The 56267-nt window shown below is 69.1% G+C and carries 52 protein-coding genes and 1 CRISPR repeat array; of the genes, 19 read left to right on the top strand and 33 right to left on the bottom strand.

Going from position 1 to position 56267, the window contains the following annotated elements; translation table 11 throughout:
• Positions 1–56 precede the first annotated feature (56 nt).
• From DSY14_RS04635 to DSY14_RS04700, 14 genes are all read right to left on the bottom strand, one after another.
• Positions 57–731 (bottom strand): uracil-DNA glycosylase, encoded by a 675-nt coding sequence (locus DSY14_RS04635; RefSeq protein WP_211715191.1) that lies wholly within the window; start codon positions 729–731, stop codon positions 57–59.
• Positions 732–1114: 383 nt separating this feature from the next.
• On the bottom strand, positions 1115–1642 hold the full coding sequence (locus tag DSY14_RS04640) for a hypothetical protein (RefSeq protein WP_307851127.1): 528 nt from the start codon (positions 1640–1642) through the stop codon (positions 1115–1117).
• A gap of 2 nt (positions 1643–1644) precedes the next feature.
• Complete coding sequence (locus DSY14_RS04645) at positions 1645–2490, bottom strand: hypothetical protein (RefSeq protein ID WP_211715192.1); 846 nt, start codon at positions 2488–2490, stop codon at positions 1645–1647.
• Positions 2491–2582: 92 nt separating this feature from the next.
• A complete protein-coding gene (locus DSY14_RS04650; protein ID WP_211715193.1) occupies positions 2583–2936 on the bottom strand; it encodes a hypothetical protein in 354 nt (117 codons plus the stop codon).
• A gap of 31 nt (positions 2937–2967) precedes the next feature.
• Positions 2968–3429, bottom strand: coding sequence for a hypothetical protein (locus DSY14_RS04655; RefSeq protein ID WP_211715194.1), 462 nt, complete (start codon positions 3427–3429; stop codon positions 2968–2970).
• Between the two features lie 65 nt (positions 3430–3494).
• Complete coding sequence (locus DSY14_RS04660; RefSeq protein ID WP_211715195.1) at positions 3495–3929, bottom strand: DUF4913 domain-containing protein; 435 nt, start codon at positions 3927–3929, stop codon at positions 3495–3497.
• 33 nt (positions 3930–3962) lie between these two features.
• A complete protein-coding gene (locus tag DSY14_RS04665; protein WP_211715196.1) occupies positions 3963–5012 on the bottom strand; it encodes a hypothetical protein in 1050 nt (349 codons plus the stop codon).
• Positions 5009–6820: a type IV secretory system conjugative DNA transfer family protein gene (locus tag DSY14_RS04670; protein WP_211715197.1), complete on the bottom strand. Its 1812-nt coding sequence runs from the start codon at positions 6818–6820 to the stop codon at positions 5009–5011. Before DSY14_RS04670 ends, DSY14_RS04665 begins: the two co-directional genes overlap by 4 nt.
• 5 nt (positions 6821–6825) lie before the next feature.
• Entirely contained in the window at positions 6826–8181 is a 1356-nt protein-coding gene (locus DSY14_RS04675) for a hypothetical protein (protein WP_249187325.1), read from the bottom strand.
• Between the two features lie 302 nt (positions 8182–8483).
• The gene (locus tag DSY14_RS04680; RefSeq protein WP_211715198.1) at positions 8484–9962 is read right to left on the bottom strand and encodes an SCO6880 family protein; all 1479 of its coding nucleotides are present in this window, start codon (positions 9960–9962) and stop codon (positions 8484–8486) included.
• 15 nt (positions 9963–9977) lie between these two features.
• The gene (locus DSY14_RS04685; RefSeq protein ID WP_211715199.1) at positions 9978–11516 is read right to left on the bottom strand and encodes a hypothetical protein; all 1539 of its coding nucleotides are present in this window, start codon (positions 11514–11516) and stop codon (positions 9978–9980) included.
• Between the two features lie 42 nt (positions 11517–11558).
• A complete protein-coding gene (locus DSY14_RS04690; protein WP_211715200.1) occupies positions 11559–12173 on the bottom strand; it encodes a hypothetical protein in 615 nt (204 codons plus the stop codon).
• Positions 12173–12475, bottom strand: coding sequence for a hypothetical protein (locus DSY14_RS04695; RefSeq protein ID WP_211715201.1), 303 nt, complete (start codon positions 12473–12475; stop codon positions 12173–12175). Before DSY14_RS04695 ends, DSY14_RS04690 begins: the two co-directional genes overlap by 1 nt.
• A 7-nt stretch (positions 12476–12482) precedes the next feature.
• Positions 12483–12905: a hypothetical protein gene (locus DSY14_RS04700; protein ID WP_211715202.1), complete on the bottom strand. Its 423-nt coding sequence runs from the start codon at positions 12903–12905 to the stop codon at positions 12483–12485.
• Between the two features lie 635 nt (positions 12906–13540).
• On the opposite strand from DSY14_RS04700, the gene DSY14_RS04705 reads away from it, so the two are divergent.
• The 3 genes from DSY14_RS04705 (at position 13541) to DSY14_RS04715 (ending at position 17131) form a co-directional block, all read left to right on the top strand.
• Positions 13541–14149 (top strand): hypothetical protein, encoded by a 609-nt coding sequence (locus tag DSY14_RS04705; RefSeq protein WP_211715203.1) that lies wholly within the window; start codon positions 13541–13543, stop codon positions 14147–14149.
• A 38-nt stretch (positions 14150–14187) separates the two neighbouring features.
• Positions 14188–15474, top strand: coding sequence for a lytic transglycosylase domain-containing protein (locus tag DSY14_RS04710; protein WP_211715204.1), 1287 nt, complete (start codon positions 14188–14190; stop codon positions 15472–15474).
• A gap of 1342 nt (positions 15475–16816) precedes the next feature.
• Entirely contained in the window at positions 16817–17131 is a 315-nt protein-coding gene (locus tag DSY14_RS04715; RefSeq protein ID WP_211715205.1) for a hypothetical protein, read from the top strand.
• A gap of 133 nt (positions 17132–17264) precedes the next feature.
• On the opposite strand, the gene DSY14_RS04720 is transcribed toward DSY14_RS04715, so the two are convergent.
• The 3 genes from DSY14_RS04720 to DSY14_RS04730 form a co-directional block, all read right to left on the bottom strand.
• Positions 17265–18905: a serine/threonine-protein kinase gene (locus tag DSY14_RS04720; protein ID WP_211715206.1), complete on the bottom strand. Its 1641-nt coding sequence runs from the start codon at positions 18903–18905 to the stop codon at positions 17265–17267.
• A gap of 429 nt (positions 18906–19334) precedes the next feature.
• The gene (locus DSY14_RS04725; protein ID WP_249187328.1) at positions 19335–21140 is read right to left on the bottom strand and encodes a glycoside hydrolase family 15 protein; all 1806 of its coding nucleotides are present in this window, start codon (positions 21138–21140) and stop codon (positions 19335–19337) included.
• A gap of 443 nt (positions 21141–21583) precedes the next feature.
• Entirely contained in the window at positions 21584–22261 is a 678-nt protein-coding gene (locus DSY14_RS04730) for a hypothetical protein (RefSeq protein ID WP_307851128.1), read from the bottom strand.
• A gap of 143 nt (positions 22262–22404) precedes the next feature.
• Between DSY14_RS04730 and DSY14_RS04735 the strand changes: the two genes are divergently transcribed.
• A complete protein-coding gene (locus tag DSY14_RS04735) occupies positions 22405–23865 on the top strand; it encodes a PLP-dependent aminotransferase family protein (protein WP_211715209.1) in 1461 nt (486 codons plus the stop codon).
• Positions 23866–23981: 116 nt separating this feature from the next.
• On the opposite strand, the gene DSY14_RS04740 is transcribed toward DSY14_RS04735, so the two are convergent.
• The gene (locus DSY14_RS04740) at positions 23982–24803 is read right to left on the bottom strand and encodes an alpha/beta hydrolase (protein WP_211715210.1); all 822 of its coding nucleotides are present in this window, start codon (positions 24801–24803) and stop codon (positions 23982–23984) included.
• Between the two features lie 351 nt (positions 24804–25154).
• On the opposite strand from DSY14_RS04740, the gene moaA reads away from it, so the two are divergent.
• The 3 genes from moaA (at position 25155) to DSY14_RS04755 (ending at position 28143) form a co-directional block, all read left to right on the top strand.
• Positions 25155–26162: a GTP 3',8-cyclase MoaA gene (gene moaA, locus DSY14_RS04745; RefSeq protein WP_211715211.1), complete on the top strand. Its 1008-nt coding sequence runs from the start codon at positions 25155–25157 to the stop codon at positions 26160–26162.
• 159 nt (positions 26163–26321) lie between these two features.
• Complete coding sequence (locus tag DSY14_RS04750; protein WP_211715212.1) at positions 26322–27509, top strand: RtcB family protein; 1188 nt, start codon at positions 26322–26324, stop codon at positions 27507–27509.
• A 52-nt stretch (positions 27510–27561) separates the two neighbouring features.
• The gene (locus DSY14_RS04755) at positions 27562–28143 is read left to right on the top strand and encodes a molybdenum cofactor guanylyltransferase (protein WP_211715213.1); all 582 of its coding nucleotides are present in this window, start codon (positions 27562–27564) and stop codon (positions 28141–28143) included.
• A gap of 356 nt (positions 28144–28499) precedes the next feature.
• Here the strand turns inward: DSY14_RS04755 and DSY14_RS04760 are convergent, their stop codons facing one another.
• Positions 28500–28712, bottom strand: a complete 213-nt coding sequence (locus tag DSY14_RS04760; protein ID WP_211715241.1) for a hypothetical protein — start codon at positions 28710–28712, stop codon at positions 28500–28502.
• A gap of 550 nt (positions 28713–29262) precedes the next feature.
• Between DSY14_RS04760 and DSY14_RS04765 the strand changes: the two genes are divergently transcribed.
• Complete coding sequence (locus tag DSY14_RS04765; protein ID WP_211715214.1) at positions 29263–29472, top strand: dodecin; 210 nt, start codon at positions 29263–29265, stop codon at positions 29470–29472.
• Positions 29473–29592: 120 nt separating this feature from the next.
• Here the strand turns inward: DSY14_RS04765 and DSY14_RS04770 are convergent, their stop codons facing one another.
• From DSY14_RS04770 to DSY14_RS04780, 3 genes are all read right to left on the bottom strand, one after another.
• Positions 29593–30375, bottom strand: coding sequence for a hypothetical protein (locus DSY14_RS04770; protein ID WP_211715215.1), 783 nt, complete (start codon positions 30373–30375; stop codon positions 29593–29595).
• A gap of 182 nt (positions 30376–30557) precedes the next feature.
• The gene (locus tag DSY14_RS04775; RefSeq protein WP_211715216.1) at positions 30558–31301 is read right to left on the bottom strand and encodes a cell wall anchor protein; all 744 of its coding nucleotides are present in this window, start codon (positions 31299–31301) and stop codon (positions 30558–30560) included.
• A 158-nt stretch (positions 31302–31459) separates the two neighbouring features.
• Positions 31460–33031: an LCP family protein gene (locus tag DSY14_RS04780; protein WP_374223980.1), complete on the bottom strand. Its 1572-nt coding sequence runs from the start codon at positions 33029–33031 to the stop codon at positions 31460–31462.
• A 462-nt stretch (positions 33032–33493) separates the two neighbouring features.
• Between DSY14_RS04780 and DSY14_RS04785 the strand changes: the two genes are divergently transcribed.
• The 3 genes from DSY14_RS04785 (at position 33494) to DSY14_RS04795 (ending at position 36296) form a co-directional block, all read left to right on the top strand.
• A complete protein-coding gene (locus tag DSY14_RS04785) occupies positions 33494–34402 on the top strand; it encodes an Lrp/AsnC family transcriptional regulator (protein WP_211715218.1) in 909 nt (302 codons plus the stop codon).
• 72 nt (positions 34403–34474) lie between these two features.
• Positions 34475–35344, top strand: coding sequence for a dihydropteroate synthase (folP, locus tag DSY14_RS04790; protein WP_211715219.1), 870 nt, complete (start codon positions 34475–34477; stop codon positions 35342–35344).
• 193 nt (positions 35345–35537) lie between these two features.
• A complete protein-coding gene (locus DSY14_RS04795; protein ID WP_211715239.1) occupies positions 35538–36296 on the top strand; it encodes an RraA family protein in 759 nt (252 codons plus the stop codon).
• A gap of 151 nt (positions 36297–36447) precedes the next feature.
• Here the strand turns inward: DSY14_RS04795 and DSY14_RS04800 are convergent, their stop codons facing one another.
• Positions 36448–37149, bottom strand: a complete 702-nt coding sequence (locus tag DSY14_RS04800) for a FadR/GntR family transcriptional regulator (protein WP_211715220.1) — start codon at positions 37147–37149, stop codon at positions 36448–36450.
• A gap of 168 nt (positions 37150–37317) precedes the next feature.
• Between DSY14_RS04800 and DSY14_RS04805 the strand changes: the two genes are divergently transcribed.
• The gene (locus DSY14_RS04805) at positions 37318–38592 is read left to right on the top strand and encodes an MFS transporter (RefSeq protein ID WP_211715221.1); all 1275 of its coding nucleotides are present in this window, start codon (positions 37318–37320) and stop codon (positions 38590–38592) included.
• 180 nt (positions 38593–38772) lie between these two features.
• Here DSY14_RS04805 and DSY14_RS04810 read toward each other — a convergent pair whose 3' ends face one another.
• Entirely contained in the window at positions 38773–39375 is a 603-nt protein-coding gene (locus tag DSY14_RS04810) for a DNA-binding response regulator (protein ID WP_211715222.1), read from the bottom strand.
• A 19-nt stretch (positions 39376–39394) separates the two neighbouring features.
• Complete coding sequence (locus tag DSY14_RS04815) at positions 39395–40513, bottom strand: sensor histidine kinase (RefSeq protein ID WP_211715223.1); 1119 nt, start codon at positions 40511–40513, stop codon at positions 39395–39397.
• Between the two features lie 160 nt (positions 40514–40673).
• On the opposite strand from DSY14_RS04815, the gene DSY14_RS04820 reads away from it, so the two are divergent.
• The 4 genes from DSY14_RS04820 to DSY14_RS04835 all read left to right on the top strand — a co-directional run bounded on the left by DSY14_RS04820 (position 40674) and on the right by DSY14_RS04835 (position 44565).
• Positions 40674–41564, top strand: coding sequence for an ABC transporter ATP-binding protein (locus DSY14_RS04820; RefSeq protein WP_211715224.1), 891 nt, complete (start codon positions 40674–40676; stop codon positions 41562–41564).
• A gap of 26 nt (positions 41565–41590) precedes the next feature.
• Positions 41591–42307, top strand: a complete 717-nt coding sequence (locus DSY14_RS04825) for an ABC transporter permease (protein ID WP_211715225.1) — start codon at positions 41591–41593, stop codon at positions 42305–42307.
• A 45-nt stretch (positions 42308–42352) separates the two neighbouring features.
• Positions 42353–42997 carry a GPP34 family phosphoprotein gene (locus tag DSY14_RS04830; RefSeq protein WP_211715226.1) on the top strand — a complete coding sequence of 215 codons (645 nt, stop codon included), beginning with the start codon at positions 42353–42355 and terminating at the stop codon, positions 42995–42997.
• A 266-nt stretch (positions 42998–43263) separates the two neighbouring features.
• Entirely contained in the window at positions 43264–44565 is a 1302-nt protein-coding gene (locus DSY14_RS04835) for a DUF418 domain-containing protein (RefSeq protein WP_307851129.1), read from the top strand.
• 81 nt (positions 44566–44646) lie between these two features.
• Here the strand turns inward: DSY14_RS04835 and DSY14_RS04840 are convergent, their stop codons facing one another.
• The 3 genes from DSY14_RS04840 to aceA all read right to left on the bottom strand — a co-directional run bounded on the left by DSY14_RS04840 (position 44647) and on the right by aceA (position 47851).
• Complete coding sequence (locus DSY14_RS04840) at positions 44647–45522, bottom strand: CPBP family intramembrane glutamic endopeptidase (RefSeq protein WP_211715227.1); 876 nt, start codon at positions 45520–45522, stop codon at positions 44647–44649.
• A 148-nt stretch (positions 45523–45670) separates the two neighbouring features.
• A complete protein-coding gene (locus DSY14_RS04845; protein WP_211715228.1) occupies positions 45671–45883 on the bottom strand; it encodes a hypothetical protein in 213 nt (70 codons plus the stop codon).
• Positions 45884–46552: 669 nt separating this feature from the next.
• Positions 46553–47851: an isocitrate lyase gene (aceA, locus tag DSY14_RS04850; protein ID WP_211715229.1), complete on the bottom strand. Its 1299-nt coding sequence runs from the start codon at positions 47849–47851 to the stop codon at positions 46553–46555.
• 218 nt (positions 47852–48069) lie between these two features.
• On the opposite strand from aceA, the gene DSY14_RS04855 reads away from it, so the two are divergent.
• Positions 48070–49509, top strand: a complete 1440-nt coding sequence (locus tag DSY14_RS04855) for a helix-turn-helix domain-containing protein (protein WP_211715230.1) — start codon at positions 48070–48072, stop codon at positions 49507–49509.
• Positions 49510–49681: 172 nt separating this feature from the next.
• Here DSY14_RS04855 and DSY14_RS04860 read toward each other — a convergent pair whose 3' ends face one another.
• The 5 genes from DSY14_RS04860 to DSY14_RS04880 form a co-directional block, all read right to left on the bottom strand.
• Positions 49682–50842, bottom strand: coding sequence for an alpha-hydroxy-acid oxidizing protein (locus DSY14_RS04860; protein ID WP_211715231.1), 1161 nt, complete (start codon positions 50840–50842; stop codon positions 49682–49684).
• A gap of 58 nt (positions 50843–50900) precedes the next feature.
• Positions 50901–51542: a TetR/AcrR family transcriptional regulator gene (locus tag DSY14_RS04865; protein WP_211715232.1), complete on the bottom strand. Its 642-nt coding sequence runs from the start codon at positions 51540–51542 to the stop codon at positions 50901–50903.
• Positions 51543–51712: 170 nt separating this feature from the next.
• A CRISPR array of direct repeats spans positions 51713–52311; the repeat unit is 29 nt; unit sequence CTGCTCCCCGCGCACGCGGGGATGGACCC.
• Between the two features lie 83 nt (positions 52312–52394).
• Positions 52395–53171, bottom strand: a complete 777-nt coding sequence (locus DSY14_RS04870; RefSeq protein ID WP_211715233.1) for a tyrosine-protein phosphatase — start codon at positions 53169–53171, stop codon at positions 52395–52397.
• A 364-nt stretch (positions 53172–53535) separates the two neighbouring features.
• Positions 53536–53700, bottom strand: coding sequence for a DUF397 domain-containing protein (locus tag DSY14_RS04875; RefSeq protein WP_211715234.1), 165 nt, complete (start codon positions 53698–53700; stop codon positions 53536–53538).
• A complete protein-coding gene (locus tag DSY14_RS04880; RefSeq protein ID WP_211715235.1) occupies positions 53697–54461 on the bottom strand; it encodes a Scr1 family TA system antitoxin-like transcriptional regulator in 765 nt (254 codons plus the stop codon). The genes DSY14_RS04875 and DSY14_RS04880 overlap by 4 nt, the downstream gene beginning before the upstream one ends.
• Positions 54462–54561: 100 nt before the next feature.
• Between DSY14_RS04880 and DSY14_RS04885 the strand changes: the two genes are divergently transcribed.
• Together DSY14_RS04885 and DSY14_RS04890 are read left to right on the top strand one after the other, a co-directional pair.
• A complete protein-coding gene (locus DSY14_RS04885) occupies positions 54562–54819 on the top strand; it encodes a hypothetical protein (protein WP_211715236.1) in 258 nt (85 codons plus the stop codon).
• A 385-nt stretch (positions 54820–55204) separates the two neighbouring features.
• On the top strand, positions 55205–56267 hold a 1063-nt coding region (locus DSY14_RS04890), incomplete at its 3' end, for an acyl-CoA dehydrogenase family protein (protein WP_211715237.1).

Consider the following 56267-nt stretch of genomic DNA (forward strand, 5'->3'; position numbering starts at 1 on the left):
GGGTGGGTTCGTGGTGGGGGACGGGTCCGTGCAGGACTCTCCGGGGGTGAGAGTCCCTACGGCAGCCGCCAGTTCACCGGAGCGGCTCCCTGCTCCCGCAGCATCTCGTTGGTCCTGCTGAAGGGCTTGGACCCGAAGAAACCGTTGCGCGCCGACATCGGGCTCGGGTGGGCCGACTCCACGCACGGCACGCCGGGCATCAGCGGCCGCAGATTCCGGGCGTCGCGCCCCCAAAGAATGGACACGAGCGGCGTGCCGCGCTCGGCCAGGGCGCGGATGGCCTGCTCGGTCACGGCCTCCCACCCCTTGCCCCGGTGGGAACCGGGGTTGCCCGGAGCCACGGTCAGCACCCTGTTGAGCAGCAGCACACCCTGTTCCGTCCACGGCGTGAGGTCGCCGTTGGAGGGCATCGGGACGCCCAGGTCCTCGCCCATCTCCTTGTAGATGTTGCGCAGGCTCGCGGGCAGTCGCACGTCCGGCGCCACCGAGAAGCTCAGCCCGACCGCGTTGCCGGGGGTCGGGTAGGGGTCCTGACCCACGATGAGGACACGCACGTCCTCGAAGGGCTGTTGGAAGGCGCGCAGGACATGGTCGCCCGCGGGCAGGTAGGTACGACCGGCACCCACCTCCTCGCGGAGGAAGTCGCCCATAGCGGCGATCTGTGGGGCGACCGGCTCCAACGCCTTCGCCCAGCCGCTGTCCATGATCTCGTTCAGGTCCCTTGTTGCCATGGCCAGAACACTAGCTTCAGACAGCGACGACCACGCCCGTTCGGGACCTTCGTTCCCCGAGCGATCGGTGCACGCGGGGAGGGCCACCGCGTCCGTCCTGGTCAGAGCTGAACGAACTTCCCCACGCATGGGCCGGACCGTCGCGTACCCAAGGCCGCAGGCGAACTTAAGGGCTCAGAGGACTGACGAGAAGTGGCTGTTCGGTGACTTCCGATCCGTGCGGGGCGGACGGGTGTGTGGATGGCGTCACAGGGGCCGAGTTCGCGAGGACCGACAGATGGCACACGCGTCGCGAACATTCATATGAATATGAAAGCGTTCCTTTCGCTGTGGTGTGGGTACCCGATCCAAGCTGAGCATGAGGGCAGGTCGCTGATTCGACCTCAAGAGAAAGGACCGAATGCCAGATCGGCGGCAACGTAAAGAACCGTGATGATCAGCCATACGCGCACGACGGACGAGGCAAGGTAGAGCGATCGATCTACGAAGCGGAATCGGCGATTGCGCGCAATAATGCGCATTCTTTTCTTCGTCAGCTGCTGTTCCATGTCGGCGAGCTGCTCCTCCGTGCGTTTGTTCACGGTTCGGTTGTGTTCAAGGAGGCCTTCGAGGATCTCCTGGGCCTTCGGAACGCTGACGACGGCGCTGAGTCGTTCTGGAGACGTGCTCGGGGGTAGGTGTCCGTAGATGAGTCGCTCGCACTTGCGGACGGCGGCCAGTCGATCATTGACGGAGTCGCGGGTGATCTGAAGTTCTCGTTGTTTTCTCTCACGTAGTAGTCCTGCTACCACCAGGTCATCGGTGGCGTGAATGGAGCGCCGTCGGGATCGATCGTGGACAAGAGTCAATGCCAGATAGAGTGGAATCGAGATGATAAGTAGGGTGATGGACCCCGTGATGCCAGAGAACACTGCTACGCACCTTTGTTCTTCCGTGTCGGTCCCGGGGTGGGAGGCTTTGGCCTGGCCGGGGAGCGCCCGGTCAGCCTGTCCGTTTGGTGCCCAACGGCCCGGGAGAGAATGCTACCTCCCAGATCTGGGGTATCTTTGATCGGTTTTTCAGATGACGCGGGCTGCGCGGAAGAGGCTCTTTTTCCGGGTTCAATGCGCTTCGCGGATCTATCTTTGTTCTCTATTTTTGGAGTTGATGCTTCATTCGTTTGTGTTGTGAGATTTTTCTTGACGAACGACCTGGCTTCAGAGAGTAGCTCTTCGGGTGCTCCACATTTCGCGAGTAGTTCATCCGGGCTGCTCTTGATGACTTCCTCCAGTCGGGCCTTGTAGGACTCGAGTTCTTTCCTGCTGGTCTCTGCCTGTGGAAGTTTCCTGTCGCTTTCGTCCAGATATTTGTTGTGATGTGATAAATGCAGTTTGAGTAGCTTACTCTCCCCTTCGGGTAGTGCTGGAGATTGTATGATCTCGTACCTCTGGTTTCTGTTTATCCGCAGGTATCCGTCTTCGACGAGCGGCTCCAGCTGAACCTGAACGTGTGCTATGTGCTTCTTGACTCTGTCTTCCTCCCTTGCGATCTCGTTCAGTTTGCTTTTGATGGTCTTGAGGTTGATTTCTGCCGCCAGCTTGCTCTTTTCGGTCAGCGTGTTTCGGCTCATTTCGATGGATTGGTTGCTGGAAGTAATTTCAGCTACAGCTTGCGCTCGAGTGAGTTCACTTTCTTTTTTCGTGTTATGCGTGAGTTTTTTATCGTTCTCCAGTCTCTTGTTGTACAGGCTGTAGCTGAGCGCGCCGGCAATGGTCGCCAATGCGGTGAATGCGACGGCTAGGGTGATCGCCCCAATTACGGCTACTGCGGAAATCTCTTACTCCCGAGCTCTAGGAGGCACGTTGGTGATGTTCACTGAGGTGCTCGATGGTGAAGGCGTGCTTTGGCCGACCGTTCTGCTGCATCCCTGGCCTGGAGGAAGTTGAGGGACACGTGGGCGTGACGAGGATTCCCTGTTTCCGGGTCCAGTGTCTCAACGGTATTTTCCAATGAATTGACTCTCGCCTTGAGTGTGCCGACGGTTTCTCCGATCCCGATTCGCATCTCGTCTATCTCTGAAGAGTGTTTTTCCAGTTCCTCGAGATAAGACATATCGGGAACGATCACCTCCGAAGAATCTACTCTTGCCTTGTGGAAGGCGTAGATCAAGAAAAGTAGAATTGAGATCGATATTATAATCGCGACGTTCATGGTCAGGGGCTGCATGGTACCTCCTATGTGTTCGGATGCGGGCCTATCACTTTTTCCTGGGCTGCTTCTTGGGGCCGCTGTTTTGGTTTCTCAATCTCGCCGCAACTGCTTTATTCTTGCTGGCTTGCTTTCTTTTTTCGGTGTCGCTCTGCCGTTTTTTCTCGGACGACGTGTTGATGATTCTCTGGATGGCGTAGACCGAGTCGTCGAGGCCTTGGGAGGGGCCGTGTTTAGCGAACGAAGAGAATGACTTCACATCCTGCAGCGTCGAGGAGAGTCGCATTTCGAAATTTTTCTCCTCCATCTGTTTGTGTGCCGCTATGGCCGCGTATTCTCGATCCAGGATCGCAAAAGTCGCCTGGGCTTGAACCTCGGGTGACTGAATGGATTTGTTCTTTGTGTCGAGTTGTTTTCCTTTGGCGTCCTCGGACTTCCGGCCGAAGTGGCTGGCAATAGCCGTGACGGCTAGGGTGAAGCCACCCAACAAGATGAGTCGAGCATCGGTCATTAATTCCGATATCACGCCGTATCACGTCCTTCTGGGGGTAGGCTCGAATTTCATGTTCCATGGGGTCAATCGAACCACCCCTGCGGGGCGGGGGTCAGGGGGAGCGGCCTGGGCTCGTGGTGCCGTCTGGAGGTGCATTCCCGGAAGGGGCCGGTGTCTCCCAGAAGCACGGGGAGTTGTGTGTCCAGGTAGTCCCGGTACCAGATCGCCATGCCGGTCCCGGGTTCGAGGCGCATGACCTCCCAGGAGTGCCAGAGCGCCTGGAAACGCGAGACCGCTTCGGGGTGGCGCCACCACTCCGCGCACCAGCGGAACTGACCCCCCTCGGGGCGTCGGAACACCGGCACGAAGCGTCCGGTGACGAACTCCTCGACGTTGTCGAACACCGGCTCCGGAGTCTCCTCCTCGGACTCCTCCGTGTCGGAGTCCCTCCCCTCGAGGTCGGCGCCGGGGGCCTCCTCGACTTCCTCCAGGAACTTTTCTGCCGAATCCGTCGTCATGAGTGCCTCCCGGTACCGCTCTTCTTCTGTGGATCAGAACCAACCGAGAACACGGAACTCCTCGTCTCCGGTCGGCACCACGGTCTCCGTGCCGGAACCATCGGTGTCGATGACGAAGACCTCGCCGTCCTTGCTCAGGGCGATGCGTTCCTCGTCCGGGGACAGGGCGAAGGCATCGATGTCCCCCTCCTCCGTCAGCTCCCACCAGTCGGCGACCCGTCCGTTCTCGTCCAGTTCGAACCCGATGGCGTGACCGATATCCGGTTTCCCACCACCGCCCCCACCGGTGCGTTTCACGGTGAATCCCAGATAGCCTCCGTCGTCCAGAAGGACGAAGTCCTCGAAGATCGCCGTGCTGCGCGGCCCTTGGCCCTCTTGGTCGACCTTGATCCTCAGGTATTCGGGAAGAGAGGTCGCGCCGACCCGGGTCCCTCGGATCTCCACGTAGCCGTCGTTCTTCTCGTCGAACTCCTCGTAGGCGCTGCCGCCCAACAGTGGATCGGCTCCGGTGAGGGGGACGAACGGGGAACCCTCCGGTGCGGTGTCCAGCTCCTCCGGTTCCGCTCCCTCGGCCGCGAACTCGACCTCGTGCAGGGTCTGCTCGCCTCCGACGGTCCCCAGGTACCGGAGCCGTTCACCGTCCTCGCTGAAGCCGGTCCACCGCACGCGCGCGTCGGTGGACAGACCGTCGCCCGCGGCCTCGTACTCGGCGACGACCTCCATGTCCGGTAGGCGCAGGACCGTGGGCCGGTCGTCGTCCACCCTCGCCATGTGGGTGAAGTCCGGAGAGAAGGAGAGCGCGCTGAGGCCTGTGGCGTGGAAACCGAGGAAGGGCTCCTCCATGCCCAAGTGGGTCCGGTCGAGCTCCTCACCGCTCTCGGGATCGATGATGACGAGGGTCTCGCGATCCGCCGTGTGGACGACGAGGCCAGGGGAATCCGCCCAGGTGGCCTGGTCAGGGGACTCCTCGCCCTCGGCGCCGTCCTGGGCGGACGGTCCCTCCCCGCCACTCGTGCACGCGCTCACCACCAGTGCCGAGGCCGCTGTGAGCGCCAGGATTCGGATCTGCGTCGGGAAGGTCATCCTTGTGTCTGCGAACCGTGCGGGAGCCGGTTCCGGGCCCCGGCCGTGATCAGGCCGTGGGCCTTCTCGATGGCCGCGCCGATCTCCTTCGCGTCGGGATTCTCGTACCACGGGTGCATCTCCACGAGTGTCGGTCGGGCCGCGGTCGCGAAGAGCAGGGCCTCGCCCTTGGCGATCTGACGGATATCGGAACCCTGCATGATCTCCTGACGGCGCAGTTGGACCGAGTGGTTGCCCTTGCCGTCGCCGAAGCTGAACGAACCGGTGGAGACGTCGTGCTGACCGACCAGCTTCGACAGCGCCTCGACGATCTTGTGGTCGTCGAGCCCCGCGCCGAACACCTTCACCGTGGCCGCGGACCACATCGCCTCCATGCCGTTCTCGGTCCACACCCGTACGCCCTGCCGGTAGCTCTGCAGGATGGTGACCGGGATGATGCCGCGGGAGCCCAGGTGGGAGTACATGTCGGGCAGGTCGGCGATCTTGCAGATGTTGGCCGCCTCGTCCAGGACGGCGACCAGTGGCGGATCCAACCGTCCGCCCTGGCCCTCGGCGGCCTCCTCCGCGGACAGGAACACCGCGTCGGTCAGCGCCGCGATGAGCGGGGCGGCGGCGGAACGGGACTTGCTCAGCAGGTGCAGGGTCTGCCTGGACCGCACGAAGGGGCGGGGGTCGAACTCGTCGACGTCGAAGTCGTCGGGCGGGGTCACCCACCGCATGATGGCCGGATCGTCCAGGCAGCGCGCAGCGGTGCGCGCCGTGGTGTAGATACCGTCCCTGGTCTCCGAGACGATGTTCTGCGTCTCGCGCAGGGCGTCGGCGTAGGCGGTGAAACCGTGGTCCTGCAGGACGTTGACCGGTCTGGGCTGTTTAGCGTCGTGCAGCCACTCGCCGACGATGGCCAGCGTCTCGTCGTCCAGGGCGGCGGCCAGCAGGAGCTGGGAGATGAGCGCCTTGGCGGCCGGCCCCCACATGTCCTTCTTGGAGTCATCGTCGATGGTCAACACGAAATGCCCGGCCAGGCGGTGTGCCGCCTCCACGTTGTCCACCCCGCGGAGCGGGTTCCACCACATCCCCCGACCCTGGTGCGTGACCTCCTGGGGATCGAAGAGCCACACGCGCTCGCCGGTCCGTTCCTCCCGGAGCTCCGCCGTCGCGGCCCACACGTCGCCCTTGTTGCTCGTGGCCAGGGCCGGACCGGGGGCCGCCAACACGTAGGGGATCGCCATCGCGGTCGTCTTGCCCGCGCGGGGAGCCATGTACGCCAGGATCGTGTCCTCCCACGAGGCGAACAACGTGGGCCCGGACTTGTCCCGAGGGCGCTTGACCCCGCCGATCACCAGACCCACGTCGGCGTCCTTCAGTGACCGGGCCTTCCTGCCGAGGAGCGTGGAGCGGCGCAACCGCAGCGCCTTCTCCGCGGCGGCGGGCCGGGCCAGCTCGGCGACGGTCTCGTCCCCGGTGTTGAGCGCGGTCACCGCGTCCTCGGCGTCACCCCTGACGCCGTGGAACACGCGAAGACCCACCATGACCAGGGCCAGGGTCGCCCCGACGAACAGCACCGAGGTCACCATCACGAGCGGGGTCGGTAGACCCGGCCATGTCGTCTCCGTGTCCCAGGTGAACAGCGCCAAGGCCCAGGCGACGCCGAAGGAGGGGACCGCGCCGTCCACGATCCACGCCGTCAGCCACGCGGCCGCCCACACCGACCAGACCAGGTACACGGCCATCCAGAGCGCGACGAGTCCGAAGAGCGGACTGGCCGCCGCCGACCACCCCGTTCCCCGGGGCTGAAGTTGTTTCGCCATGGTTCTCAGGCCCTCATCTTCTGGTCGGTGTCGTAGAGGTTCTGCTCGTCCGGGGTCAGCGCCATCTGCACTGGGATGCCGAGGCGCTCCGCGCCGGTCTTGATCAGGTACTTGCCGCGGCCGGGGTGTCGGGCACCCGGTTGCCAGGAGTCCGGAGAGGACCAGGACGCCACGAGGTTCTGCTCGGGGCCGGTCAGGGGGGTGATCTGGTGGACGCGTGCCAGTTCCCGCGGGGGAAGCCCCGCCATGACCAGGATGGCGCTGCGGTCCACGAAGCCCCGTGCCTTGGCCCGGTCCTCCTCCGTGGCCAGGGCCTCCAGGTCGGACAGGGAGTGGGTGACCATCACCGAGGCCATGCCCTTGGACCGGTTGAGTCGGGTCAGGGAGTCCGCGTACTCGACGAGACCGGGCGCCCCGCGCAGCGCCCGCCAGAGCTCGTCCATGATGCCCAGGTAGGACCTCTTCGGTGCCAGACCGGCGTCGGCGAGGGTGGAGGCCGCGTCCACCATGCCGAAGCCGTAACTCCAGGTGCACAGCATGGCGGCGGTCAGCAGTTTGTCGCCCGCCGCGCCGACCCTGCTGATGTCCACGCTCACGGCGGGGCTGGACAGATCCAGGGGCGCACTCGTCTCCTGGTCGAACACCCCGGCCAGGGATCCGGAGACGAGGAGTCGCAGAGTGAAGATCAGGTTGTCCACACGTCTGTCGTAGGTGGCGCCTTCTGACTCGCGCGCCGCCCTGCGGAGTGCCTCGGGCCCCTCCTCCACGATCTTCAGCACGTCCACGACGGTGGGCTGACGCCCGCTCGCCCGTAGCTTCTCGTCGAGCAGGTCGACCGCCGTCCCGAGGACGACCTCTTCGGCGTTGTCGATCGGCGCTTCCCGGATCAGGATGCACAACGCCATGAGCAGGGCGATCCTCCGTCCCCGCACCTCCCATCGCAGTTTCTCCGCGTCGGCGTGGTTCATCGCCGCCATCGCCTCGCCCAGGGGGCCGGTGTCCAGGGGGTTGATGCGGTCCATGCCCCGACCGATCTTGATCACCTGTCCGCCCAGGTGCTCGACCAGGTCGCTGTAGTCCGGTTTGGTGTCGCCGAGGACGAGGGTCCGTGTCCCCGCGGCGATGGAACCGGTGACCATGCGTTTGACCAGCGTCGACTTACCGGTACCGGGTTGGCCGAGGACGAAGACGCCGGGGTTGGTCACCAGACCCGCCCGAAGCCAGGCGAGGGGGTCCAGACAGACCACCTCACCGGACAGCTGGTCACGGCCGATCGGGGTCCCCACCGATGGCGGCTTACTGCTGGTCACGAAGGGGAAGAGGCCGCACGCCTGGCTGGTGGTCGCCTGGTACTCCACCACGGCGGGGATGTTGGGGGAGTGTCCGCCCGATCGGTGGCCCCAGCCCAGGAGCGGAGGCAGGGGGCCCTCGAGGTTGTGGTCCCGGCGACCGGGGATCTCCGGGGCGTTCGACGCGTCGCCCCCGGATTTCGTGGTCCGTCGGTCCGCGCGACCGCCGCCGTTCTCAATCCGTCCGGCAGTGCGACCGTCGGTCGACGGGCCCTGCGCGGGCGCCGGGCCGGGGCCGTCCTGGTCGCTCGTCCCCCGGTGCCGAAGCCGCTCGTGATCGACGGTCCTGTTCTTCTTCCCGAACACTGTTCCTCCTACCAACCGTTCATTCGCTGGAGCATCCACGGCGGGCAGATACCGAGGGGGAGTGACGTGGCGAAGGCGACGTCCTGGCTGCCCCAGGCCCGACGGAGGCGGATACGGGACGATTCCGCGGCCGACTCGGTCTGGGCGATGGCGGCCGGAAGGTGCTCCTCGTCCTGCACGGTGACCGTCACGTACATCGACATCTGCACCAGGCCGGCGCCCATGCTCTCCTCACGCGCCGCCTGCGCGGCGCGCTCCTCGTCCTGCCGGTCCCTCGCGCTGACCTGGTGCCGGACCCTGCGGCTGATCTCCGACTTGTACTGGGTGGCGGTGCGCTGGTTCTCCAGAGCCGTGGCCGCGCTGGCGGCGGCCCAGGGTCGGTACAGGATGGTCGTCCGCTTGCTGTGCCGGGTCGGGGCCAGGAGTTTGGCGAGGACGTTCGAGGTGACGTTGGTGCGTGGTGCCTCCTGCCACACCCAGGAGACACTCGTGCCACTGTCGTGGACATAGCGGTCGTGTTGCAGCTGGGCCGACATCGGGCCCGCGTCCGACCAGTTGTTCGTGGAGAAGCCCCCGGGGTCGCTGAAGATGAGGCGATTGGTCTCCCCTCGGGCCGCCGGATCGTACGCGTTGCGCACTGTGGCGACCAGGTGGGCGGGGGTGGCGCGCCCCAGCAGACTCACCCCGCAGTTACCCAGGCTGTTCTCCAGTTCGTTGAGGTAGTTCCCCAACTCGGCGATGGCCTCCAGCCGGGTCTTCGGGCTCGCGGGGAACTTCCGCGGGTCGAAGGTGATGGAGATCCGGGTCTCCACGTTCGCGCTGACCGAGGGTGTGCTCGCCACCAGGTCGTTGATGATCTTGTGGGCCTCGGCCGGAGCGTTCGGGTCCAGTTGGGTGGCGACCTGGTCCCGGAGGGTCGACCCCGGGTCGGGGGCGCTCTCGACGGTGACGCTCACCCAGGCCACCCAGGGCATGTACCCCAGGCTCGCCAACCAACTGTGCCAATTGGCGACCCAGCCGTCCACGTCACCGGACTCCGCGAGCCACGTCGAGTTGGGTGCGGTGCGGACGGTGGCGGTCATGTGACCGGTGCGCCGGTGCCACGCCAGGGCGTACTGCCCACCGCGACCGTCCTCGACCTCCAACAGAGAGACGGGGGCCAGCACCCCCGGGAGCTGGAAGGCCCGTGGGTGCTCGACCATGACGCCGCCCACGTAGCGGGTGCGTCCCTTCAGGTGCGCCAGGCTCCAGCGGATCCTCAGTGCCGTCCACTGACCGAGGGACTGCCCCTGGACCGGGATGATCATCACCGCGATGGCGAGCAGGAAGGGAGGACCCAGGTAGAGGAGAAGGCCGGGGTCGACCGAGGCGGCGACGACGATCACGACCAGCCCTCCCATGAGACTCATCGTCGCGCCCAGGCCGAGGCCGGCGATCCCGATGCTCCGTTGCCTGCGCCATCCGCCGTACATTCGTGGCTGAGCCATGGGTGCGGTGCTCCTCTAGTCGTCGGTCGGCTGGGTGGACTCTGCGGCGTCCTGCGGTGAGGGGACGCTGCCTCCCAGCTCGGGGAGGCCGCTCGGAGAACCTCCCGAAGCCCCTGTCCCGCCTCCACCGGAGCCGCCCGGGACGCCGCCGTTCGGAGCCGGGGGCGACTGACCGTCGCCGCCGGGAGGGGCCCCGGTCGGGCCGCTCGCGCCGCCCTCTCCGCCACCCCCGTGGGGCGGCGGGGCCGTGGGTTTCTGCGCACCGTCACCGCTACCGCCACCGGTGCCCGTGCCCCCACCGGTGCCGCCACCGTCGCCCGTTCCGCCACCACCGGTACCGCCGTCACCGCCACCGGTGTCGCCTCCTCCACCACCGGTGGGCGGGCTCGGCCTGGAGGCTCCACCGTCGCCGCCACCCGGCCCGTTCTCGGGTGGGGTACCGGTGTCCGCGCCGGAGCCCTCCGGTGGTCTGACGCCACCACTGATGTCCCCGAGGCCGCTGTTGATGTTGCCCGCCTGGGAGGCGGCGCCGCCGGCGGCGGCACTCGCGCCGCCCGTGGCCACCGCCGTGCCGGCACCGATGGCGGCACCGGCGATCGCGGGAGCGGGGTTGCCCAGGCCGCCCACGTGGCCGACGGCGAAGTCGAACAACTTCACCATGGCCGGCATGGCGAGAAGGGCGAGCCCGAGCACGATCACGCCCATCGTCATCGTGTACGTCATCTCCAGGAGACTCCCGATGGTCAGTTGGGCGTCCCCCTCCAATTCCACGTCCTCGGTGTCGAGTCCGATCGCGCTCGGATCCGAGCCCAGATCGGGTGCGTCCTTCAGGAAGGAGTCGTCCCCGAAGTTCGACCCGCCTTCGAGAAGACTGAAGCCGACCCACATCACCATGACCGCACAGGGTTTGTAGAAGATCAGGGCGAGCATCCACCCCGTGATCTTCTCGAACCATTTGGTTCCGGGGATCATGCGTCCGACGGCGGCGAGCGGAAGAACGCCGGCGAGGATGATGATCGAGGCATCGCGGAGAAGCATGAAGACCATCTGGGCGAAGAGGAAGAGTGTGCCGAGGAGTGCGACCAGAAGCATGAAGAACGCGTAGGCGAGAATCTGGAGACCCCCTTCCATGATTCCGTCATCGGGTTTCAGCGTGGCCGCGCTGACGGTGTCCCCGATGAGGAAACGCGAGGTCTCGTCGGAGACGTCGATGAGGATCTGTGCGATGGCCAGCCCCAGGAAGGTGGTGACCACCATGGTGACGATGCCGCTCCCGAGATTGGCCATCGGCTCGACACGGCGCATCCACGCGAGTCGGGCCGCCGCCGCCAGGATGCCGAAGACCGCGATGACCCCGACGATGCCCATCAGTTGGTCCTGGATACCGACGGCGACCTCCCCGGAGGAACCGCTGGTGATGCTGACCGTCGGCTTCAGCGCCCACCCCATCAGGAAGAGCTGTAATAGCGAGATGAAGGCGTTGATGGCGATCGAGGAGAGTCCACCGATGCCCTCGCCGACCCAGCTCGCGACCGATCCGAACAGCCATTCCATAAATCAGATTCCTCCTTGGGTCGGCGATCTTCGAAAAACCGGTCAGCCTATCTCGGACAAGCCGGAGATGATGACCGAGGACAACAGCATCAAAGAGACGCCGAACACCACCCAGGTGACTCCGCCGACCCCGTCCACGACGAGATCGCTGCTTCCCAGCCTGCCCAGGGCCATACGCCCGGCCGACCAGAGAATTCCGAGCACGGCCAGAACCGTCACGATTCCCTTTCCCCAGGAAATGATGAGGTCGATTCCGTTGCGGAAACCGGACCCTCGTGCACCCGTCTGCGTGAGGAGGTCGGGGGTGGCCGCCAGGCCACCGGCGATGCCGCTCTCGGGGAGGATCGCACCGACGAACGGAACGGACAGGAAGATCATGCAGACGGCCAGGAGTACCCACGGGATCTGGGACACTCCTTCGGCCGCATCCGTACCGTTCCTCCGCATGCCGGCCATGACCATCTTCGCGGCGATGACGAGAAGTGAGATCACGGCCAGAATGAGGACCAGCCAGGAGAGCGCCCCCATGAGCGGCACGGTCCCGCCGTAGGGTTCGGGAACCCTGATCAGCACCGAGGCGTCCTGTCGCGCGGCGACCTCGTGGAGGAACCCGCGTTGCTCCAGAGCGGTGATCCGGTGTGCGGAGCCGTCCGGCATCAGACGAAGCCGAGGACGATGGGGATGGCCACCATCATGAGCGAGAGGCCGAAGACCACCCACACGAGGGAGCCGATCCCGTCCGCGGCGAGGTCGGTGCGTCCCATCTTGCCCAGGGCCATGCGTCCCGCGGAGAAGAGGATGCCGATCACTCCGACGACCACGATGACGCCCTTGGCCCAACCGAACAGTGTGTCCAGGGAACTGTTGACCTCCGAGGGGAGGTCGGCGTTGGGATTGGGGACGAGCATGGGGGCCGCGGCCAGGTCGATCTGGGTGGAGACCATGAGAAGGCTGTCCATGAGTACCTCAGCTGCTCTCGGTGAAAGGGTGCGACGGGGGAGTGTGGGTCGTCGGTACGACCAGGGTCGTGAGTGTGCCGAGCACGGCACGGGCCTTGCGGGGGAGCCTGATGCTCCGTGCGTTCTCCCGGTCGACGAAGTGGAACCGGGCCACGTAGGGAAAGCGGAGGATGTGCGGCACCTTGCCTTCGAGTAGTCGTAGCCGCGAACGGGTGTGCGAGGGCATGGCGGCCGGTGTCCGTGCGACGACCACGAGCCCCGCGATCGGTTGTCCCAGGAAGCTGAGGACGTTGACGGCCTCGGTCACCCTCTTGCCGGCGGGTACCCCGTCCCCCGACACCAGGAAGAGGTTGTCGCCGACGGACTGCTCCTCGAACGTGCGGGGGTGGAAGGTCCCGAGGTCCTCGCTACCGGGGACGAGCTCGGACAACGTGGTCGTCCCCGCACCTCCGTGACAGCCCATGAAGGCCGGTCCCCTCTCACGCGGTGGGTCCCCGTCGGGGCCGTGCGGGAGCGTGGGCTTAGAACCGTGGGAGAACCGCAGGTCGGCCGGGGTCCATGTGCCAGAGGTACTCAAGGCGGCACCACTTTCACTTTCTTGGCATTCTTCGGTCTGGATATCTCTGCGTGCACTCGTTTCGGAGGGTAGACGCAGATATCTTCACGTTGGTTCTCACATTTTTCCCGAGGGTGTTTCGGGAATGCTTAGTAGATAGCACGCCCCTGTGCGGAGTTCGATTGTGCCGTGGCCGGATCCGGCCAGAACAAAACAGAGTTGCTGCGAAAAGTGATCGCCCGGAGAGTCGCAGGAGGTGATGAAAATGGCTCGGTCGACCAAGATCAGCTGGGGCGGGATCGGGTCTGAGGAGGTCACGGCTGTGCGATGGCGTTCCGGGTTTCCCTGGTGGCAGTCACGCAGGGTAGTAAATGTGACCCTGGTCACGTTCGCATTCTGTGTGCGGGCGGTGGTAGAACTTCGGTCGTTACCGCCGCGAGAAAGGTCCTTTCGTTTCCCCTGTGCGGATGCGTGAGGCGTCCACTCTCTGTTTTTGCGAGGCATGCCGAATGAGCGACTACTACGCCCGGGGGTGGCGAGAATGGTTGACACCTGTCATGGGTGTCCTTGCGTTGGCCGGTGCGGTGGTGCTCGTCGTCCATCTGGGCGGCCTCGCCTTCCCGGGCGGGGAGTCGTCGGGTCGGTCGGAGGCGCACCAGGAGGTCACTCCCGGGCCTTCCCCCTCCGAACCCCCCGCGGAGAACGCCACCCGGGAGGATCTCTCGGAGCTCTTCCACGGGGGGCACGACCTGGCGCTCGTCGGTGGGAAGGCGGTCGACTTCTCCGAAGAGCTCGCCAGCCTGACCGTGGGGGAGTCCCCCAGCGACCACCACGACAGGATCGCCGACCATGTCGACTTCTCGCTGGCCCTGGAGCTGCCGCGGGATCCCCACGTCGAGCGGCTGTACGACGAGCTTTCCACCCTGGACCGCGACGTGCACGGTCACGGGGAGATCTTCGCGTTGCGGGTCGAAGGCGCGGGGGTCGTCAAGGTGTCCGTACAGACGGAGGCGCGTTCGGACGCCGACCCGGTCCCCCTGGGGCTGATCGACGTCGACCTGGTCGAGGATGACTCCGGCCTGTGGAAGGTCTCCTCGGTCAACCGATTCATCCATTAAGGCCGTTCCCGCTCTTCTGTCCGGATGAGGTGATGTCAGTGCGTTCCCGACATGGATCGGCCTCCGGGTGGCGCGATGACCGTGGTTCCGCGCTGGCGGTGGGCGGGGCCCTGGGGGTCTTCCTGCTCGTGCTCTCCCTTCTCGTGACGATCACGATCATGGGTGGCGGCGGATCCGGAGAGGCGTGCGTTCCCGGTGGTGGCGGTGGTGGTGTGCTTTCCGATCAGCCCGGTGCCAGCGATCACGCCAGGACCGAGATCAGCGAGGCGTATCTGGAGGCGTATCGGGAGAGCGGTCGGGAGACCAATGTTCCGTGGCCCATTCTCGCCGGTGTCGGCATGGTCGAGAGTACGCACGGCACGGGCGCTTCGAGCGGAATCGACAGCGGAACCAATGCGAAGGGTGCGGCCGGTCCGATGCAGTTCGGCGTGCTCAATGACGGAGCATCGGGAAACGCCTGGACGCACCCCGAGAACGGCTCGCGCAGAATTCCCACGGACGATTTCACTCACCCGACCTTCTGGGACGACACCAGCGTGCGTTTCGATGAGGGTGGTGTGTGGCGGCCGTTCGCCGTCGACGCGGACGGGGACGGTTACATCGACGTCTACGACATCAGGGACGCGTCCAAGGGTGCGGCCGGCTACCTTCTCTACCTGGGCATCGAGGATGACGAGACCCTTGCGCTGACCCGGTACAACCATGGTTCGAGTACCGAAAAGACATCGAGCCAATACGCGAGTGATGTGCTGGACTACGCCGAACTGTACGCCGACGGGAATTTCACCGTCGGTACGTCGGGCGAGGAGCGGAGTTCGCAGGAGGCGTGCGTGAGCGATGCCTCCGACATGTCGGTCGAGCCCCAGGAATTCGACGTCGACGCCATCGTCGACCTGCCACCCGACGACTGTGTGGTCCCCGGAACGGCCGGCGGGATGCAGAAGATCACGCCACTGACGTGTGCGGCGCACAAAGTCATCTACGACAGGTTCGGGGACGGGGTGCACTTGGTGCACGCCGGCCGCTGTCCGCCCGACGGATTCGAGCATCCCAAGGGCCGTGCCATGGACTACATGATCCTCAACGGCACGTCCATGCCCAACGCCACCGAGAAACAGAACGGCGATGACATCGCCGAGTGGGTGATGACCAATCACGAGGTACTCGGCGTCATGTACATCATTTGGTACAACCGCATCTGGTGGTCCCATGAGGAGAAGGCGACTCTTGAGAATTGGCGTTCCTACGGGGGCCAAGGTCTGACGCTCGGGCACTACGACCACGTCCACGTGTCGTTCTTCGGTCCGGATGTGGTCGCTTGCTGAGCACGGTGATGCGGGACGTGAACACCCCGTTCGCGCCGCGATGGTCCTTCTCGGTCCCCGCGGTCTCCCCGCAACGACGATGCCCGAGCGATGGTCTTCCTGGAGGTGGTTCGTGTGGCGGAGGCGTCGACCGGTCCGATCGACCCGAACGGTGACCCCCTGACCGATGCGGCCCGGCAGGCCGCGGGGTCCCTGCCCCTGCGTGGTCGCGGAGGTGGAAGAGCGGGGAAACGCGCTGAACGGCCTGCGGGACGGGGGCCGCAGAGAAACGTGGGGCGGGGGAGTACACCCAGGGGTGGTCGAGGTGACGCGGATCGGTCGGCCTCTCCGCGTCAGCGCGCCGGCGAACGCGCGCGAGGGCGCGTCGGCTCCGCTGTCCGAAGTGCGGCCACCGGGGTCGGACGGTTTCTCGCAGGGTTCCTTCGGCTGCTGAGGGCGCTGCTCGGAGCCGGACGAGGACAGGAGTCCGGCGAACAGAGGAGAACGGCATCGGCTTCGTTCACCGGGGTGCTCCGGGCCTTGGTCGAGGCGGTCCGTACCTACGCGCGCAATGCTCCGGCCCGGAGACAACGCAGGGCGCAGCGCAAGGCCCAGAGTAAGGCCACTCGGACGCGGCGCAGGGCCGAGAGAGCCGACAGGTCGCAGAGGAGACGGTCGGCGCGCGCGCAGCCCGGGGTGGAGCAGTTGCGCAAGGAGCTCATCAGCGCCCAGAAGGTGGTCGACGAGAAGGGTGCGAAGCTCAGTGCCGCCGAGCACAGGGTCCTCACCAGGTCCGGAGACCGGTCGCAGCGCCGATCCGCGCACCGGGAGCGTCGGCAGGCGAAGCGGGAGCTCCGAGGGGCCGAGAAATCCCGGGACAGAGTCCAGAAGAACCTCGCCAGAGTGAGATCCGCCGGGCCGAAGGCGCGAGGGCCCGAGCGCGTTGACGCACCCGGGCAGGGACCCGCGGGGAGCCCGCCCACGAAGGGACGGGACCGGGAGCCGTCGACCCGGGAGGCTCGGGGCCGGAACCCGGGGACGGGCGCGGGTGACGCGCCTCGGGGTGAGCGCGGGCACGGCAGGGTCATCGGTGAGGGATCGGGACTGCGGGGCGCTCTGGGCGGCGGCGCCCTCAGTCCCGCGAAGGACGTTCGGAGAAAGGGGCCAGATGCACCAGGCAGGTCGACACGGCGCTAGAGCCCGGACCAGCGTCACCGACTTTCCCAGGAGTCCCTTCTCCGGACGACGGCCGGCGCGTGGTCCCGGGACGGTGGGCGGGACCGGTTCCCCACCCGCTCCCGGCGTGCGGCATGCGGCTCGGGAACGGACACACCTGGGGCGCGGGGGTGAGGGGCTCCAGGGCATGGACTATCCGGTGCCGGTCGCCTACGCGGTCGAGGACGTCCGGTACGCGGCCCATGAGCGGAACCAGGGACGGCTGGAGGGCGCACACGATGCCCTGTCCCGGGAACCCGGACCAGGGCCCGACCGAGCCGCCTCCGAAGCGCCGAACGCCTCCGACCGGAGCGCCGAGGCGAGGGAACGGGCGGTGCGGGGTGAGGACAGCGCTCTCGACGTCGGTGACGCCGTGGCGGCGGCCGTCGCCGAGGTCATGCTCGGCGCGGACCCACACGCGACCCATGGTGCCGCGTCGCAGCCGTCGGTCACCCTCCACTGACGCGCTCCAGGGAGCGGGGCCCACTCCTTTCCCCGGTGTGGCGGGTATCGGTCCACCACCGATCGTGGGTGCGAGACCCGGGAGGCGTTCGGCGCCGGCCGCCGCCGGGCGCGCAGTCGCCCGATCGGGTCGGTCAGCCGGTGTGGGGGCGCCAATGGTCCAGATGCGCGCGGATCCCGTGGGTGCTCTTGGCCTGTGCGCCGTGGATCCGGGTGTGGTCGGCGAGCAGCGCCTCGTACGCGCGCACCGCCTCCTGCGGGCGTCCGTCCTGCCCCAGGTAGGCGGCACGGTAGTGGCGGGCGCGCAGGGTCACCGGAGCGTCGGCGCCGCGCAGCCGGGACAGGTCCGGGATCAACGCGCCGAGGAGGTCGATCGCGCGGGCCGTGTCGCCCACCTCGTGCACCTCCATGGCCAGGTACAGGCGGGCGGTGAGCGCCTTGGTGGAGTCCGGCCCCTCGACCGCGACCAGGTCGGGCAGCAGAGCACCGAGTGTGCGGGCGGACAGGCCGTGGTCGCCGGTCCGGCCCGCGTTGGTGGCCAGGTAGTAACGGGCCGCCAGTGTCTCGGGGTGGCGGGGCCCGTACACGCGGATGAGATCGGGCAGCAGCGTCTCGAACCCGGTCACGGCCCTGCTGTGGTCGCCCCCCTTCCCGATCGCGTAGGCCTCCCTGCGGCGGGCCAGCAGAGTGGCCGGGTGGTCGGCGCCGTACGCGTCGCGCAGCAGCGGGACCAGGGTGCGCAGTTCCTCGGCCGCGGTGTCGTACTCGCCGGCGTCGATGCGTTCCCGGGCGGCGTCCGCCAGTGCCGTGAGCCGGAGCGGGGAGGAACCGCCGTCGCTTTCCGTGCGATCCTCCCTCGGGTGGGGGGAGACGACGGGTACGGGCCGGGACATCCGGATCGGGCCCGAGTGGTAGGGCAAGTGCGCGGCCAACCGCTCACGCACCTCCTCGGCGCCCGCGGGCCTGTCGCCGGGCTTCTTCGCGAGCATCTGCGACACGAGCGCGGAGAGCGCCGTCGGGATCTCGGGCCGCAGCACCGAGGGCGGACGCACCATCTGGTTCAGATGCATGCGGAGCACCGTCAGCGGGCGGTCGCTGTAGAACGGGGGGTGCCCGGTCAGCATCTGGTAGAGGATGGCGCCCAACGAGTACAGGTCCCCGGCCCGGTCCACCCGCTCACCGCGCACCTGCTCCGGCGGCATGTACAGCGGGGTGCCGATGACCTGTCCCGTCCGGGTGATGCGGTCGTTCTGGGTGGCCGCGGTCACCGCCGCGATACCGAAGTCGAGGATCTTCAGCGCGGGCCCGTCGAATTCGCCCTCGACCACCATGAGGTTGCCGGGTTTGACGTCCCGGTGGATGATCCCCGCCGCGTGCGCGGCGCTCAACCCGGCGGCCGCCTGCGAGGCCAGGGACGCGGTCAGGTCGATCGGCAGCGCGCCGCTCTCCCTGATGAGCTCCGACATCGGGCGCCCCGGCACCAGTTCCATCACCGTGTAGACGATGCCCTCGGGGTCGCCGGCCTCGTCGACGTCGTGGCCGAAGTCGTGGAGGATCACCACGTTGGGGTGGCCGGCAAGACGGGCGGTCAGCCGGGCCTCACGGCGGAACCGGGCCGTGACCTCGTCCGAGCCCACGCGTCCCTGCTGGATCAGCTTCACCGCGACCGGACGGTCCAACAACTCGTCCACGCCCCGCCAGACCTGGCCCATCGCGCCCGCACCCAGCTTGGACAACAGACGGTAGCGGCCGCCCAGGACCCTTACCTCCGGCACGCGTGACCCCCAGCGATCGGACCTGCCCCCGGCCGGCACCGGGCTCAGGGGCGTACGGGGCGTAAGCGTACAACCGCTCCGGTGACGGTGTTCTGCGCGCCTCCGGGCATGCGGTGCCCTCGGTCCGGGGGTGAGGGCGTCGCCGCGTCGCGTCGGGGTTCCCGGGAACCCCGCGAACGGACCGGGCCCGCCCGGCCGGGGCGGGGGGTGAGGAGGTCACATCCTTCCGCGCAGGGCGGGCCTGGCCCACGGGGGTCGGGGACGCGACCACGGCGCACCGGCGGTCCCCGACGAGCCGCGCTCCCGCACGCGGGATCAGGTTCTCGTCGTCGCGAGGCTCCACCTCCGGAGCGGGGCGAGGGAGGACCCCGGGCCCCGGAACCGTTCGGTCCCGTGCCCCGGGGCACCCGTGTGCGCGGGGGCGGGCTCCTATTCGGCGCGCCAACCGCCCTGCCGGTCGGCGAGGTTCAACGCGGTGGTCACCAGCGGCACGTGGCTGAAGGCCTGAGGGAAGTTGCCGACCTGGCGTCCGGCGTGCGGGTCCCACTCCTCGGCCAGGAGCCCCACGTCGTTGCGCAGGGCCAGCAGGCGTTCGAACAGCTCCTTGGCCTCGTCCAGGCGGCCGATGGACAGCAGCGCGTTGGCCATCCAGAAGCTGCACGCCAGGAAGGCGCCCTCGTCACCGGGCAGCTGGTCGGCGGAGTTCTCCAGGTCGGTGCGGTAGCGCAGTACGAACCCGTCGACCATGAGTTCCTTGCGGACCGCCTCGATGGTGCCGATGACGCGGGGGTCGTCGTAGGGCAGGAACCCGACCTCGGGGATGAGCAGCAGGGCGGCGTCCAGTTCCTTGCTGCCGTAGTACTGGGTGAAGGTGTTGCGGTGCGGGTCGTAGCCGTACTCGCAGACCTCGGCGTGGATGGTGTCGCGCAGGGCCTTCCAGCGTTCGATGGGGCCCTCCTTACCGAACTCCTCGATGCTGCGCACGGCACGGTCGGCCGCTACCCAGGCCATCACCTTGGAGTGCACGAAGTGCTGGCGTGGGCCCCGCACCTCCCACAGCCCCTCGTCGGGTTCGTCCCAGCACCATTCCAGGTAGTTGACCAGGGACCTCTGGAGCCCCCACAGGTAGTCGCCACCGCGGATGCCGGACCGTCGTGCCAGGTGCAGCACGTCCATGACCTCGCCGTACACGTCCAGCTGGTACTGGCCCACCGCGGCGTTGCCGACCCTGACCGGACGGGAACCCTCGAAGCCGGGCAGCCAGTCGGCCTCCCATTCGGTGAGCCGCCGCTCGCCGCGGATGCCGTACATGATCTGCATCAGCTGGGGTTCGCCCGCCACGGCACGGACCAGCCACTCACGCCAGTCCTGTGCCTCGTCCTTGTACCCGGAGCGGATGAGCGCCTCCAGGGTGATGGTGGCGTCGCGCAGCCAGCAGTACCGGTAGTCCCAGTTGCGGACGCCGCCGATCTCCTCCGGCAGGGAGGTGGTGGGGGCGGCGACGATTCCGCCGGTGGGCTGGTAGGTGAGGGACTTCAACACGATGAGGGACCGTACGACCGCCTCACGGTAGGGGCCTTCGTAGCGGCACTGGCTCACCCAACGCTCCCAGAAGCGTTCGGTCCGCGAGAGCGCCTTCTCCGCGTCCAGGTGGTCGGACTCCTCCACCTGGGAGGGGTGCCAGGTCATGACGAACGGGACCCGTTGGCCGGCGGAGACGGTGAAGGTGGTGTCGTGGGTGAAGTTGTGCCCCTGGAGGTTGACGGGGCTGCTCAGCCAGATGGCGTCGGGACCGGCGATGGCGACCAGTTCGGTCCCGGTCCGGTGCATCCAGGGGACGACGTGTCCGTAGTCGAAACGGATGCGCAGCGTCGTGGTCATCTCCACGGTGCCGCGCACACCCTCCACGATCCGCACGATGTGGGGGGTGCCGCCGCGGGGAGGCATGAAGTCGATCACCCGCACCGTTCCGGTGTCGGTGTCCCACTCCTGTTCGAGGATGAGGGTGTGGCCGCGGTAGCGACGTCGGTGGGCGTGGGGCTGATCGCCGGAAGGGCGCAGGACCCAGCAACCGTTCTGTTCGTCGCCCAGGAGCGCCGCGAAGCAGGCGGAGGAGTCGAAGTCGGGAAGGCACGCCCAATCGATGGAACCGTCGCGACCGACCAGTGCGGCCGTCTGCATGTCGCCGATCATTGCGTAGTCTTCAATCCGGCCGGGCACGCGGCTCACCCCCATCACGTCGTCACGTTCACGCGGCAGGCGCACGTACCCCGGATCGCACGGGGGGTGTCGCACCGTCGCGCACCGCTGCGCGCACGTCCCTGTGCGCGCCCCTCGGGGGTGTTGTCGCCCGACCCGCCTCCAGGTCGGGGCGCCGTTCGGAGCACAGTCTCCTCCGGATGTCCGTCGGTAGCCTCTACCCGGTTATGTGCCCAGGTGAGGGCAGCCGAAAAGATCGGTCGGAGAATGTGCCGAATCCGGCCCCTGCCGTTTACCGGGGTCCATCTTCCACGCCGACGGTGGCCCCCGCCACCCTCAGGTGCACGTGCATTTGCCGGTGCGCGGAAGTATGGGTGGAAATAGGGGAGTTTTTCGATGGAGAAGTTATGACGTGGTGATCATCGACCGAGTGCGGGCCGGCCGAGGCGGGCGCGGGACCCGAAGAGCACGGTCTCGGCTCAGGCCGGAGCGCCCTCCGGATCCCCTTCGCCCCAGGGGTTCGGTGCGGGCATCCTCATCAACGGCAGGAACACCTGTGCCAGGGGGCCGATGGCCACCATGAACACCACGGTGCCCACCCCCACCGTGCCGCCGAGGAGGAAGCCGGACACCGCCACGGTCACCTCGATGAGCGTGCGCGCCGAGCGCACGGAGAGTCCCCGCGCGGCGAGCCCGGTCATCAACCCGTCGCGCGGGCCCGGGCCCAGTCCGACGCCGATGTAGCACCCGGTGGCGACCGCGCAGACCAGCACCCCCGACGCCAGCAGCAGCACCCGCCAGGCCAGAACCTCGGTGGTGGGCAGCAGCCACAGGGAGACGTCCACCGACACACCGACCATCACCACGTTGCTCAGCGTGCCGATCCCGGCCCGTTGCCGCAGGGGGATCCACAGCAACATGAGCAGCGCGCCGACGAGCACGCTCCAGGTGCCGATCGACAGCCCGGTCTGCAGGGACAGGCCCTGGTGCAGGACGTCCCAGGGCATCGCGCCGAGGTCGGAGCGCAGGAGCAGGGCGCCACTGAGGCCGTACAGGTACAGGCCCGCGTAGAGCTGGACCAGACGGCGCAGGCGTGGCCGCGGCAGGGCCGGGGCGATCAGGACCCCGGCGAGCAGGGCGCGGACCGAAGAGAACACGGCCTTCCTTTCGACACGAATCATCCGGTCATTGGATGACCATCCTTCATGGGGTGCCACTTCGGTATCGTGGACCACGCAGTGCCGGGATTGAAGAGCCAATCGGGACAAGTGGCCCGATTCCTACCGTGCGAGAGGGGCCCATGGCGAAGCAGCGCAGCGATCGCCCCGGAACCGGCGGCGGAACACGCAGGATCAACGGGCGCCTTCTGGCCCGCCTCATCGGCGAGGCCCCCGTCGAACGCCCGTTCTACCTGGCCATCGCCCAGTCGATCAGCGGTCTGGTGCTGGACGGGCGGGTCCCCACCCACACCCGTCTGCCCGCCGAGCGCGACCTGGCGACCGCCCTGGGCGTCAGTCGCAACACCATCACGGCCGCCTACGCGTGGCTGCGCGACCACAGTTTCCTGGACAGCAGACAGGGCGCGGGCAGCTGGACGGTCCTGCCGGACGCGGGGATCCACGAGTCCTCCTCGTTCGCCCCCGCCGCCGAGCACATCGACCTCGGGGTGGCCGCGCCGCCCGCCGTCGAGGGGCTGCGGGAGGCCTCCTTCCACGCGTGCGAACAGCTCGCCGCGCACGTTTCCGGTCTGGGCTACTACCCCTACGGCCTGCCCGAACTGCGCCACGCCATCGCCCGTCGCTACGTCGAACGCGGTCTGCCCACGACGCCCGAACAGATCTTCGTCACCAACGGCGCCCAACAGGGCATCACCCTCGCCATGGACCTGCTGGTCCAGGAGGGCGACCAGGTGCTGTTGGAATCGCCCACCTATCCGCACGGACTGGACGCCGCCCGCCGCAACGGGGCGCGCATCCGCACCACCGGGGTCACGCCCCAGGGGTGGGACATGGAGTACCTGGTGGACGCCTTCCGCCAGTGGAAACCGGCCGCGGCGTACATGGTCCCCGACTTCCACAACCCCACCGGCGCGCTCATGGACGACGACGAGCGTCACGTCCTGGTCCGTGAGGCGCGCCGCGCCAACACCCACCTGATCGTCGACGAGTCCGCCGCGGAACTGGCCATCGACTCCGGGGACCTGCCGGCCCCGGTGGCCATCCACGACACCGACGGTCGGGTGCTGACCGTGGGTTCGGTGGCCAAGCTGTTCTGGGGCGGGCTGCGCGTGGGCTGGGTACGCGCCACGCCACCGATGGTGTCCCGGCTCATGCAGGTGCGCCAACGCTTCGACCTGGCCGGTTCGGTGCACGACCAGCTCACCGCCACCCACCTGCTCGCGGACGTACTGCGGATCCGGGCGGAGCGCAGCCGTCAGCTGCGCCGCAACCGCGACGCCCTCCTGGCCGCCCTGCGTGAACGGTTGCCCGACTGGCGTCCCAGTGTGCCCGGGGGAGGGCTGGTGCTGTGGGCGGCCCTGCCCCAGCCGATGGCCGGCTCTCTGGCGGCCAACGCGATCCGGCACGGGGTCCACCCGGCCGCGGGCCCGGTGTTCGGGACGGACGGCACCCTGGAGCGGTACCTCCGGCTGGCCTACACCCGCCCGCCGGAGGTCATGGTCGACGCGGTGGACCGGTTGGCCGCCGCCTACCACGAGACGTTGGCCCACCCCGCCCAGCCCCGGAGCCGCCTGTACGTGTGAACCGGCACGGTCCGCCCGCACGCGCGGCGCCCTGCCCGGAGCACGCCTCGCACCGCGCCGGGACACCACCGCGCGGGCCCTCCCGGAGGCAGGGGGACGGCCCGCGGGCGGGGTCCTCACACGGTGAACCGGTGGGCGAAGCGGATCACCTCGCCCAGGACCTCCTCGCGGTTGGTCTCGTTGAAGACCTCGTGACGGGCGCCCGGGAAGATCCGCGCGGTCACGTCCTCGCCGGCCAGGCGCTCGATCCCCACCTTGGTGTCGCAGACCGGTACCAGCGCGTCCTCATGGCCGTGGACCCACAGCAACGGCAGCGATCCCACACTCCCCGCGGTGGTGCCGCGCTCCAACTCGGTGAGCAGAGCGTTCACCGTGGTGCGCTTGAACGGGCCGTGCCAGACCAGCGGGTCCTCGACGTAGGCCCGTCCCACGGCGGGGTCCCGGGACAGGGTCGCCGGATCGATGGGGACGTCGGGGATCTCCGCGGCGGCGGACAGTTCCTCGGCCGCGGTCCAGCGGCCCAGGACCGGTCCGGAGAGCACCAGCGCCTGCACGGACTCCGGGTACACCTGCGCGTAGCGGGCGGCGATCATGCCGCCCATCGAGTGGCCGATCAGGACCAGCGGGAGGGTCCGGTAGGCCGTGCGGGCCTGAGTGATCACACGGTGCACGTCTTGGACGACGCCGGCGTAGTCGTCGATCAGGACACGTTCTCCCGAGGACCCGCCGTGCCCGCGGTGGTCGGCGCCGTAGACCACCGCGCCGGCCGCGCACAGGTCCTCGGCCACCTGCCCGTAGCGGCCCAGGTGCTCGCCGTACCCGTGCACCAGGATCGCCAGCCAGGTGGGTTCGCGTTCGGTGGACACCCAGGCCCGTGCCGCCAACCTCGCCGAACCGTCCGGCCCACCCGCCAGGGCCCACTCGCGTGTGCTGATCACCGTGTCCTGCCTCCTCGTCGCCGTGCCGGTCTGCGACGATCGAAGGGTCGCCGCCGGGCCGGCTCACCCTAGAGCATGGGGCACCCGGTACGGCGGTGACACCACCCGCGCGCCGAGTGGAGCGGACATGGAAGCGCACAACGTTCGGGCAACGATTCCCCCGGTTCCTTGGGGTGAAGGTCCACACATGAGCGGGATTCGTCGTGGTCATCGACGAAATGCCGCAAAAGACGTGATCGAGGCTACTCAACGTGAAAAAGGATCTTCTACGCTGAGGAGTGGGTATCCCTCGGGAGGGTGCACCATGCCGTACCGCCTGCTCGGCGACACAGACTGGAGAGGGTGACGCCCGTGCTGTCCGACTCATATGGCCGCGTGGCGACCGACCTGAGGGTCTCGCTCACCGACCGTTGCAACCTCAGATGCACCTACTGCATGCCTCCCGAAGGGCTGGAGTGGCTGCCCAAGCCGGAACTGCTCACCGATGACGAGCTCCTACGCCTGATCCGTATCGGGACCACCCGACTCGGGATCGACGAGGTCCGCTTCACCGGTGGTGAACCCCTGCTCCGCCGTGGCCTGCCCGGCATCATCGCCGGCACCACCGCACTCTCCCCGCGGCCCCAGACCGCACTGACCACCAACGGCATCGGCCTGGCCCGCATGGCACCCGCGCTCGCCGAGGCCGGTCTGGACCGGGTCAACGTCTCCTTCGACACCCTCGACCCCGTGGTGTTCGAGAAGCTCGCCCGGCGTCGCCGTCTCGACGACGTCCTCGAGGGCATGGCGGCCGCCGCGGAAGCCGGTCTGACCCCCGTCAAGGTCAACACCGTGCTCATGCGCGACGTCAACGACCACGAGGCCGCCGACCTGCTGCGCTTCTGCGTGGAGCAAGGCTACGAACTGCGCTTCATCGAGCAGATGCCGCTGGACGCCCAGCACGGGTGGCGGCGCGACACGATGATCACCGCCGACGAGATCCTCCAGCGGTTGGAGGCCGAGTTCGACCTCGAACCTGCCGACGCCGACACCCGCGGCAGCGCTCCGGCGGAACTGTTCCACGTGCGCGGCCTGCGGTTCCCCGACGGGCGGACCGCCACCGTGGGCGTCATCGGATCGGTGACCCGCCCCTTCTGCGGCGCGTGCGACCGGGTCCGGCTGACCGCCGACGGCCAGATCCGCAACTGCCTGTTCGCCCGAGAGGAGTCCGACCTGCGCACGCCCCTGCGCGAGGGCGCCACGGACGACGAGATCGTCGAGCGCTGGCTGGCGGCGGTGGCGAGCAAGCTCCCCGGCCACGGCATCAACGACCCCAGTTTCCTGCAGCCCGCCCGCCCGATGTCGGCGATCGGCGGCTGAGCCGGCCCGCGCCCCGTCGAGCGTGCCCACGACCCTGGACCGGAGGACCGGGGTCCCGACGGCGCGAGAATCCGGTTGCCCCGGTACTCCCGTTCTGACGTGATGTCCCGGGGACGTGGATCCACGTCCCCGGGGCCGACACGAAAGGGAGGTGGCCCCATGTCCCACACCGAGATCCCCGGTGATCGCGTACCGATCCGCATGTGGGCCGATCCGGACCGGGTCGAGTCCGCCGCCATGGATCAGCTCCGCAACGTCACCCGCATGCCCTGGACGCACGGGCTGGCCGTCATGCCCGACGTGCACTACGGCAAGGGGGCCACGGTCGGTTCGGTGATCGCCATGCGCGACGCCGTCAGCCCCGCCGCCGTCGGCGTCGACATCGGATGCGGCATGACCGCCGTGCGCACCGGTCTGACCTCCGACCGTCTGCCCGACGACCTGCGGGGGTTGCGCTCGGCGCTGGAGGCGGTCATCCCGGTCGGCTTCCATCACCACGACACCCCGGTCGACCCCACCCGTCTGCGCGGTGTGCGCAGCACCCGTTGGGACGCGTTCTGGTCCGGGTTCGACGACCTGGCCGAGGCGGTGCGCCCCCGTGCCGAACGCGCGCGTCGACAGATGGGCACACTGGGCGGTGGCAACCACTTCCTCGAGGTGTGCCTGGACGACGACGGGTTCGTCTGGCTGGTCCTGCACTCGGGCTCGCGCAACATCGGCAAGGAGCTCGCCGACCACCACATCACGCGGGCCCAGGCCCTGCCGCACAACCAGGACCTGCCCGACCGCGACCTCGCGGTGTTCCTGTCCGGCACCCCGGAGATGGACGCCTACCGGCGCGACCTGTTCTGGGCCCAGGACTACGCGCGCCGCAACCGCGACGTCATGATGGGGCTGGCCTGCGAGGTGCTCGCCGAACAGGTCCCCGGCACCACCTTCGAGCAGCGGATCTCCTGCCACCACAACTACGTGGCGGAGGAGACCTACGACGGGGTGGACGTGCTCGTCACCCGCAAGGGCGCCATCCGTGCCGGCTCGGGCGACCTCGGCGTCATCCCGGGGAGCATGGCCACCGGAACCTACATCGTCAAGGGTCTGGGCAACCCGGCCTCGTTCAACTCCGCCTCGCACGGCGCCGGACGGCGAATGAGCCGGAACAAGGCCCGCAAGACCTACACCGAGGCCGACCTGGTCGAGCAGACCCGGGGCGTGGAGTGCCGCAAGGACCGCGGGGTGGTCGACGAGATCCCCGCCGCCTACAAGGACCTGGAGTCGGTGATCGAGGCGCAGACCGACCTCGTCGCGGTGGTCGCCCACCTGCGCCAGGTGGTGTGCGTCAAGGGTTGAACCGCACGGGCGCCGTCGCGGCGGCGGCGCCCCCATGCGGCATGCTGGGGACGTGAGCGCACACTTGGACGCGGTCGTCCTGGCCGGGGGAGCGGCGACCCGCATGGGCGGCGTCGACAAACCCGGCCTGACCATCGCCGGACACACCCTGCTCGAACACGTCGCCGACACCGTGCGCGCGTACGACCCCCGAGCCGGGGTCACCGTGGTCGGTCCCGACCGGGAACGGCCCCGGGCCACCTACGTCCGCGAGGATCCGCCGGGGGCGGGACCCGTGCCCGCACTGAGAGCCGGTCTGCCGACGGTGCGCGCCCCCTGGTGCGCGCTGCTCGCGGCGGACCTGCCCTATCTGAGCCCCGACCACCTCACCGCCCTGGCCCGGGCCGCCGAGACCGGTGACGGCGCCGTCCTGGTGGACGCCTCCGGGCGCGAGCAGTGGCTCACGGGTCTGTGGCGCACCGAAACCCTGCGCGGGGCCCTGGACGCCTACACGGGCCGATCGCTGTACGGGTTGCTCACCCCGCTCGCGCCCGTGCCCGTGCCGCTCACCGGTGGCCCGGTCTCCTTCGACGTGGACACCCCCGAGGCACTGGAACGGGCCCGCGCCGACCTGGAGGACGACTCCGGCGCATGAGTCCGCGCCGATCCGGCTCCGCGCACGCCCCGGGGCCGACGCCTACGGCGGTTGCGACGCCGGCACGCCCCGCAGGGTCGGCCGGCCTCGTGCGTGAGACGGCGCGTGTGCGGCCTCAAGGCCCGGATCGGCGCGTGGCCGCCCCTTCCCCGTACTGAGGCCCGCAGGGGAGGCCTCCGGCGCGGTGTGCGGGCGCCCACGGCGCTGGAACGGCCCAAGAGGGGCCTCACCGGCGCGCTGTCGGTGGCCGACGAGTTCGGGCGCGTGGAGTCCCCGTCGTGCGGGTTCCCGGCGCCGGGTCGACCAGAGGGCGCCATCCGGGTGACCCGGTGGGCCGGGTGTCACCGTGGGGAGGGTCAGCCCTCGAACTCGTCCATGGGGATGGTCTCGCGCAGGAATCCGCGCAGGTCGAGGAAGTTCGCCAGGTACTCGCGGTGCTCGTCGCAGGCCACCCACACCTTGCGGCGGTCGGGGGTGTGCAGCTTCGGGTTGTTCCACACCAGTGCCCAGTCGGCGGGGGCACGGCAGCCCTTCCGGGAGCAGTACGCGTGCGATGCGGTATTACCCAAAGCAGAACCCCAGGAGACAAAGCGGATTTCGTGGTCAAGCCACGACCACGGCCGGGTATTCGCGCCGACCGGGTGTGGACAAAAGGCGACGCCGGGTGGTTACGGGGGCAAACCACCCGGCGTCGCACGCGATGTTCCGACGGGGGCTCGAAACATCGCCTGGCGCTCCGACGGGGGACCGGAGCGCTAGAACCCAATGTACACCGCCGCCCCCCGGGGTACGTCAAGAGTCAGTTACGACGTTGTCTCGGGAGAGTCCCGCCGGCGAAGGGACGTAAGGCCCAGCTCAGGACTAATCTGACACTTCGCCCTGCGTCTCAACGCGACATTCCGACGTGGGGTCGCGTTCACCAAGGTCAATGGCGTCTCGACCGGGACTGAAGGCGAGGGAAACGCAGGGCAAAGGACCCGGATTCGCACTTCGTATTGGGGCGCGAAGGAAATCGGTGACCTTGGGCGACCACGTGTGGCCGCGGGGGATCGGGGGGACGCAGGGAACGGAGGCCGCCTCCGTGCGGCCCGCCCTACCGACTACGCAGGGGGTCACCCAATGACCGACCACACCTACCGCGTCACCGAGATCGTCGGCACCTCGCCGGACGGTATCGACCAGGCCGTCCGCAACGGCATCCAGCGGGCCTCGGCCACCCTTCGGGGGTTGGACTGGTTCGAGATCACCCAGGTCCGCGGGCACATCGAGGACGGACAGGTCGCCCACTTCCAGGTGGGGCTCAAGGTCGGCTTCCGGCTGGACGACTGACGCGGTTCCCGCGGGGCCGCGAGCCGGTCGGCACGGGTACGCGTGACGGGAGGGGCCCGAACCTTGGTGGTTCGGGCCCCTCTCTCGGGTGCGCGGGGCGCGTAGGGCCTGCGTTCCGAATCAGGCCTCGGAGGGGTCCGGGCCGCGCAGCACGTCCACGTGCACGTGGTCCAGGTGGCGGAGGATCTCGTTGTCGGGGTCGGCCTCGTAGTGGCGCCAACCCATGGACGGGTAGCGCGTGCTCCAGATCTTGTCGTCGAAGATGATCACGTCGATCTGGTACTCGGGGGCGTGCGCGATGAGCCAGTGGGCCATCAGCCAGCCCTCGCGGCGGTTGTCCTCGTTGACCGGCCGGTAGAAGATGTCCAGCGCGCGACCCTCGTAGTGGGCCGAACCCTCACCGTGGCCCGTGTCGTACCCGCCGGGCACGAACCCGCCGATGCTGGTGTCGGCGAAGTGGTCCTCCACGCCCGCCTTGAGGGTCTCGGTGCGCGGGGTCATACCGGAGGGCAGCTCCTCCTCGAACTCGACCTCCTCGCCGCTGTAACGGCACGTCAGGGAAGGGCCCGCGTCGTCCTCGGGCCCTTCCACGAGCACCTCCATCACCCCGTCGGGGATGTCGTCCACGTCCGGTTGCTCGACGGGGGCGTCGTCGCCCTGCGCGATCACGGCGGCGGCCGTGGTGGCCCGCTGTGCCTGATCGCGGTCGAGCCGGACCTGCTCGTCGTCGACCCAGACCGAACAGTCCGGCCCCCACGGTGTGGAGACCGGAAAGAGTTCCTCCTGGTTGTTCACCACCCACCGGGTGCCCAGGGCGGCGATCACGGCCAGCACGATCAGGATCGCCCCCGAGAGGATCACCCCGTGCCATCGGCGTCCGGGTGCGGTGGCTCTATGCGTCATGGACTCTGCCCCTCCACGCCGAGGGCGGGCGGCCGGTCGCCGCCTTCTCGTCCCTGGCGCACGTGTCTCGCGGCCTCGTCGAAGAGGTACTCCGCTTATTGGACACAATGGACTTAAGTCTCATTCCCGACTGTGGCCGGAATCAAAGCCGACGAGCGGGAGGAACCGCCCCTCCGAGGGGTTCAGAGCACCGACCACAGGACGAACGCTCCGCCCAGGACCAGCGTCAGCGCCCAGATCCGGTCCATGGTGACACCCTTCCAGCGCAACGCGTGCACTCCGAGGAAGTCGTAGGCGAGGAGCGCCGCCACCCCCGCCGCGGCGAACATCGCCACGGTGTGCACACCGGTCGCCGCCAGACCGAGCAGTGTGGCGTCCCACAGGCTCCAGGTCCCCTCGACCGCCTCCGTCGCTCCGGCCGTCCCGGTGTCCTGGCGAGCCGACCCCGGATCCACCGACCCGGTCTCCTGGGGAGCCGACGCCGCGCCGTGCCCGCCGTGCCCCCCGTGTCCTGTGTGGGTGTGCGCGAGACCACCGGCCAGGACGGGCATGAGCATGAGACCGGCACCGTGCGCCGAGGCCATCAGGAACGACCAGGCGGTCAACTGCCACAGCGGTAACCGCACCTCGCGCCGGTGGACGTGCCGTTGCGACAGCAGCATCACCAGTCCCACGAGCACGATGGCCGCGCCGCCCACCACCGGGAAGAGCACCGACGCGGTGACCGAGCCGGTCACCGTGATCGCCACCGCGGCCACCGCCACACTGCCGGCGTGACCCAGGGCGATCGCCGGTAACGCCCGCAGGACCTCGGCGCGACCGCCCTCCTGCAGGCCGCGCCCGACCGCGAGCCACCACCCCATCCCGGGATGCAGTCCGTGAAAGGCGCCGAGGGCGACGAGGGTCCAGAGCTGCGCGGCGGTCACCGCGTCAGAGTCACACGGGGGCGGGGGCCTGACAACGCGCGGTGGCCGACTGACCGGTCCCGGTCAGTCGGCCACCGCGGGGTTTGGGTGGAGACGGGGTCGGGCAGACGAGCGCCCCGCCCGGCCGGACCCCTCGGGACTCGACCGGGGGCGGGGAGCTACGGGCACAGGGTGTTGAGGTCACTCGCCTCGGCACCGACCTGACGGCCCGGGTCGGCGGGCTCGGGCTCGTCCAGGCCCGTGTACTCCTGCCACTCGGTCCGCTCCTCCTCCGTCCAGTCCTGCGACTCCTCCTCGGTGAGCGCCTCGTCGTCCTCGGCGGCCTCCTCCGAGGAACCCTCCGACGGTGAGGGGTCGTCCGGCACCTCCTCGCCCTCGCCGGGGGCCTCCTCGATGGCCTGCACGATCAGCTCCTGGATCTCCTCCCAGTCCGGGTTACCCGTGTTGACCTGGGGTGGCGAGAGCTGCAGCGCGCTCATGGAACCCTCATCGGTGACCTGGTCGGCCAGCTCGATGAAGGCCGGAACCTTGGACTGGGGGATGTCGGTGCTCAGGGTCCGCTTGGTCGCCCCGGCCAGACGCCGGTAGCTGGTGAGCACCGTGGTGGGTTCCACCTGCTCGGCCACGTACTTGATGAGACAGCCCTGGCGGCCCATCCGACCGTAGTCGTCGGTGCCGATCCGCGAACGGCCGTACCAGAGCGCGTCGTGCCCGTTGAGGCGTTGCACGCCCGGCTCCAGCACCCCGCCGTGCACCCCGTACGGAATGGGTTCGGTGATGTGCACCTCCACGCCGCCCACCGCGTCGATGAGGTCCCGGAAGCCCATCATGTCGACCATGGCGTAGTACTCGACGTCCATGTCGAGGTTGTGGCCGACCACCTTCTTGAGGGTGTCGGCGGACGGGTCGGGCGCGTTCGGGCTCAGCGCCAACTCCTCCGGCTCCTCGGCGACGGTCTGGTAGATGTCGTTGAGCAGAAGGTCGAACCCGTAGGGCTCCGGGTAGCGCTCGGCCAACTCGGTGTCCTCGGGGAACCGCACGTTCTCCAGGTTGCGCGGCAGCCCGATCAGCACGGTGTCGCCGGTGTGCGTGTCCAGGCTCGCCACCATCATGGTGTCGGTGCGCACCCCGTAGCGGTTGTCCCCCGAGTCCGCACCGATCAACAGGACGTTGACCCGCTCCGCCCCGTACCAGGGGTCGGCCGCGTCGTGCGGGGGCAGATCCTCGCGTTCGGGGGCGTCGAACACCGACCCCAGCGTCTCGTAGGCGGTGTAGCCGGCGTGCAGGGCCCACCCGGAGGGGGCCGCCACGGCCAGACACAACACCAGAACGGTGACCACCCCCGCCAGGCGCAGGCCCCGCCCCCCGCCCTCAGGTCGGGTGATCACCCACGCGTGCACGATCACGCTCATCCACACGACCGCGAACGCGAAGACCACGCCCATCGCGCCCAGCAACCACACGTCCTGTACGACCATCCCGGCCAGCCGCGTCATCGCGTCCGAACCGTGCGCGCCCAGGCGGTAGGCCCACAGAACCAGGGCGCCCAGGCCCAGAAGGTAGATGCCCAGGATCAGGCCGCCCGCCACGCGTCGCCCCATGCGCAGGTGGGCCGCCCCGGGAAGGGGGACCGACAGGGCGGTCCACAACAGAGCACCACCCGTGCCCGGGCGTGCACTCCGGCGCGGCCGCCCCTCGTCCCGCCGCTCGTCGTCCGCTGCCACCGGCATTCCTCTCACACCGAGGGACGATCCGGACCGCCCCCGACTGGTCTTGTGCCCCACGCCACGGTTCCGGGTGGCGGCCGCCTTCGGTCGTGCCTCCTCCGAGAGACACGTCCGGGAACGTCCCCACGGTTCCCCGTCGAGCCCTCCGGCCGGCGGGGCGGCCGGGGTCCCACGATCCCGGGTGGTCCGGGAAGGCGTCCCGGGCCCATCAGATCAGTGTGGCGCTTTGTCGGGGTTGTGTGCGCTCAGTCCACCTGTCGAGGGATGTTCTATACAAGTCTGTTATGTGGTCGAGAGGTTGCGCTTGGGGCTTTGACTGGCTCTTTCCGGTTGGTCAAAGGGGTGAATCAACCGATTTCTTTCGCGATCAGTAGTGCGAGCGCCTGACAACTGCGATGATCTGGCCGGAGGAGGGGGCGCCGTCCGGGGGAATGGACGGCGACATGGGAACGAAAGGCAGGCATCGTGCTCGATGCGGTTGACGCGGCGCTCATGCGCGCGTTGCAGGGGGACGGCAGAGCGACATTCCAGGCCTTGGCCGACGGGGTCGGTCTGTCTCGGACCGCGGTGCGCGCCAGGGTGCGGCAACTGGTCCAGTCGGGGGCGATCAGGATCGTCGGCGTGTTGCACGCCGGCGTGGTGGGCATGGAGGTGCTCGGCCACGTGTCCTTCCGGATCGGTGGCCCGGTCGCCCCGGTCCTGGAGGCGTTGGAGGAGCGGGAGGCGGTGACCTTCGCGGCGCAGACGGCCGGACGCTTTCCCGCCGTCGCGCAGGTGCGGGTGGCCGACGACGCCGCGCTCACCAAGGAGATGGCCCACCTGCGCGGGTTGCCGGGGGTGGAAGGGGCGGAGGTCTTCCGGGCCAACGCCGTGTACAAGGACGCGCACAGCAGTGTGCGCGAGCTCCGGGACGTGGAACTGGACGCGCTGGACTGGCGCCTGGTCCGCCGGCTCATCAAGGACGGTCGGGCCTCCTACGCCGACCTGGCACGTCAGGTCGGGCTCTCCCAGGCGGCCGCCCGGTCGCGGGTGGTGCGCCTGTTGGAATCCGGGGTCGTGCACGTGACGGCGCTGGTGGATCCGACCGCGGTGGGCGCCAACGAACAACTCGGCTTCGGTCTGCACTGTCGCGGCGACGCCGACGCCCTGGGCACGGCCCTGGCCAACATGGCGAGGATCTCCTTCCTGGCCAGCGGGTTCGGTCGCTACGACGTGATCGGCACCCTGTCCGCGCCCGACCGCTGCCGACTGGTGGAGGCGCTGGAGACCATCCGCGGGACGGCCGGTGTCGGCCACGTGGAGACCTGGGAGCATCTGCGGGTGCGCAAGGAACGCCGTGGCGGGGAGCGGCCGGAGGTCTGGATCCCGGCGTGAGTCGATCCTCGCCCCTCACCGCCGGGCCGCCCCGGGTGACCTCGCGCCCGCCGATGCCCGAGGATGGGTGTCATGGTGACAGGCGGCCCGGCGGTGCCGGAGGGGACGGGGACACTGCGGTTGCGCTCGCACACGTACGAGGGGAACCGGTACGCGGTGATGGGGGTCATCAACCGGACCCCCGACTCCTTCTACGACCGCGGCGCCACCTACGCGCTGGAGGCCGCGCTGGCCTCCGCTGACCACGCCGTGGCCTCGGGGGTCGACATCATCGACGTCGGCGGGGTCAAGGCGGGCTACGGGGCGCACGTGGACGAGGCCGAGGAGATCCGGCGCACGGTGCCGTTCGTGCGCGAACTGCGCGCCCGCCACCCCGACGTGGTGATCTCCGTGGACACCTGGCGCGCCGCCGTGGGGCGCTCGTGCGCCGAGGCCGGCGCGGACATGATCAACGACACCTGGGCCGGTGCCGACCCCGACCTGGCCCGGGTGGCGGCCGAGTACGGCACCGGGCTGGTGTGCAGCCACAGCGGCGGGCTGGCGCCGCGCACCGACCCGCACCGGGTCCGCTACACGGACGTGGTGGCCGACGTCATCGCCGGTGTCCGCTCCCTGGCCGAACGGGCGGTCTCCCTGGGGGTGCGGCCCGACGGGGTGATGATCGATCCCACGCACGACTTCGGCAAGAACACCTACCACTCGCTGGAGCTCACGCGCCGCTTGGGCGAGTTGGCCGCCACCGGGTGGCCGGTGCTGGTGGCCGTCTCCAACAAGGACTTCGTGGGGGAGACCCTTGGTGCGGGGCTCACCGAGCGCGGGGAGGGCACGCTGGCCACGTTGGCGGTGTCGGCACGGGAGGGAGCCCGGGTGTTCCGGGTGCACGACGTGCCGGCGGCGCGGGCGGCCCTGGACGCCGTGGCCGCGGTCGGTACGGCGCGGTAGGTGTCCGTGTCCGTGTCCGTGTGCGTTTCGGTCGTATCTGTAACCAGCGGTAACATTTTTACGTGTTTCGCTCTCGTATGCCTTGCGTCACGCTTAAGTTACCCGTGAGTATGTAAGGGGTCGGCGCGAACCGACCACACCGGGCGCGGGTGTAATGGAGGCTGACGTGGCGCTTGCGAAGACCTTGACGGCTGTGGGCACGGTGGCGCTGGCCCGATGCGGAGGGCGGCCGTTCGGCACCCACCTCTTCTCCGTCTGGCCGGGGGCCGCGTTCGCCGCGACCGCCTTTCCGGTCCGCTGCGCGCCCGGGGACAACCTGGCGCTGCACGTGGCCGTCGCCCAGGCCCCGACCGGTTCGGCGCTGGTCGTCGACGTGGCGGGGGAGTCCGAGTACGGCTACGTGGACGAGATCCTCGCCGTGGCCGCCCGCACCAGGGGCATCGCCGGGATCATCCTGGACGGTTGCGTACGCGACATCGCCGCCATCGCCGAGTGCGAACTCCCCGTCTTCGGAACCGGGGTCTCGGTCCGCGAGGTCGGACACGACGCCGGTGGTTCCGTGGGGCGCCGGGTCGACATGGAGGCCACCGGCCCCGTCCCGTTGTCGGTGCGCCGCGGCGACTGGATCGTGGCCGACGACGACGGCGTGGTCTGCCTGCCGCGCGGCCAGGTGAGCACGATCATCGCCGACACCATGAGCAGTATCTCCCGCTCACGGGAGATCATCGACGCCGTGAGCGCGGGAGAGAGCACCCTGGACCTGCTGGGTCTGGACCCGTCCCGGGTCGCCGGCTGGGAGGGCGCCGGCGACCACTCCGCCGACTTCGGCGGGCGCCGGAGCCGTCCCCGCGCCCTCAACCCGCGTCGGGACCCGCGCGCAGGCGAGCACCCCGCGGCACGGACGCGACGCGGCCCGTGCTCGGCGGTCACCGACGTCTACGGCGGCGAGTGAGACCGCCCGGCGCCCGTCGCCCACGGTCGACCGCGCAGGGCCCCGGAACGTCACACGCGTGCGTGTGCGTCCCGGGGCCCTGCGCGCGCGCCGTCCGGTGGGGCGGCCGCATCCGGGGAGCCACCGCCGGAAGGCGGCCCTCCCAGGGTGCTCAGTCCTCGGTGAGGGACAACAGCTCGTCGAGGTAGCAGGTCGCCTCGCGCGCGGCCCGCACCGGATCCGCCTCGCGGATGGCCTCGGTCAGCTTGCTGTGGTCGATCCCGTCGGTGGCCGAGGAGGGGCGCTCGGCGGCCTCGTCGCTCTGCTCGTAGGCGGTGTGCGCGATGCTCGCGTAGACCACCTGGGCGATGTCGTCGTAGAGGTCGATGAGCAGTGTGTTGTGCGTGGCGTTGACCACACACCGGTGGAAGGTGAAGTCCGCCTCCACGAACGTGCCGAGGTCGCGGGCGCGCCAGGCCTCCTCGCGCAGGGCCATGGCCCGGTCGATGTCGGCCATGTCCTCGTCGCTGTGGCGCAGTGCGGCCAGGCGCGCCGCCTCGACCTCCAGCGCGCGTCGGACCTCCAGGTTCTCCCGGAGGCGCGAACGTTCCAGCCGCCGACGCAGGGCGCCGCCGAGCTCGCTGGAGGCGCGCACGAAGGTGCCGGCCCCCTGGCGGATCTCCAGCAGTCCGGCGTGGGCCAGGGCGCGCACGGCCTCGCGGACGGTGTTCCGGCCGACCTCCAGTTGTTCTGACAGCTCCGACTCGGTGGGGATACGATCGCCCACGCCCCACTCACCTGAGTCGATCTGGGCTCGTAGCTGACTGATGACCTGGTCGACGAGACCGGTCCGGCGTGTCGAGGCGAGGGGCACGCGTTTACCTCCTAGGGGCGGGTCGCCGGATGACTGGGCCAGCGCACAGGTGCGGATCGGTTAAGGAGGGAGCCTAGACCAGTCCCGCACCGGAATAGGCCGTCAACGGCAATGCGTTATCCTCATGAAGTACATAGGGTCATCCTACGATTATGTGAGTCACCTTCCATGAGCGTCGCCCCCACGCATGAGCCCGCCCCGCGCCGGACCGCCCCGAACAGCCGCGTCTTCACTTCCACGACCCCGCGTCGCGCCCTGATCCTGGTCGGCGTCGCCATCGCCCTGGCCGCGCTCAACCTGCGCACCGCCATCACGAGCGTGGGGCCCGTCCTGGGCGAGGTCACCGGAGGCCTGGGAATGAGCGCCGTCGGCGCCGGGGTGCTCACCACCATGCCCGTGCTGTGCTTCGCGCTCCTGGGTGGACTCACCCCTCTGCTGGCCCGCAGGCTCGGATCGCACCACCTTCTGGTGTACGCGCTGACCGCGCTCACCCTCGGTCTCGTCTCGCGGGCACTGGCCCCCGAACCCTGGCTGTTCCTCGTGCTGAGCGTGGTGGCCCTGGCCGGTGGCGCGGTCGGGAACGTCATCCTCCCGGCACTGGTGAAGCAGCACTTCCCCCACCGGGTCGGGCTGATGACCACCGTGTACACCACCGGGCTGGCCGTCGGCACCGCCCTGGCCGCCGCCGTCACCGTGCCGGTGGAGGAGGCCACCGGGGAGTGGCGCGTGGCCATCGGCGTCTACGCCCTCTTCGGTCTGGTCGCCCTGCTGCCCTGGTTGCTGGTCCTGCGCCACGAACCCGCCGGCGGCGGCGGTGGTCGGGCCCTGGGGCCGGGGCGCGTCCTGTCCACCGGACTGGGCTGGCAGGGCGTGCTGTACTTCGGCACCCAGTCCTCCATCGCCTACATCATGTTCGGCTGGTTCGCCCAGATGCTGCGCGACCAGGGCATGGACGCCCAGTCCGCCGGGGTGATGCTGGCCTACCTGACGGCTCTCGGCATTCCCCTGTCCCTGGTGCTGCCCTCGCTCATCGTCCGCGTGCGCGACCAGCGCCCCTTCGTGGCGCTGTTCGTCCTCACGTACCTGATGGGCTTCACCGGCCTGTGGGTGTCCCCGTTGGTCGGCACCTGGGTGTGGACCACCTTCATCGGCCTGGGCATGGGCAGCTTCGTGCTGGCGCTGACCGTCTTCGCCGTGCGCACGCGCACCGCCGAGGGCACCGCCGCCATGTCCGCCGCCAGTCAGAGCCTGGGCTACCTGCTGGGCGGGGCGGGGCCCTTCCTCTTCGGGCTGCTGCACGAACTCACCGGCGGATGGCACGCCCCCATGGCCATGGTCATGGGCATCGTGGTCCTCAACCTCGGGGTGGGCCTGCTGGTGGGCCGGCCCCGTTACCTGGAGGACGTCATCGCCGAGCAGGACGCCCGCGCCGCGCGGTCCTGAACGGCCCCATGGGGCCGCCGGGTGCCTGCGCCGGGCCCGCCCCCGCGGGACCCGGCCGTCGCGGGCGTCGGCCACCGCACGACCACGGCCCGTGGCCGCTCCGCGGCGCTCGAACCCCCGTGCGCGCGGGCGTCCGGCCCCGCGCGTGCCACGTGGCCCCGTGGCCCCGTCGGCCCGGACTCAGAGCCAGTCGTGTTCGCGCGCGTAGCGGGCCGCCTCGTGCCGGGTCCGGGTCTGCGTCTTCTGCATCGCGCTGGACAGGTAGTTGCGCACCGTGCCCTGGGCCAGGTGCAACCGCGCGGCGATCTCCGCGACCGAGTACCCCTCACCGGTCTCCTGGAGCACGTCGATCTCCCGGTCGGTCAGCGGGCAGTCGTCGATCACCGCCAGCGCCGACACGTCCGGGTCGATCCAGCGTCGCCCCTCGTGCAGGGTGCCCACGACCGTGGCGATGTGCGCCGGCTCCGCCGACTTGCTGACGAAGCCCTGGACGCCCAGTTTCAGAGCCCGGCGCAGCACCCCTGGCCGGGCGTGCCGGGTCAGCATGAGGATCACCTGCTCGGGAAGCTCGCGACGGATCCGGGCGACGGCGTCGAGCCCGTCCACACCCGGCATCTCCAGGTCGATGACGAGCACGTCGGGTCGGTGCAGCAGGGTGGCCTCGACCGCCGACCCGCCCTCCTCGGCCTCGGCGAGCACGGTGATCTCACCCTCCATGGGGAGCAGCGCCGCCAGGGCGGAGCGCAGGAGGGCCTCGTCGTCGGCCAGGACCACGGTGGTCATCGATCGTCCTTCCAGATCATCAGGGTGCGGTGACAGGGGTGGTGGGGGAGTGGAACGTCACCGCGGTGAGGAAGTCCCCACCGGAGTGTTCCACGGTCAGTTCACCGCCCTGGTCGGACACGCGTTCGCGCAGGGTCGCCAGCCCGCGCAGCTCGGTGACCGGTTCGGAGCGGGCGCCGTCGTTGCTGATGGTGATGCCCCGTTCCGACAGGGTGATCCGCACGTGCTCGGCCTGGGCGTGCCGCAGGATGTTGGTGGTCGTCTCGCGCAGGACCTGGCCCAGCATCTCGCCCGCGTGGGGATCCGCCTCCTCACGCCGGTCGACGGACACCTCGATACCCGCGGCCTCGAACAGGTTGCGGGCGTTCTCCAGCTCCGCGGACAGGTTGAGCCGCCGTTGGGCGTGGGCGAGGTCCTTGGTCCGGGCGATGGTGTCACCGACCAGCTCGTACACCTCGCCCAACTCCCGGTCGGCCCGCTCCGCGTCCCCCTCCAGCAGCTTGCGGGCCAGCGCGACCTTCAGCTTCACCACGTGCAGCGTGTGGCCCTGGATGTCGTGCAGGTCGCCGGCGAAGCGCACCCGTTCACGGGCCACCGCCAGTTCCGCCTCGCGCTGGCGGGCCCGCTCCATCTCCGTCACCAGTTGCGTGACCACCTCGATGAGGGACACCAGGACGATGCCGGCGATGGAGACGGCCGCGGCGGAGACGGCGCCCTGGAGGAACTGCGCGGGTGTGACGTCCGAGACCAGGGGTTCGGCGAGGAGTACGGCGACGACGAGCGCGACCAGGGCAGCGATCACCGCGCGCCGATGACGGGACAACCGTCCCACGACCAACGTGCCCATGATGGCGAGCGCGAAGGCGGCCGACGTCATCCCGTACAGCAGGACCGCCGACACCCACACGAGGACGTTGTAGGCCAGTCCCGGAAGCAGCGGAGCGAGGCGGTCGTCCGTCGTCGATCGGGAGACGGTGAACAGCGCCGCGACCAGGCCCGACGCCAGCCAGAGCGCCTGCCACCACACCTCGGTGTCGTTGACCACGAGCGGTGTGCCGACGGCGGACAGCGACGCGGAGACGACGCCGACGTTGACCGCGCGGAGCCGTCCTGGCGTCGACTCGGGCTTTTCGGGCATCCTGGTGACCTTCCGTGGTTCGGGACCGGCCACAGTATTCTCGCCGGACACCGGCGTGACCAGTGACGCCACGTCATGCCCGCACCCTCCGAAACGTCATCACCGGGTGCTGACGTCACGGCACTGCCCCGTAGGAGCGGCGACCGCTGTAATCGGTGGCATGACGAAAACACCGGTCATCGACGTCCGAGGCCTGAACGTCGAGTACGGCGACTTCCAGGCCGTGAGAAACGTGTCCTTCCAGGTCGGAAAGGGCGAGCTCTACGCACTGCTCGGCACCAACGGGGCGGGAAAGACCTCCACCCTGGAGACCGTCGAGGGGCACCGCTCCGCCACCTCCGGCACGGTCCGCGTCTTCGGGCACGATCCGCGCGAGCGGCGCTCGGTGCGCCCCCGCATGGGCGTCATGCTCCAGGAGAGCGGGTTCTCCCCGGACCTCACGGTCCGCGAGACGGTCCGGCTCATCGGCTCGCTCACCCTGCGCACCGACCGGGTCGAACGCGTCCTCGACGTCGTCGACCTCACCCGCAAGGCCGACACGAAGGTGTCCCAGCTGTCCGGTGGCGAGAAGCGACGCCTGGACTTCGCCACCGCCGTCTACGGAACGCCCGAACTCGTGTTCCTGGACGAGCCCACCACCGGACTCGACATCCGCTCCCGGGACGCGCTGTGGGAGGCGGTGGACCGGCTGCGCGCGGACGGCTCCACCATCGTGCTCACCACGCACTACCTGGAGGAGGCCCAGCAGCGCGCCGACCGGATCGGCCTCATGCACCGGGGCACGCTGCGACAGGAGGGGACCGTCGCCGAGCTCACGCGGGCCCTGCCGTCGGTGATCAGCTTCTCCCTCCCGGCCACCGCGCCGGAGCCGCCGCTGCCGGCCACCCGCGAAGGCGACGGAACGTTCGTCGTGGAGACCCTCGGCCTGCAGAAGGACCTGCACACCCTGCTCGGCTGGGCCCAGGACCACGCCGTGGAACTGCGCGGACTCGAAGCGGGCCCGACCCGCCTGGACGACGTCTTCCGCGCCCTCGACACAGCCGACGCCTGAACCCGCACTCGTAAAGGACCCTCACCATGCTGTCCATCGCTCAGGGCGAGCTGATCCAGATCTTCCGCAACCGGCTGGTCATGGTCACCATGCTGGTGCTGCCCGTGGCCTTCAGCGGCTTCTACATGTACCTGCAGGACCGGATCCCGGGCCTGGACGCCGGGGCGGTCGCGGCGATCCTGCTGTTCCTGGTGATGTCCATGGGGTTGTACTCCACCGTCGTCACCACCCTCGCCTCCCGTCGGCAGAACCTCTTCCTCAAGCGGTTGCGGTCCACCGCGGCGAGCGACGCCCGGATCCTGGTGGGGTTGCTCCTGCCGGTCACCGCCATCGCCACCGGCCAGTCGGTCGTGATCCTGACCGTGCTGGGCGTGGTCACCGAGGCACCGGCGCACCCGCTGCTGCTCGTGGTCGCCGTGCTCGCCGCGCTCACCATGATGGTCGGCCTGGGGCTGGCCACGGCCGGGGTCACCAACTCGCCCGACCACGCCCAGGTCACCACGCTGCCCCTGCTCATCGGCACTCTCGCGGTGTCCGGCTGGGTGGGATTCACCGGAACCGAGGAACTCACGCTGATCAAGCGGCTGCTGCCCGGCGGTTCGGCCACCGAGCTGGTCGTCGGTGCCTGGAACGGCGGCGTTCCCCTGGCGGACTCGTTGCTGCTCCTGGCGCCCACCCTGGCGTGGGTGGTCCTCGCCCTCCTCGCGGCGACCCGCCTGTTCCGCTGGGAACCGCGCCACTGACCCGTCCGCGTGGCGGCCGACCTCGAAGTGCCTGAGGAGAACGACATGGACCTGAACCTGCCCCAACGGCTCTACCTGCTGGGCTACGACGTCGACAGGGGACGCCCGGACCCGGTCGGCAACGCTCAGCGAGGGCGGCTGCTGTGCGCGGCGGCGGTGGTCGACCTCATCGGCCGGGGACTGCTGCGCGAACGCGACGGCCGGGTGGAACGCACACTCTCCTCCCGGACGCCCGACGACCGGCTGCTGTCCCTGGTGCTGTCGGGCGTCCCGTCGCACCGACCGCGCCACTGGGTCGACCTCGTCCACCGCCGCATGGTGGAGTCCGAGGAACACGTGCGTGACGGGCTCGCCGCCCGCGGGGTGATCACCGTCGGCGGACGCCGGATCCTGGGATTGTTCCCGTCCCGCACGATCACACTCACCGACGCCGACCGTGTCCGTGGGCTGCACGCGCGCACGCGCGCCGCGGTCGTCGAGGAACACGACGTCGCCGCCGTGGACGGGGAAGACCTCGCCCTGGCCGTGATCGCCTCCGAGGGAGAGATCCAGACGGCGTTCACGGCCCGGGAGCGGTGGGACCACCGCAGGACCCTGGCGGCGTTCCACGGTCGCTTCGACGCCGCGTTCCCGGGGCTGCGCACCGCCATCGGCACCGCCGTGCGCGCCTCGAAGGGCCCCACCGGCTGAGACCGGCCCTTCCGCGCTCCCGCCGGGTGCCGTCGTGTCCCTCCCGGCGACGGCCCCGGACGAGGCCTCGCCCGAGAGGCACGGCACACGTGAGCGTGGGGGTGCGTCCCGCTGGGGGAGCGCACCGGGGCCGCCTGCGCGCGGTGTCCGCGCGCCGGGGGCCCGGCGTACTGCGGCGCGTGCCCCGAACGGCCACCCCTGGCGCGCCCCCACCAGTGACGCCACGTCACGGGCACCTCCGAGAAAAGTCACGCGCCAACGGTGACGTGGCCGCACTGCCCGTGACCGGTGCCCGGGAGCGAGGCTGTCACCATGCCCGCGAACGCTTCGACCTGGAGTCCACCACGATGACGCTCCATCGCCCCGACACCCCCGCCACCGCAGTCCGGTCGACACCGGTCGCCGAACGCGCCCTGGCGCCGGACCTGGCGCGCGGCACGATGCTGCTGTTGATCGCCCTGGCCCACGTGCCCTGGTTCCTCTACGAGACCCCGGTGGGCGCCACGATGCTGCACCCCATCGAGGGCGGCATCGCCGACCGGATCGCGCAGGCCCTGACCGTGATCATCGTGGACGCCCGCACCCACACCATGTTCGGGTTCCTCTTCGCCTACGGCGTCGGCCAGCTGTACGTACGCCAGACCTCGCGCGGCACCGACCCCCGGGACGCCCGCCGGCTCCTGCGCCGCCGCCACCTCTGGATGCTCGTCTTCGGCGCGGTGCACGCCACCCTGCTGTGGCAGGGCGACATCATCGGGGTCTACGGCCTCATCGGGCTGATCATGGTGCCGCTGTTCCTCGGCCGCACCGATCGCACCCTCCGGATCTGGATCATCTGCCTGCTGGTCGTGGGCGCCCTGATCACCCTCGCCTCCACCATCGCGGGCATGACGCAGACCCCCGACGCGGCCGTGACGGCCGACCTCCAGCGGCTCAGCATCGCCGAGACCGACTACGTGGACTCCGCCGCGATCCGCTTCCCCACCTGGCTGGTCACCCTGTTCTCCGGCCTGTTCACCCTCGCCCTGCCGACGGCGTTCCTCATCGGTATGCTCGCGGCCCGGCACCGTCTCCTGGAAGAGCCCGCCCGCCACCTGTCGCTGCTGCGCAGGGTCGCGTTCCTGGGCATCCTCGTCGGTTGGACCACCGGTGTCGTCCAGGCACTCCAGCACGTGGGCGTCCTGGACGTGCTCCCCCCGACCGCTCTGGGCGGGGCGCACTTCTACACCGGCATCTTCGCCGGCGTGGGCTACGCCGCGCTCTTCGGGCTCATCGCCCACCGCATCGACACGCGCCGCACCCGGGAGGCCCTGCCGGTGCGCGCCCTGGTGGCCCTGGGCCGGCGCTCCCTCAGCGGCTACCTCGCCCAGTCGCTGGTGTTCGCCCCGTTCCTGGCGGCCTGGGGTCTGGGGCTCGGCGTCCACCTGTCGAGCTGGTCCGCGGCGCTCGTGGCCGTGGCCACCTGGCTGTGCACCGTGGTGCTGGCGTTCTGGATGGACCGCGCCGGGGTGCGCGGTCCGGCGGAGACGCTGCTGCGTCGACTCACCTACCGCGGCGCACGGAGCTGACACGCGTGCGGGCGCCCGGGCTCGGGACCGGGCGCCCGCCTCCGGTGGTCCCGGACCGAACGGTCCGGGACCACCGCCGTCTCAGACCGGGAGCCAGTCGATCCGGCCGATCAGGTACACGGCCCCCACGAACGCCACGATGTCGATCACCGTGTGCGCCACCACCAGGGGCATGACACGGCCGTAGCGCAGGTAGAACCAGCCGAACACCAGTCCCATGACCAGGTTCCCGAAGAACATGCCCACCCCCTGGTAGAGGTGGTAGAAGGCGCGCAGGACCGAGCTCGCCACCACGGCCTTCCACGGTGACCAGCCCATCTGACCGAGTCGGTGCAGTAGGTATCCGACCACGATCACCTCCTCCAGGACCCCGTTCTTGAGCGCCTGCAGGATCAACACGGGCACGTCCCACCACTGGCCCTCCAGGGTGCTGGGGACGATGGTGCGGGTCAGCCCCAGCTGCCACGAGACCAGGTACACGACCAGGCCACCGGCACCGATCAGCCCGGCCAACAGCAGCCCGCTCCAGGTGTCGAACCAGGGGCGTCGCCCATCGAATCCCAACGTGCGCGCCGACTCCCCGGTGCGGTGCATCAGGTACACCACCAGCGCGACCGGGGCCATCGCGAAGATCACCGCGTACAGCTGGAACGACAGGTCGAGCCACGGCCGGTCCTCGGCCCGGGAGCGGATCAGGTTCGCGGTCTGATCGGCCATCGACTCCGGCGCCGTGAGCACGCCGAGGAACGAGATGGTCGCCGAGATCGCGGCGGCGCCCAGGGACAGGGCGAGCACGCACAGGATCTCCCAGCGCAGCAGGGAGCGGCCGGGCAACAGGTTCGGGATCGTGGTGGTCACGGCCGGGCCCGGGGCCTTCGCGGGGCTGTCGGGAGTCGGCACGGGGCCCGCGAGGGAAGGAGTGGGCTCGCTCGGGTCCGGGTGGATTCTGTCGGTCACGAGTCGAATGTACCCGTGGGTCCCGAGGCGCGCTGGAGTGTCGTCGGTGGCTCGGAGGCGGTGCGCGGCTCGGCGCCCGGGGCACGGGGCGGGCGGCGCCGCGTCCTCGCCGTCCCGCCCGTGCGGTGGTGCGGTGTGGGGTCGGGGGTCAGTCGTCGTCCTCTTCGAGGCCGTCGTCCATGCCGTCCTCTTCCATGCCGTCGTCGAGACCGTCCTCGCCTTCGAGCTCGACGCCCGGGTCGTCGGTGGCGGTGTCCTCACAGGCGGCGACACCGAGGACGGCGACGGCCGCGATCGCGCCTCCGGCCAGCACGCGTCGACCGGTGGTGAGCAACTCCTTGCTGATGTCCTCGAGCTTCACAGTGACTCCATGTGATCGGGGATGTGTGCCGTGGGTCCACCCGTACGAACGCCGACGGCCGGCTCTTCGAGAGCGACCACGGGGACGACGCGTATCGGATGTTATCGTTCCGTGACCCATGCGTTTTTCACCCTAGAGGTGTTTCTCCGGCGTGAACAGGGGGGTGATCACGATTTCCCCGGTGTCGGTCATCGGATACCCCTTCGTCCCTGGTAGAGGGGTATAAGGACGTTCATCCGGCGTCGGGTCGGCGATTTCCGACCCTTTCTCCGGCCGTTTTCCGAGGGATGCGTGTGCCGTTCCCGGGTGCATCCGCCGAGGGCAAGGGAACGGCGGTGGAACGTGAGGCGAACGGGAGGAACGGCCCGGCGCACGGGGTGATTCTCCCGGGTCGGGAAGGGGTCCTGCGCGTTCGGTGGCACGCCGCAGGTCGCCTCCCCACGGTCACCCGGAGTCACTTGTTTCTCGATGGTCACCCGATCATCGGGCGTATCACCCGACACCGAGCGGTGCGCTCCCGTTCGGTCGGTACCCGGGCACGAAGCGACCGTCGGCCCCGCGCGTGTGACACGGAGCGCGCGGGGCCGACGGCCAGGGGGGGAGGCCGTCCCGCCCCGCCCCAGCCACGAAAGCGGGGAGGGACGACCTCGGGGGAAGCGAAGACCAGAATCAGTGAGCCGCTGAGAACTGGTCTTCCTCGGTGGAACCGGTGAGGGCGGTGGTGCTGCCCTCGGGTGCGATGGTCGTGCTCACGGCGTCGAAGTAGCCGGTGCCGACCTCGCGCTGGTGGCGGGTCGCGGTGTAGCCGGCGGCCTCCGCCGCGAACTCGGCCTCCTGGAGCTCGACGTACGAGGTCATCCCGTTCTGGGCGTAGCCCTTGGCCAGGGTGAACATCGAGTGGTTGAGCGAGTGGAAGCCCGCCAGGGTGATGAACTGGAACTTGTAACCCATGTGGCCCAGCTCGCGCTGGAACTTCGCGATCGTCGCGTCGTCCAGGTGCCGCTTCCAGTTGAAGGACGGCGAGCAGTTGTAGGCCAGCATCTGGTCGGGGTACTGCGCCTTGATGCGCTCGGCGAAGTCGCGGGCGACCTCCAGGTCGGGGGTCGCGGTCTCCATCCAGAGCAGGTCGGAGTGGGGCGCGTAGGCCAGGCCGCGGGCGATGCAGGCGTCCACGCCGTTGCGGAAGCGGTAGAAGCCCTCGCCGGTGCGCTCACCGGTGATGTAGGGCTGGTCGCGCTCGTCGATGTCACTGGTGATCAGGGTCGCGGCCTGAGCGTCGGTCCGCGCGATGACCAGGGACGGGACGCCCGCGACGTCGGCGGCCAGGCGCGCCGCGTTGAGGGTCTTGACGTGCTGGCCGGTGGGGATCAGCACCTTGCCGCCCAGGTGGCCGCACTTCTTCTCCGAGGCCAGCTGGTCCTCCCAATGGACGCCTGCGGCACCGGCGGCGATCATGCCCTTCATCAGCTCGAAGGCGTTGAGGGTGCCGCCGAAGCCGGCCTCGGCGTCGGCGACGATCGGGGCGAGCCACTCGGGGGCGGTGTCGTCGCCCTCGGACCAGGTGATCTGGTCGGCGCGCAGGAGCGCGTTGTTGATGCGACGCACGACCGACGGGACCGAGTTGGCCGGGTAGAGGCTCTGGTCGGGGTAGGTGTGCCCGGAGAGGTTGGCGTCGGCGGCGACCTGCCAACCGGAGAGGTAGATGGCCTTCAGTCCGGCGCGGACCTGCTGCACGGCCTGGTTGCCGGTCAGGGCACCGAGGCTGTTCACGTAGTCCTCGGAGTGGAGCAGGTCCCACAGGCGCTCGGCGCCACGACGGGCCAGGGTGTGCTCCTCGGTGACCGAACCGCGCAGCCTGACCACGTCGTCGGCGGAGTAGGTCCGCTCGATGCCCGCCCAGCGGGCGTTGGTCTCCCAGTCGCGCTGGAGCGCGGCGCTGGCTTCCTGACGACGAGCGCTGGTGCTCATGTTCGTTCCCGCCTTACGTGTAGTCCCCATGGTCTTCACACCGGTCGAGGGTGGTTCTGCCGGGGCCGGGGGCTGAGCCCCGAGCGGTAAGTTCCCCGCCGGTAACTATGATTCTTGGGCAAGATCCAGAGCTTTTCCACGCGAAATCGGGCGAAGATCGTCGTTTCTTTCCCTAGGATGAAGCCATGGCGTACTTTGGTGCTGAAGAAATACCGTCTTTGACAGGTGACCTAGATCTCGTCACCTTCGGCCAGCGGCTCCGTCACCTGCGGCGGGCCCGCGGGATGACCCTCTCCGACCTGGGGGAGCGCGTGGGGCGGGCGCCCTCGCAACTCTCGCTGTTGGAGAACGGAAAACGTGAACCCAAGCTCTCCCTCCTCGCGTCCCTGTCGTCGGCGCTCGGGGTGTCGGTGGAGGAACTGCTCTCCAAGCAGCCCCCGAGCCGGCGCGCGCAACTGGAGATCTCCGTCGAGGAGGCCCAGCGCGACCCCCTGTACCAGGACCTCAACCTCCCGCACCTGAAGATCGGCAAGCGGGTCCCCAACGACGTCCTCGAACACATCGTCGGCCTGTACGACGAACTCAAGCGACGCCACGCCAAGCCCACCGCCACCCCGGAGGAGGCCCGCCGGGCCAACGCCGACCTTCGGCGTCAGATGCGCGAGCGCGGCAACTACTTCGAGAGCATCGAACGGTCCGCCGCCGAGACCCTGGAGGCCGTCAACTACACCGCCGGGCCCCTCTCCCAGGGGCAGATCCTGGCGATCGCCACCCACCACGGTTTCTCCCTGAAGTACGTGCAGGACCTGCCGCGCTCCGTGCGCTCCCTCACCGACCACGTCAACCGGCGGATCTACCTCAAGCGCGAGACCAGCCTGGGCATGCACAGCCCGCGCACGATCCTCCTGCAGACCCTCGGCCACGTGATCCTGGGGCACAACCGGCCCAAGGACTTCGGTGACTTCCTGCGCCAGCGGGTGGAGGCCAACTACTTCGCCGCGGCCGTGCTCATCCCCGAGACCACGGCGGTGACCTACCTCCAGGAGGCCAAGAAGGCCCGCGACCTGTCGGTGGAGGACCTGCGCGACGTCTACTCGGTCTCCTACGAGATGGCCGCGCACCGGTTCACCAACCTCGCCCACCGCCACCTCGACCTCGTCTGCCACTTCATCCGCAACGACGAGACAGGCATCATCTACAAGGCCTACGAGAACGACGGACTCGTCTTCCCCACCGACGACACCGGCGCCATCGAGGGCCAACGCATGTGCCGCCAGTGGTCGGGCCGTCAGGTGTTCCAGTCGCCGGACCGGTACTCGATCTACTACCAGTACACCGACAAGCCCAACGGCACCCACTGGTGCGTGGCGCACGTCGACCCCAGCCGTGAGCGCAACTTCGCCATCACCCTGGGCGTGCCCTACAAGGAGTCGCGCTGGTTCCGCGGGCGTGAGACCACCAACCGCACCAAGTCCAACTGCCCCAGCGGCGAGTGCTGCGTGCGGCCGCCCGCGGACCTGGCCAACCGCTGGGAGGGCAACGTGTGGCCCTCGGCCCGCGCCCACTCCCACGTGTTGTCCGCGCTGCCCTCGGGCACCTTCCCCGGCGTGGACGAACACGACGTCTACACCTTCCTGGAGAAGCACAACGCCGAGTGAGCCGCCGGGTTCGGCACCACGACGACGCCCGGGGCCGGCGCGCACCCGCCGGCCCTTCGTCGTGTCGTGCGGAAGGGCGAGCGGCCCCCTCACGGCCGAAGCCCGCACGGGACGGGGAGCGCGGGAGAAGCGAGCACGGCCCGCGACACGGTCACCGTGGGCGGGGCGCGGTTCAGGCCCGGCGCTCCTTCAACGCCGCCGGGGTCAGGTCCGACAGCGACGGGTAGCCGTCCACCGCCATGAGCAGGTCGGCCTCGGCCAACAACGAGCGCAGCACGTGCACCACCCCGTCCGTCCCGCCCAGCGCCAATCCGTACACGTACGGGCGCCCGACCGCGACCGTCGTGGCGCCCAGCGCCAGCGCCTTGACCACGTCCGACCCCGACCGCACCCCGGAGTCGAAGATGATCGGCAGGTCGGTCGCGGCGGCCACGTCCGGCAGACACTCCAGCGCCGGGATGCCTCCGTTGGCCTGCCGACCTCCGTGATTGGACACGTAGACGGCGTCCACGCCTGCGTCCGCCGCCCGCCGCGCGTCGTCGGGGTGGCAGACGCCCTTGACGATCAGTGGCAGATCGGTCAGGGAACGGAGCCACGGCAGGTCGTCCCAGGTCAAGGGGTTGCCGAAGAGTCCCGCCCAGTGCGCGACCACCGCGTCCGGTGTCGCGTCCTTACCGACCTGATCCCGGAAGACCGGGTCCGAGGTGTAATTGGCCAGGCAGTGGCCGCGCAACTGCGGGAAATTCGCGGTCGCCAGGTCGCGCGGACGCCAGCCGGTGATCCAGGTGTCCAGCGTGACCACGATGCCCCGGAAACCGGCGGCCTCGGCCCGGCGGACCAGACTGGCCGCCAACTCGCGATCGGTGGGCGTGTACAGCTGGAAGAACCCGGGGGTGTCGCCGAACCGCCCCGCGACCTCCTCCAAGGGGTCCTGCGACAGGGTGGAGGCGATCATCGGCACCCCCGTCCGCGCCGCCGCCTCGGCCGTGGCGAGATCACCGTGCCCGTCCTGCGAGCACAGGCCGACCACCCCCACCGGGGCCATCATCAGGGGCGAGGGCAGGGTGATCCCGCACAGGTCGACCGACGTGTCCCGGTCGGTCGCTCCCACGAACATGCGCGGGTACAGGCCCCAGCGATGGAAGGCGGTGGCGTTGGCGTCCTGGGTGTGTTCGTCGCCCGCGCCGCCGGCGACGTAGGACCACACCGACGGCGGTAGCGCCTCGGCGGCTCTGCGCTCCAGCTCGGTGAAGGTCATGGGGTAGGGCGGTACGACGCCGGTCAGTCCGTTGAGGTAGATCTCCAACTGGTAGTCGCCGTAACGCGATCCCATGTACGCCTCCGAACGGGAAGGGGGTGACCGGCATCATCCAAGTTGACACACGCGTGTGTCAATGTTCGCGCGAACGCAACACCGGCACGAACACCTCGGCGATGTCCCCCGACAGCGCCTCCCGGGTGCGCGAGCGGTCGCCCAGCACCCAGTCGATGACCAGCTCATGCGCGGCGCCGACCAAGGCCAGGGCCTGCTTGCCGAAGGGCCGGTCCACCACCGTGCCCTCCCGGGCGCAGCGCTCGTACTCGGAGGTGAAGACGCCGGCGATCGCGTGCCGCACGGAACGCCGGCGTTCCTCCAGGGCCGGGCTCACCCCCACGCTCTCCACCGAGATGATCCGGGGGCGGCGGGGGTCGTCCAGGGAGAAGCCCAGGTAGGCGTCGACGGCGGTCATCACCCGGGCCTCCAGGGAGCCCGCCGGGGCGCTCATCGCTCGGGAGATCCGGTCCATCGCGTCGTCGACCAACATGTCGTAGACCGCGCGCAGAGCCGCTTCCCGGTCGGCGAAGTGTTCGTAGAAGTACCGGTTGGTGAGTTCGGCCTCCCGGCAGATCCGACCGACCGTCGCGGCGCGAAAGCCCGCGGTGCCGAACACCTCCAGCCCTGCCTCCAGGAGGCGCTGCCGCCGGGCCTCCTGCCGTTCGCGCGGGGGCATTCCCCGCCAGGAGCGCACGAGTTCGACGCGTGGTTCACTCATGCCCCCACGCTAGACGGGTCGGATGGTGGGACCCACGACCTTGATCAAGTGGCGCGGTCGTGCGAATCTTCCTGTGAGCTTCCGGCAATAAGAAGGTGTCCGTTTTGTCCGACTCTCGACAACATGCGAATTCGGCCCCTGCCGCCGGATAGAACCGCAGGTCAACGAGACTGCTCCCCGCGCACGCGGGGATGGACCCGACACCATCCGCATCACTGTCATCTGACACCCCTGCTCCCCGCGCACGCGGGGATGGACCCGGTGGCAAGGCGTTCCTGCCGTTCCTGCGGCCCTGCTCCCCGCGCACGCGGGGATGGACCCCAGCGCGGCGAAGGCCACCCACATCCACGACTCTGCTCCCCGCGCACGCGGGGATGGACCCCCCTCGAACACCACGAAAAGCAACCAGTTCGCGGGAACCGGGACTGCTCCCCGCGCACGCGGGGATGGACCCAACAACGCCGACGTCGTCCCGGTGGCCCAGCCTCCCGAAGACTGCTCCCCGCGCACGCGGGGATGGACCCCACGGTCCGGCCGGGTCCGCGGTCGAGGTCTCCTGCTCCCCGCGCACGCGGGGATGGACCCTGCTCCTTGATCTGCTGGAGCGCGGAGTACGGCTGCTCCCCGCGCACGCGGGGATGGACCCATCTAGGCGAAAATGTCGTCAAAGGGGTCAACCTGCTCCCCGCGCACGCGGGGATGGACCCGGCTACCGGCTGACGGTGGTGGCCACCGAGTCCCTGCTCCCCGCGGACGCGGGGATGGACCCACATCCCACCCTCACCGAGCCTCACTGGAGGCTCTTCGCCGCCCCTTACGGGAAGACACGGTCCATCCCCTGCCGGGGTGTGTTCAGTTCAGCAGGCGATCCCTGACCGTGGCGAAGTCCTCCTCGGTCACTCCCGCTTTCAGGAGTAGGGCCCGCGCGTCCAGGTCATCGAGTACGTCGAGGAGGGCGCCGCGCAGCGTCAGGCCTCGGTCGGCCAGCAGAGACTCGATGGCCGGCCCCTGGTCGGTCTGCCCCATCAGGGCGAAGAGCGGCACGAGGGCGGCGGTGGAGAGTTCGTAGTCGTCGGCTATCGCCTCGGCCTCCACCTCGGCCGAGGCGAACAACAGCAGGGTGATCAGACCGGTTCGATCGCGTCCCGCCCCACAGTGGAAGAGCACACCGCCGGGCTCCGACCGTGCCAGGGCGGTGATCACGGTGGCGCACCGCTCGGCCTTGCGCTCAAGAAAGGGCCGAAAGTACAGCGGGCTGCCGTTCAGCCGCTCGCCGTTGATCGCCTTCCAGAACTCGATGTCCTCGACATGGTCCAGGGGCACTTCCAGTCGCCGTATCCCCGTGGGGAGGGGCGTCTGTGCCGCTTCTGCTCGGAAGGCGGCGGACCCTCCTCGGCGCGTCGGACCCAGGTCCGGGCTCGGTCGTATCTCGTCCGGGTTGCGAAGGTCCACGACGGTGCGCACACCGGCCGCGTGGGCGGCCCGCCACCCCTCGGTCGTCACGAAACGCAGGTCGGCTGATCTGAGGAAGGCCCCGTGTCGGGTGGTGCGGCCGTGGCGTGTGGGGAGTCCGCCGAGGTCACGGGTGTTGAAGAACCCTTCCCAGGTGATCTCTCTGCTGTCGCTCATGGAAGCCAGGGGTACTGCACTCGCCGGCGGAAGAAAAGGTCCAAGGTCGCTTTCCGGATGTTCCGCCGGTGCGCTGAGGGCCGGACCACCCCTGGACGTGGCGCGTTCGACGTCCCCGTGGCCATCGGAGATGAGAGGAGCGGCTCGTCATCCCCGTGGCGTGAGAAGTGCCCCGCGGCGGTACCGATGTCGACCCCCACGCGTGCGAGGGCGCAAGCCACGGGTGCGCGGCGTGCGGTCGACCCGCCTTCGATGAGCAGGCGTGCGCACCGGCCCGCTTCCGTGGATCCCGGGGCCCGGTCGTCGCGGGACCCGGGGGCCGTCACCCCCGCATGCGCGCACACGGGGGTCGACGGGGGAATCGTCAGCGTACGACTTTCAGCAGGGCGAACCACTCGCCCTCGGAGAAGCGCAGGTGCCCGGCCTCCCGGTGCTGAGTGTCACGAACGTCGGCACCCGCGGGGTTTTCCCGGACCTCGACACAGTTGTGCCCTGTGTTGCTGTATGAGGATTTATGCCACTCGTTCATGTTGTGAAGCCTTCCAATATGTGCTGTGAATGCCCGGCGGGGAGGGACACCGCCATGGCCCCCATGATTAGTGAGGCCGTTTGTTCGGGGTCACTATCGTCATAGATCACGTTACCGTTCACGTGATCGCTGGAGACAACGGTTTCTCCCGAGTGCAGGCGGAACACCAGCAGTGGTGAAGTGATCGTGGCCAGGATCGAACCCTCGGGCACCAGGTGAATCGAGACCGAGCGCTCTTCCATGAGTCTCAGCAGGTGAAGAGCTTGCGCTTTGTGGGTCTGCGGCGGTGATCCCAGGAGTGCGGTCACCGGAAAAACGGCCGCGACGCGCAGTCGGGGGAGTTCGTTCAGTCGCGTGGTCCGCACCTGGGTCAAGTGGGCGATCTGTTCGTCCGTGGCCAGTGGCCAGCCCAGGCGAAAGAGCCATTCCGCGTACTCCTCGCATTGAAGGTAACCGGGGACGAGTACCGGAGAAACACACTGAAGTGTGCGCGCCCCCTCCTCCACTGCGGAAAGGGAGCTGGCCCACTCTGGTGTGGATCTGCCCGATTTGGCCAACTTCCATGAAGAGATCAGTTTCCCGTCGGCTTCGAGAAGCCTGTCCAGTTGGTCGGCGGTCTCGCGGAAGGGGAGCGAATGACCGCGTGCCCACCTGGAGACCGAAGCCGCCGAACATCCGAGGTGAGCAGCGAGCTGTTCCTGAGTCAGGCCTTTGAGTACGCGGTATCTCTTGAGGCTCTCATGGAAGGGAGGGTTGCTCATGCGTTCAAGATTACGAGAGTCTTGCGGTGCGTGTTCGTAAGTTCACAAGAATCATCCTTCTGGTGGCGGGAGGTCCGTCCGTCGGGCCAAGGTGGTGTTTATGGGTATCACGACGGAAGAACTCCGTTCGGATCTGGAGCAGGTCGCGGATTTGCTCAGAAAAAGCGGATTTCAGGTGCTTGTGCGTAGTTGCGCACGAATGATCACCATCGACCATGAGCGTCGCGAGACGTTTCTGATGTACACCGACCGGGGGTGGGTCGACCGGAACGGATTCCTCCCCGCCCGTACGCCGATCGAGGTGGCCACGCACGTCGCCACCGTCCTCGGTCGCCCGCCCAGGGCCCGGCTCGCGTGAGCGTTCCCGGGCCGACCGTGCGCTTCCTCGGTGGCCCCCGCTGCTCCTTATCGGCCCCTCGTGCCGGATTCCTCCTCGGATCCCTCGCATCCGCCCCTGGTGAAGCCGGCCTCGTTCCCTGCGCGTGAGTCATCTCGCGGTGCTCGGTCGCCCCGGCGGTGTGCCGTCGCCCGGGCCGTGCCCCTCGTTGCGCCGGCCCGGCACCTTCATCTTCGGATCGACCGTCCCGCGTGTGCGGCAGCGGTCCGCTTCTCATCCCGGAACACCTCGGGCGCTCTCTTGTGGGGCGCCCTGCTCCGTGCTCGGGCAACGGTACGTGTTACCGTTGGTAACACAAACTGGCCGCCCCTTCGCCCCCGGAGGGTCCGACAAAGGATGTATGCGCATGAGTGAGGCCACCGCACCCGTCTTCAGCCTGGAACCGAGCGAGGACGTGCGCGACGTCCGGGACTGGGCCCACGGGTTCGCCGCCGACGTCATCCGTCCCGCCGCCGCCGAATGGGACGAGCGCGAGGAGACCCCCTGGCCGATCATCCAGGAGGCCGCCAAGATCGGCCTGTACTCCCTGGACTTCTTCGCGAACCAGTGGCTGGAACCCAGCGGCCTGGGCATCCCCGTCGCCTTCGAAGAGCTCTACTGGGGCGACCCCGGCATCGCGCTGGCGATCACCGGCACCGGTCTGGCCGCCGTCTCCGTCGCCTCCAACGGCACGCGGGAGCAGCTCTTCGAGTGGGTGCCGCAGATGTTCGGCAGCGCCGATGACATCAAACTCGGCGCCTTCTGTTCCTCCGAGCCGGACGCCGGTTCCGATGTCTCCGCCATCCGGACCCGCGCCGTCTACGACCAGGCCAAGGACGAGTGGGTCCTCAACGGCGTCAAGACCTGGGCCACCAACGGCGGCATCGCCGACGTCCACGTCGTCGTGGCCAGTGTGGAACCCGAACTGGGCTCGCGCGGACAGGCGTCCTTCATCGTGCCGCCGCGCACCCCGGGGCTGTCGCAGGGGCAGAAGTTCGCCAAGCACGGCATCCGCGCCTCGCACACCGCCGAGGTGGTCCTGGACGACGTCCGTGTGCCCGGGTCCTGTCTGCTGGGTGGTAAGGAGAAGCTGGACGAGCGTCTGGCGCGCGCCCGCGAGGGCAAGCGCTCCCAGGGGCAGGCCGCCATGAAGACCTTCGAGGCCTCACGTCCGAGCGTCGGCGTCATGGCGGTCGGTTGTGCGCGTGCGGCCTACGAGTACGCGCGTGACTACTCCACCCAGCGTGAGCAGTTCGGCCGGCCCATCGGTGACAACCAGGGGGTGGCCTTCCTGTTGGCCGACATGGCCACCCGGATCGACGCCGCCCGGTTGCTCGTGTGGCGGGCGGCGTGGATGGCGCGCAACGGCAAGGACTTCACCCAGGCGGAGGGCTCCATGAGCAAGCTCTACGCCTCCGAAGCCGCCACGT

Origin of the sequence: Nocardiopsis sp. MG754419 (assembly GCF_018207095.1) — a bacterium.
Classification (GTDB): domain Bacteria; phylum Actinomycetota; class Actinomycetes; order Streptosporangiales; family Streptosporangiaceae; genus Nocardiopsis.

What these genes read in the sequence shown, in the direction of transcription:
- DSY14_RS04635 (WP_211715191.1), bottom strand. Translation starts at nt 731, where the DNA reads ATGGCAACAAGGGACCTGAACGAGATCATGGACAGCGGCTGGGCGAAG.
- DSY14_RS04650 (WP_211715193.1), bottom strand. Translation starts at nt 2,936, where the DNA reads ATGCAGCCCCTGACCATGAACGTCGCGATTATAATATCGATCTCAATT.
- DSY14_RS04655 (WP_211715194.1), bottom strand. Translation starts at nt 3,429, where the DNA reads ATGACCGATGCTCGACTCATCTTGTTGGGTGGCTTCACCCTAGCCGTC.
- DSY14_RS04660 (WP_211715195.1), bottom strand. Translation starts at nt 3,929, where the DNA reads ATGACGACGGATTCGGCAGAAAAGTTCCTGGAGGAAGTCGAGGAGGCC.
- DSY14_RS04665 (WP_211715196.1), bottom strand. Translation starts at nt 5,012, where the DNA reads ATGACCTTCCCGACGCAGATCCGAATCCTGGCGCTCACAGCGGCCTCG.
- DSY14_RS04670 (WP_211715197.1), bottom strand. Translation starts at nt 6,820, where the DNA reads ATGGCGAAACAACTTCAGCCCCGGGGAACGGGGTGGTCGGCGGCGGCC.
- DSY14_RS04680 (WP_211715198.1), bottom strand. Translation starts at nt 9,962, where the DNA reads ATGGCTCAGCCACGAATGTACGGCGGATGGCGCAGGCAACGGAGCATC.
- DSY14_RS04685 (WP_211715199.1), bottom strand. Translation starts at nt 11,516, where the DNA reads ATGGAATGGCTGTTCGGATCGGTCGCGAGCTGGGTCGGCGAGGGCATC.
- DSY14_RS04690 (WP_211715200.1), bottom strand. Translation starts at nt 12,173, where the DNA reads ATGCCGGACGGCTCCGCACACCGGATCACCGCTCTGGAGCAACGCGGG.
- DSY14_RS04695 (WP_211715201.1), bottom strand. Translation starts at nt 12,475, where the DNA reads ATGGACAGCCTTCTCATGGTCTCCACCCAGATCGACCTGGCCGCGGCC.
- DSY14_RS04705 (WP_211715203.1), top strand. Translation starts at nt 13,541, where the DNA reads ATGAGCGACTACTACGCCCGGGGGTGGCGAGAATGGTTGACACCTGTC.
- DSY14_RS04715 (WP_211715205.1), top strand. Translation starts at nt 16,817, where the DNA reads ATGGACTATCCGGTGCCGGTCGCCTACGCGGTCGAGGACGTCCGGTAC.
- DSY14_RS04725 (WP_249187328.1), bottom strand. Translation starts at nt 21,140, where the DNA reads ATGGGGGTGAGCCGCGTGCCCGGCCGGATTGAAGACTACGCAATGATC.
- DSY14_RS04735 (WP_211715209.1), top strand. Translation starts at nt 22,405, where the DNA reads ATGGCGAAGCAGCGCAGCGATCGCCCCGGAACCGGCGGCGGAACACGC.
- DSY14_RS04750 (WP_211715212.1), top strand. Translation starts at nt 26,322, where the DNA reads ATGTCCCACACCGAGATCCCCGGTGATCGCGTACCGATCCGCATGTGG.
- DSY14_RS04765 (WP_211715214.1), top strand. Translation starts at nt 29,263, where the DNA reads ATGACCGACCACACCTACCGCGTCACCGAGATCGTCGGCACCTCGCCG.
- DSY14_RS04770 (WP_211715215.1), bottom strand. Translation starts at nt 30,375, where the DNA reads ATGACGCATAGAGCCACCGCACCCGGACGCCGATGGCACGGGGTGATC.
- DSY14_RS04780 (WP_374223980.1), bottom strand. Translation starts at nt 33,031, where the DNA reads ATGCCGGTGGCAGCGGACGACGAGCGGCGGGACGAGGGGCGGCCGCGC.
- folP (WP_211715219.1), top strand. Translation starts at nt 34,475, where the DNA reads ATGGTGACAGGCGGCCCGGCGGTGCCGGAGGGGACGGGGACACTGCGG.
- DSY14_RS04805 (WP_211715221.1), top strand. Translation starts at nt 37,318, where the DNA reads ATGAGCGTCGCCCCCACGCATGAGCCCGCCCCGCGCCGGACCGCCCCG.
- DSY14_RS04810 (WP_211715222.1), bottom strand. Translation starts at nt 39,375, where the DNA reads ATGACCACCGTGGTCCTGGCCGACGACGAGGCCCTCCTGCGCTCCGCC.
- DSY14_RS04815 (WP_211715223.1), bottom strand. Translation starts at nt 40,513, where the DNA reads ATGCCCGAAAAGCCCGAGTCGACGCCAGGACGGCTCCGCGCGGTCAAC.
- DSY14_RS04820 (WP_211715224.1), top strand. Translation starts at nt 40,674, where the DNA reads ATGACGAAAACACCGGTCATCGACGTCCGAGGCCTGAACGTCGAGTAC.
- DSY14_RS04825 (WP_211715225.1), top strand. Translation starts at nt 41,591, where the DNA reads ATGCTGTCCATCGCTCAGGGCGAGCTGATCCAGATCTTCCGCAACCGG.
- DSY14_RS04830 (WP_211715226.1), top strand. Translation starts at nt 42,353, where the DNA reads ATGGACCTGAACCTGCCCCAACGGCTCTACCTGCTGGGCTACGACGTC.
- aceA (WP_211715229.1), bottom strand. Translation starts at nt 47,851, where the DNA reads ATGAGCACCAGCGCTCGTCGTCAGGAAGCCAGCGCCGCGCTCCAGCGC.
- DSY14_RS04860 (WP_211715231.1), bottom strand. Translation starts at nt 50,842, where the DNA reads ATGGGATCGCGTTACGGCGACTACCAGTTGGAGATCTACCTCAACGGA.
- DSY14_RS04865 (WP_211715232.1), bottom strand. Translation starts at nt 51,542, where the DNA reads ATGAGTGAACCACGCGTCGAACTCGTGCGCTCCTGGCGGGGAATGCCC.
- DSY14_RS04870 (WP_211715233.1), bottom strand. Translation starts at nt 53,171, where the DNA reads ATGAGCGACAGCAGAGAGATCACCTGGGAAGGGTTCTTCAACACCCGT.
- DSY14_RS04875 (WP_211715234.1), bottom strand. Translation starts at nt 53,700, where the DNA reads ATGAACGAGTGGCATAAATCCTCATACAGCAACACAGGGCACAACTGT.
- DSY14_RS04880 (WP_211715235.1), bottom strand. Translation starts at nt 54,461, where the DNA reads ATGAGCAACCCTCCCTTCCATGAGAGCCTCAAGAGATACCGCGTACTC.
- DSY14_RS04885 (WP_211715236.1), top strand. Translation starts at nt 54,562, where the DNA reads ATGGGTATCACGACGGAAGAACTCCGTTCGGATCTGGAGCAGGTCGCG.